Annotated in this window: 26 protein-coding genes (2 of these 26 running past the window's edge); 16 read left to right on the forward strand and 10 right to left on the reverse strand. The window is 57.3% G+C overall.

Annotation, left to right across the window (positions count from 1 at the left end; genetic code table 11):
* A protein-coding gene (locus ETAA8_RS34330) for a hypothetical protein (protein ID WP_202921543.1) crosses the window boundary here: on the forward strand, window positions 1–1095 show its 3' portion. 147 nt of this gene lie to the left of the window's left edge; only the last 1095 of its 1242 coding nucleotides appear in the window; the start codon falls outside the window, past its left edge; the stop codon is at window positions 1093–1095.
* A gap of 278 nt (window positions 1096–1373) precedes the next feature.
* Here the strand turns inward: ETAA8_RS34330 and ETAA8_RS04040 are convergent, their stop codons facing one another.
* The 4 genes from ETAA8_RS04040 to ETAA8_RS04060 form a co-directional block, all read right to left on the reverse strand.
* Window positions 1374–6611, reverse strand: coding sequence for a beta strand repeat-containing protein (locus tag ETAA8_RS04040; RefSeq protein ID WP_145085244.1), 5238 nt, complete (start codon window positions 6609–6611; stop codon window positions 1374–1376).
* Window positions 6612–7086: 475 nt separating this feature from the next.
* Complete coding sequence (locus ETAA8_RS04045; RefSeq protein ID WP_145085248.1) at window positions 7087–23574, reverse strand: GEVED domain-containing protein; 16488 nt, start codon at window positions 23572–23574, stop codon at window positions 7087–7089.
* Window positions 23575–24016: 442 nt separating this feature from the next.
* Complete coding sequence (locus ETAA8_RS34335; RefSeq protein WP_202921544.1) at window positions 24017–25843, reverse strand: ankyrin repeat domain-containing protein; 1827 nt, start codon at window positions 25841–25843, stop codon at window positions 24017–24019.
* A gap of 323 nt (window positions 25844–26166) precedes the next feature.
* Entirely contained in the window at window positions 26167–27072 is a 906-nt protein-coding gene (locus ETAA8_RS04060) for a TerC family protein (protein WP_238397675.1), read from the reverse strand.
* A 263-nt stretch (window positions 27073–27335) separates the two neighbouring features.
* Here ETAA8_RS04060 and ETAA8_RS04065 point away from each other — a divergent pair, with 263 nt between their 5' ends.
* From ETAA8_RS04065 to argJ, 6 genes are all read left to right on the forward strand, one after another.
* Window positions 27336–30431 carry a hybrid sensor histidine kinase/response regulator gene (locus ETAA8_RS04065; RefSeq protein ID WP_145085257.1) on the forward strand — a complete coding sequence of 1032 codons (3096 nt, stop codon included), beginning with the start codon at window positions 27336–27338 and terminating at the stop codon, window positions 30429–30431.
* Between the two features lie 49 nt (window positions 30432–30480).
* Complete coding sequence (locus ETAA8_RS04070) at window positions 30481–30927, forward strand: hypothetical protein (RefSeq protein ID WP_145085260.1); 447 nt, start codon at window positions 30481–30483, stop codon at window positions 30925–30927.
* A gap of 40 nt (window positions 30928–30967) precedes the next feature.
* Entirely contained in the window at window positions 30968–31429 is a 462-nt protein-coding gene (locus tag ETAA8_RS04075; RefSeq protein ID WP_145085263.1) for a DMT family transporter, read from the forward strand.
* Between the two features lie 148 nt (window positions 31430–31577).
* Window positions 31578–31853, forward strand: a complete 276-nt coding sequence (locus ETAA8_RS04080) for a DUF2089 domain-containing protein (RefSeq protein WP_145085266.1) — start codon at window positions 31578–31580, stop codon at window positions 31851–31853.
* A 137-nt stretch (window positions 31854–31990) separates the two neighbouring features.
* Window positions 31991–33001 carry an N-acetyl-gamma-glutamyl-phosphate reductase gene (argC, locus tag ETAA8_RS04085; protein WP_145085269.1) on the forward strand — a complete coding sequence of 337 codons (1011 nt, stop codon included), beginning with the start codon at window positions 31991–31993 and terminating at the stop codon, window positions 32999–33001.
* An 89-nt stretch (window positions 33002–33090) separates the two neighbouring features.
* Window positions 33091–34284 carry a bifunctional glutamate N-acetyltransferase/amino-acid acetyltransferase ArgJ gene (argJ, locus tag ETAA8_RS04090; protein ID WP_145085272.1) on the forward strand — a complete coding sequence of 398 codons (1194 nt, stop codon included), beginning with the start codon at window positions 33091–33093 and terminating at the stop codon, window positions 34282–34284.
* 26 nt (window positions 34285–34310) lie between these two features.
* Here argJ and ETAA8_RS04095 read toward each other — a convergent pair whose 3' ends face one another.
* The 3 genes from ETAA8_RS04095 to ETAA8_RS04105 all read right to left on the reverse strand — a co-directional run bounded on the left by ETAA8_RS04095 (window position 34311) and on the right by ETAA8_RS04105 (window position 38197).
* The gene (locus ETAA8_RS04095; protein ID WP_145085275.1) at window positions 34311–35489 is read right to left on the reverse strand and encodes a polysaccharide biosynthesis/export family protein; all 1179 of its coding nucleotides are present in this window, start codon (window positions 35487–35489) and stop codon (window positions 34311–34313) included.
* Between the two features lie 4 nt (window positions 35490–35493).
* On the reverse strand, window positions 35494–36981 hold the full coding sequence (locus ETAA8_RS04100; protein WP_145085278.1) for a hypothetical protein: 1488 nt from the start codon (window positions 36979–36981) through the stop codon (window positions 35494–35496).
* Window positions 36982–37228: 247 nt separating this feature from the next.
* Window positions 37229–38197 carry an MBL fold metallo-hydrolase RNA specificity domain-containing protein gene (locus ETAA8_RS04105; RefSeq protein ID WP_145085281.1) on the reverse strand — a complete coding sequence of 323 codons (969 nt, stop codon included), beginning with the start codon at window positions 38195–38197 and terminating at the stop codon, window positions 37229–37231.
* Window positions 38198–38312: 115 nt separating this feature from the next.
* Here ETAA8_RS04105 and ETAA8_RS04110 point away from each other — a divergent pair, with 115 nt between their 5' ends.
* Window positions 38313–39104: an undecaprenyl-diphosphate phosphatase gene (locus tag ETAA8_RS04110; RefSeq protein WP_145085284.1), complete on the forward strand. Its 792-nt coding sequence runs from the start codon at window positions 38313–38315 to the stop codon at window positions 39102–39104.
* Between the two features lie 96 nt (window positions 39105–39200).
* Entirely contained in the window at window positions 39201–40112 is a 912-nt protein-coding gene (locus ETAA8_RS04115; RefSeq protein WP_145085287.1) for a TIGR01777 family oxidoreductase, read from the forward strand.
* A 681-nt stretch (window positions 40113–40793) separates the two neighbouring features.
* Here the strand turns inward: ETAA8_RS04115 and ETAA8_RS04120 are convergent.
* Entirely contained in the window at window positions 40794–41054 is a 261-nt protein-coding gene (locus ETAA8_RS04120; protein WP_145085290.1) for a hypothetical protein, read from the reverse strand.
* Between the two features lie 698 nt (window positions 41055–41752).
* Window positions 41753–44713 carry a c-type cytochrome gene (locus tag ETAA8_RS04125; protein ID WP_145085293.1) on the reverse strand — a complete coding sequence of 987 codons (2961 nt, stop codon included), beginning with the start codon at window positions 44711–44713 and terminating at the stop codon, window positions 41753–41755.
* A gap of 145 nt (window positions 44714–44858) precedes the next feature.
* Between ETAA8_RS04125 and ETAA8_RS04130 the strand changes: the two genes are divergently transcribed.
* Window positions 44859–45326 carry a peroxiredoxin gene (locus ETAA8_RS04130; RefSeq protein ID WP_145085297.1) on the forward strand — a complete coding sequence of 156 codons (468 nt, stop codon included), beginning with the start codon at window positions 44859–44861 and terminating at the stop codon, window positions 45324–45326.
* Window positions 45327–45514: 188 nt separating this feature from the next.
* On the opposite strand, the gene ETAA8_RS04135 is transcribed toward ETAA8_RS04130, so the two are convergent.
* Entirely contained in the window at window positions 45515–46033 is a 519-nt protein-coding gene (locus ETAA8_RS04135) for a hypothetical protein (RefSeq protein WP_145085299.1), read from the reverse strand.
* Window positions 46034–46303: 270 nt separating this feature from the next.
* Between ETAA8_RS04135 and ETAA8_RS04140 the strand changes: the two genes are divergently transcribed.
* The 6 genes from ETAA8_RS04140 to ETAA8_RS04165 all read left to right on the forward strand — a co-directional run.
* A complete protein-coding gene (locus ETAA8_RS04140; RefSeq protein ID WP_145085302.1) occupies window positions 46304–47332 on the forward strand; it encodes a CPBP family intramembrane glutamic endopeptidase in 1029 nt (342 codons plus the stop codon).
* A gap of 30 nt (window positions 47333–47362) precedes the next feature.
* Window positions 47363–48904, forward strand: a complete 1542-nt coding sequence (locus tag ETAA8_RS04145; protein WP_145085305.1) for a WD40 repeat domain-containing protein — start codon at window positions 47363–47365, stop codon at window positions 48902–48904.
* 100 nt (window positions 48905–49004) lie between these two features.
* On the forward strand, window positions 49005–50039 hold the full coding sequence (gene queG, locus ETAA8_RS04150) for a tRNA epoxyqueuosine(34) reductase QueG (RefSeq protein ID WP_145085308.1): 1035 nt from the start codon (window positions 49005–49007) through the stop codon (window positions 50037–50039).
* A 234-nt stretch (window positions 50040–50273) separates the two neighbouring features.
* Window positions 50274–52775, forward strand: coding sequence for a DUF1549 domain-containing protein (locus tag ETAA8_RS04155; RefSeq protein WP_145085311.1), 2502 nt, complete (start codon window positions 50274–50276; stop codon window positions 52773–52775).
* Window positions 52776–53016: 241 nt separating this feature from the next.
* Window positions 53017–55929 carry a hypothetical protein gene (locus tag ETAA8_RS04160; protein ID WP_145085314.1) on the forward strand — a complete coding sequence of 971 codons (2913 nt, stop codon included), beginning with the start codon at window positions 53017–53019 and terminating at the stop codon, window positions 55927–55929.
* A gap of 58 nt (window positions 55930–55987) precedes the next feature.
* Window positions 55988–57671, forward strand: the 5' portion of a protein-coding gene (locus ETAA8_RS04165) for a WD40 repeat domain-containing protein (protein WP_145085317.1). The gene runs 1547 nt beyond the window's last position; the window shows 1684 of its 3231 coding nt (coding positions 1–1684); its start codon is at window positions 55988–55990; the stop codon falls past the right edge of the window.

Genomic DNA, 57671 nt, shown 5'->3' on the forward strand with positions numbered 1-57671 from the left:
CAAGGCTCGCTGGTGCCGCACATCACGCGGAAAACGGCGGAGTTTCGCGAGCTGAGCCGCGAGCAGCGGTTGTACAACTGCGTGCGATTGCGGCGGCGACAGCTGCAGATGATGTACGAAGATTCAATGGAGGCATGGCGCGAGTCGCGCAAGCCGCTCGTCTCGGCTAAGGTCGTGAAACGAAACGGCGTCATCGAGCGCGAAGAATCGTGGAGCCGGCAGTGCCGCGGCAATCCACGGATGCTGCGCGAGGCTCGCGAGATCAGCCGCGAACTGGCGGAACTCGACGGGCTCAAGCGCGACGGCACGGTCGATCTCAGCTGCGAGGGGCGACTGTTCGAGCCCGCCGCGCTGACGAAGGAAGAAATGATCGCCGAACTGCGCGCGGAGGTGGACCTGTCGCTGCGGGAACTGGCGAAGTGGGAGCGGGCGGGGAAAGAGGGGGAGAGTGGGAGTGAGGGAGATGGGGAGAAGGAAGAAGAGAACAAGTCAGAAGGCAGAAGTCAGAATGCAGAAGTGAAGACGGAGGAAGAATTCTGGAAATTGAAAATGGAAAGTTTTGGGATTCAGGAGGAAATCATTGTGGCGGAAGTCGTGGAAGAGTCAGTAGATAAGAGCGTAGCGAGTCAGGTCGAAACAATTGAAGATTCCGGAAATTTCCAGACGTCAATTCCCGCTCCTGTTCCTGTCTCCCCCTCTGCTTCTACTCCCAAGCTAGAGATCCCGCAGAACCTGACCGCAGAGGGAAGGAGCCGGTTAGCGCAGCAGTTGTCGCTGTCGTACAAGTTGCAGCATGCTCCGGAACTGCTCGAGCCGCACGAGCGCCCCGCGGAATTTTCAGTGCAGTCGCAGGGCGCGCCAACGCAGCCCGCACAGCCCGTGAAGAAGAGTTCGCTGCATGTCAACCAGCACGGCCGCATCTTTCGCGACGTGGGTGGCTACCTCATGCCAATCCCGGGCATGTGGGTCGAGCCGGAGAAGCCGTGGAAGCGGGAGGAGCGGGAAAGGGCGGAGGAGCGGGAAAGGGCGGAGGAAAGGGAGAAGGAAGAACGCAGAATGAAGAATGCAGAATGCAGAATGCAGAATGAAGAATGAAGACGGGCGGGGAGATTGCGAGCGAAGGAAAGGTCGTGCACAGTGCAGCCCCTCACCCCGGAGTACCGAGGCGAGGGAGTGAAGAAGGGAGGTTAATCGCGCGAGGAGACCGAGGTCGCGGAATTGCGTTAGTGGGTCAGGACAATGTTTCGGGCCAGCGGTTGGCGGCTGAAGGTAAAGTCAGCGAGCCCGAAAATTGCCCCGACCCCTTCGCTCCCCGGTGAGGGAGTGAGGGGGGAGGTCAAATTGGAAAGTGAATTTCAATCGAGCAGGCTGTGCTAGGCCCAACTGCCGGCGGCCATCGCGGCGTCGACACCGTTGGTGTATTCGCCGGCGCTGGTGGCTTCACCGGCCGACATCACCGGGACCGAGGCCAGCGAGGCACCACTGGCACCGAAGAAATCAGTGGCACGGCCGTCGAGCCGGATGATGTAGTTGTCGCTGGCATCGCGGCCGAGGATGCGGAAGCGGGCCATGGCAGCCGTGTGGTTTGGGTTGTTGCGGTTCGGGTTGTCGATATTGAAGGGATCTTGGAAGATCGTCGTGGAGAAGCTATTGCCGAATCCGTCGGTGCACTCCAAGAGGGCCCTCGACAGATCCGCAGATAAGGTGACCTTGATCGAATGTGTATTGCTCCAACCATTCAAAGCCCACGACCAGAAGGCGTCGCCCGCAAGATCGGTGGAGATGACATAGCCGTTCTGAGTCGACGAGGCCAGGATTTCGCCGATCAGGCCCTGACTATCTTCCAGTTGATTGGCGTCGATGGTTCCCTCGCCGAACGAGTTCACCGATACACCCCCGGCGATGCCGAAGAGGGGGAGAGTGAGTTGGATCACGTCGTTCGCGTTGCCTGGATTGGCGGCAGCGGCCAGGCCAGCAGTTTCCTTGCCATCGCGGAGCCCCATCGGTGCCGCTTCGGTCAGAGTGTAATTACCCGGCTCCACATCGTTGAAGAAGTAGTGTCCGTCCATCCCTGTTGTCAGGGTGATGGGCACAATCGGCAGGCCGGTGACGAGGCTGGTGCCAGCGAGCGTTATTTGGGCGCCACTGAGGGCCTTCTCGTTGGCATCGAACACGCCATCGTTGTCGTAGTCGATATACACATAACCTTCGACATCGGTCGGAATGAAATTCTTCACATCGATATTGACGGTGGCGGTCGAAGTCTTGAAATCGTTAACGCCGTTCGTCGTGCCGTTATCGATGATGGTGTAGGAAAAGCTGTCGAGCCCCGAGTAACCCGGGTTCGGCGTGTAGGTGAGAATGTTGCCGTTGCGAGTAACCGTGCCGTTAGCCGTAGTTGCCTGGAACGAATCGAGCGTGAGCGTTTGACCGGATTCGTTGGCCGCACCCTTCGAATCGTTGCTCAGCAGGTCAGTGGTGATGTTGAAGTCGCGGGGACGATCGATGATGGCCGTAAAGGGAACCCCGGTGGGGTCATTGACTGCCACAGGTGCGTCATTCACTTCCACGACGGTGATCGACACAGTAACTTCATTCGATTCCAAGCTGGGTGGAGTGAACGGCGAGTTGTCGTTGATTTTATAGGTAAACGAATCGGGGCCGTTGTAGTCTGCTTCGGGCGTGTAAACGACTCGCCGCGTGGTGGGGTTGAACGAGATCGTACCGTGCGTGGGTTGTTGCATCGGCACAAACGACCAGAGGGTATTCGCGGTATCGGGATCGCTGTCGTTATTGAAGACATCGATGCTGACGGCAATGTCCTCGTTGGTAGTTGCGGTGTCGGCAACGGCCACCGGAGGGTCGTTCTTTTCCTGCACCGTGATGGAGACTGTGGCAATGGTCGACGTCAACGGGCCCGGAGTCGTCGAGTCGTTATCGTTGAGTTGGTAGGTGATTTCATCACTACCGTTGTAGAACGCATCGGGCGTGTAACGAATCTTGCCGTTCACGACGCTCGCGGTGCCGTGGCTGGGACCACTGATGATCGAGATCGTCGTACCGGAGGTAAGCAGGTTATCTTGGCTAATAAATGTCGGCGAGGCATCGACGTCCGAATCGTTGAGCAATACCGCGATATCAACTTGTTGACCTTCGCCGGTGGTCACTGTGTCGTCATCGGCATCGGGGGCATCGTTGACGGCGGTGATGCTAAACGTCACCGTGCCATTGGCAGACTTCGCATTAGCAACTCCGTTGGTTGTGCCATCGTCGGTCACTGTGTAAGTGAAGCTGGCTGCGCCGTTGAAGTCTTGTGTTGGGGTGAAGAGGACATTGGTGCCGCTGATCGAAACGGTACCACCGGTGCCCGAAGTGACACTGGTAATGTTGAGCGTCTGTCCACTCTCGTTGGCTGCGCCCTTCGTGTCGTTACCGAGGAGGGAGGCGAACGGAATCGTCCGAGTGCCCGAATCTTCAGCGATGGATGCGATCGGATCGTTGACAGCAACCGGAGCATCGTTCACTTCGGTAATGGTGAACGTTGCCGAACCGGTGTCGGACTTGAAGTCGTTCGCACCGGCGGTTTGGCCGTTGTCTTGAATGGTGTAATCGAAACTGGCAGTCCCGTTGAAATCGGCTGCCGGAGTGAAGACGACATCTCCAGCCACGACACTCGCGGTGCCACCAACAACATTGCTAACGCTGGTAATGGTGAGCGTCTGGCCTGCTTCGTTGCTCGGACCCTTCAAGTCGTTGCCGGTCAGCGTGATGGCGGTAATGGTGCGCGGGCCGGAATCTTCGGCAATGCTCGAAAGCGCGTCGTCGATGGCGGTGGGGGCATCGTTCATCGGGCGGACGGTGACGTTCACCGTGCCAATGGAATCGGCACCAACGCCGCTCGTATCTCGCAAGGTATAGCTGATCGTGTCCGCCCCGAAAAAGTCCGGAGCGGGGACATAGATGAGTTTGTCGTCCGTGTCGTCAGGGAGTGTGCCAAGATCACGGGTAACCGTGCCGCCGTTCGGAGTAGTGCCAACGAACGAAAGGAGACGGGCCTTCGTTCCAACAGGTGTTGGGTTCACGAGGTCATTGGCGAGTACATCGACTGTGTTGAGAGCTCCACTAGCAGAGTCTTCTTCCACGGTGAGGCTATCGGACGCAGCGAATGGGCGAACCGCTGGAGCGACGTTGATGGTGACACTGGCGTTGGCAGTGAGGGCTCCGCCGCCGGTGTTCCCTTGGTCATTGATCGTGATGTTCAGCGTGTCGGATTGACCGCCAAAACCGACGACCGAAGTGTAAGTGAAACCATTGAGGGCGGCACTGACATCGGCCACGTTGCCGGTCAAGGTGACGGTGCTGGTGTTGTTGGTGCCAATCGTGACGCCGGTCGCAGCCGGGACGTTGATTCTGTTGGCAGCATTCACTGCCAGGGTCACGACGACGGGGGAACTACCCGAGTCCTGATCGGCAACCGTAATCAGGCGGCCTGCGCCGGACGAAAAGAGGAGTGCGTCTCCCTCGATATTGGCGACCGGGCTGGCAAAGCCCACGTTGATAGTCGGGGCGTCGTTGATGGGAGTAATGACCAACGGGATGTTCAGAGTGGACGATTGAGGAGCACCACCCGTGTTGCCGTTGTCATTAATCGTAACTGCAAGGGTCTTGGAGCCGAATGCGCCAGGAACCGGAGTGTAGGTAAGGCCATTGATGGCGTTGTTCAAATCGGCCAACGTCCCTTGAGCGGAGATGGTGCTGCTGTTGTTGCCAGTGACATTGGTCAAGCCAGTGACGCCGAAGAGCGTGAGCGTACCGTTGCCTGCACCAACATTCAAAGTCAAGGTGAGGAGGGCAGGTGCGGCCGCATCCACATCGTTGACCGTGATTTGATTGCCCCCGCCACTGCTGAAGGTGCGCGATTGGTCCTCGTTGAAAGTTTGCGGCGAAGTCCCCGAGAAACTGATGGTGGGAGCATCGTTGACCGCATTGATGGTGATATTGACCGTAGCGACGTCGGTGTTGAATGTCGGCGAGGCTTGATCGCGCACGGTGTACTTGAAAGTATCGATGCCGTTGAAATCGCCGCCTGGTGGCGTGTAGCGAATGGTCGAGGCAGAGATGATCTGCACGGTACCGAGGGTGCCGGTCGTATCGACGCTGATTACCGTTTTCGCGGTGTTGGGTGTCGGGGCGACGTTGACGTCGTTACTGGTGACATTGATGTTGATTGGCGTAACGCTGCCTTCGGTCGTGGTTGCCGAATCGTCGCCAGCGTTCAGCGGTTCAGTAATCTCAAGCGAATCGCCCGTGATCATGATCAGGTCTGTTGTGACGGGAATGCCGAATCCGACCACACCAGTTTCGAGACCGTCGGCAATATCTGCCAGCGACAGATTGAAATTGACGAGGCCAGCATCGAGCGCGTTCATGCGGACGCGGAGGATTTCGGTCGGCGTTGTTCCCTGGTACGGGTCAAAGAACTGGGTTCCGCCGACATCGTTGATGCCGGTTGCCATGCGGAAACCTTGTCGATTGTCTTGGAAGAAGGGAGGGGCATCGTTGAGCGGATTGCCGTCGGCATCGTAGCGAGTTCGCAACTTCAAGGCGTCGGTGTACGCAGCCGGGTTGGTGGTGGTTCCCTTAATCGATTCGGTAATGGTGATCGCGGCAGTTCCCAGGCCGGTAACGTTGCCCGTCATTTCAGGAACGTCTTGATTACTCATCTGATTGAGGAAGCGAACACGCCAACGATTATTGCCACCGGAAGGCTCGTGAGTCACTTCGGTCGCGGTTCCGCCCAGCACGGCATCGAGAGCAGTTTGGATGTTCCCGGCGGTCGTGGCGCGATTGGCTGCAAACGGGATCGCTGCAGTCGTTTTCGGTACGCCGTTTTGGACTACGGTCAATGTAAACGTGCCATTGGTCGTCGGAGTGCCAGAGATGAAGATGATCTGGCTTTCGTTGACCTGGACATCGGTTTTGTCAGTACTGTACAGCACATCGAAGAAGGACGTGGAGACGCCGAGTGCGGTACTGCCATCGAGGAGCGTGGGATCACGATTAAGACTCATGTAGTTCAAGACGCCCAGGTCTTCGGTCAAGACCCGCAGTTCATATGAGCCACCCTTGCTGATGGTGTTCAGGTCATCGTTCGTGCCAGCGGCGACAATCTGCACCGTCAGCTTGATCATCGGGTCGCCAGTACCGCCCGAGTTCAGCTGATTGATGACCTGGAGCGCGTCCATGGCCGAAATACGGGTATCGTTATTGACGTCCAGGTAGGAGTCGGGCTCGGGGCCAACGCCTTCACCGGCGGCGGCACCTGCAGGACTGACGACGGTCCGCGAACCATTGACGTTGAGATAGTTGATGATTCGCAGGGCATCCATAGCCGTCACGCGACCGTCTGCGTTCACGTCGCGGGGCTGTTGGATATTCCAAAAGGGGCTGCGAAAGAGCGTGGGGGCGACATCGCCGGCCATTAGTTCGCGAGATTCGAGCTGTTCGGCCCAGAGCGAGCGGCGTTGAGCCAACTTCTGGCGAGCCAGTTTTTGGGCAGCCGCAGTACGCGACGAAGTGGCAAAACGGTTACGACGACCGAGAGTTGTCATGGATTTACCCGTAGCGAAACGAAAATCTCTGTTCCCGATGCAGCACTTGACCGGCAGTTTGACTAGGAAAACTTCGCCTCAGAAGCTTCCGCCACCGACCAAACGTTGCTGAACCCCAGCCCTCACACAGACAGCCGAACCATAAGCCAGATAAGCAGTTGTAGCGAATGGATGGTGGGCAGATGCGAGCCTGAAAACCATGCCAGGAACTAGGGTTTGAATTCCAAGCTAGTCGGGATGTCCGTGCTTTGCAACAGATTTGCAAGGTGCCCGTCAAGTTTTCTTTCGCAGACAAGTCAACGCATTCCGAAAGCTTAGCGCGCAGTGCGCATCCGCCATTTTCGCTACGACCGCACCTACTAAAGACGCAGGCCGATTCCAGAAAGTTCCCCTGTTCTGGAATCGGCCTGCAGATTCCGAACGAGGCCCGCCCCTGCTGGGTCTCGCTCGTGTTTTTCGTCAAAAACCCACGGTATTAGCCCAGGTTTAGCTGTTCCTCGGCCAGGTCGCTGAGCAGATCGGACCACTGGGCGTCCGTCAGCGGGCCCATCGCTTCGTCGGTCTGCTCGAAGGTTTCGAACGAGCTCGGATCCTCGTGCTCGCCTTGGGCGACAGCCATGCTGTTGATTAGCAGTTCGACAGCCGCGTCCTGTACCAACTCCGAAACTGGCACCGAGGCAGTAGCAGTTGTGGTGGGCGCGGTCTCGATTACCACGCTCGACGACGCATACATTACGTCGGGAACGAGCGTGTGGAGCGAAAGATTCGCATCGAGGACTTCCCCATCTACATTTGCTTCGTTCTCGGTGGACCTCATGCTGGTGAAGCCAACGTCCTCGCCCGCGGAGGCGATGACAGGCGGCAACAGCGGAACTCGATTCAGGTGGGTAATGACACCGATCGCATCGAACGCAGTCAACCGGCCATCACCGTTGACATCGAGGAAGGGTGGCGGATTGAGCAACGGGTTCAAAGGGGCCGGTGGCGAGACGATCGGCAAGTTCTGTACGCCGTACGAGTTTAAGTAGTTGATGATGATGAGGGCATCAAAGGCGTTGATCTTGCCGTTGTCGTCCACATCGTATTGGCCAACATTCGTCGCAGTCAGGTCGCCTGGGTAGGTTACCTGGATGTCATTGGGATCGTTCTGGAACAGAGGGCCAGTCAAGGTGACCTGGTAGTCTTCGACTTCGCCGTCGATCGCAGCACCGGTTGGGCTGTTGATTACTTCCGTGCTCACACGGAAGCGGGCATAAGTGGCGCCTCGCTCGCTGGCAGGCATCGTGAAGTTAAGCAAATTCGAACCCGCGGCGAGAACCACGTTCGTCAGAATCTGTTCTCCGGCATCACTCCAGTCACTGTCTGTCGAAGGATTCAGGTTGATCCAGGCCGATACAATCAAACCAGCTCTTGGCGAAGTCACAATGACCCGGCCACCGTCCGCTATACCGGACTGCAAGCTGATGAACTGCACGCCGTCGTCGTTGTCGAGGTTCGCCGCTACACTCGGCTGGCCATCGAAGTCTGCCGTTGGGAAGCCTGTCGGGTCAGTTCCCAAATAGACGCCCGGTTCGATGCCATGGTTGGCACCACCGTCCGCATCCAGAACCGGATAACTAGCTGGAGCATCGCCGTAATCAACCGCAGTTCCGAGGAACAGCGTGTAGTAGTGGTTGATGGTGTCGCCTGGCACGTTCGGGTTCGGAATCGCGACCGTGTTATTGGGCGACAGCAGATTCCCCGCTTGATCGGCAATGCCGTCATTCATGAGGATCTGGTAGGTGCCACGTGGCCAGATGTTGCCAACCGGAGTCAACACAATCTGATTGCTCGTGGCGTCATAGCTGAAGAAGTAGTCCACGCCTTCGACCAGCACTTGGGTCGCCGTCGTCGAAATCCGCCGCGTGACGATCACCTGGCTGCTGGTGACTGTGAAGTCATCGATGTCTGAACCGTCGGGTTCACCATTGGGATCGGTTCGATCGAACAGAGCAATCGTGAAGTTCCGGACCAGCACCGTATTATCGGTGCTAACCACCGTGAGAGCCTGATCTCGGTCAATTCCCAGGGCATCGTTATCCTGCGGATTCACCAGCGCCGAACTGGGGCCCGACTTATCGACACGGTCGAGGGCACCGCGATCCTTGAACGGATTCAAACCGAAGCCTTGCGGCGTCTGCACATCCGGGTCATCGGCCCGTACTTGGCCGCGGGCATCGCGGTCGGGCGTCAGGATGGGTGAGTCACCCAAGCCAAGCGGCGACTTGATCGAAACCATGAGGGGTCGATCGAGCAGCGAGTCAATTGAACTATCGATCGCAGGCGAAAGAGCTGCCAGGTAGAAGTTCCCACCCTGAGCATTCTTAAACAGTGGATCGGCATTCGTGAGCATGATCGGGAAATCGCCCAGGCCGAGGTTGGCTGGGTTGGTAAGAACCGTGTTTCCCTGTGTGACGAGACCACCAATCACCGTATTCGGACGGGACGAAGCATCGACGTTGAGGGCCGTTGCGAAGTTGGCAATGATGTTATTCAGCAGCGTGGGCCCGGATCGCTCGTTGACCAGAATACCTGTGTCGGCGACAGCAGCCGACGGCGGATCGAACGTGCCACCCTTACCATAAAGCGTGTTGTTAATGATGCGTCCAAACGAAACCGGAGCATCGGTTCCCGGGTCGCCACTGAAGCGAATACCACCCGTGCCGTTGCCGTAGATGATGTTGTTCATCACCACGACACCCGGAACCAGGCCCACCGTGTTGGCTTGACTGAGGTTACGAGTCGCACCTTGATGGGCAGCGTTGCCGTCGGCAGCTACGCGGGCACCGGCGTCGATATCGATGCCGAAGAAGAGCGAGTTGTAAACTTCATTCCCTTGCAGCACGATCTGACCTTGATCGCGAACAAGATTGCGGTCACCCAGTTCTTGATCGAAGGTGATGACATCGATTGCACTCGGTGCACCAGCCGAATTGCTGTTGGGCGCGTTCGGCGAAGTGACTTCGAGCGTGTATTTGCCCGTGCTGCCTGGAATCGCTCCAACCGGAATGATTGCACCAGCGGTCGTGGTGTGAGTGTACTTATTGTTCCCGGCACCACTCACTGCGATGTAATATCGTCCGGCACTGGGCGCGGAGAAGGCCAGATAAGAATCCGTATCTGGACGCGTGGCAAAGCTGCTGCCGCGAACTTGAGTATTCCCCAGTCGTTCGCCAGGAGCAGCGATGGTCACGGCAGGACCACCAGCGGTCGGAATCATTCTCACCGTCGCGCCATCGTTTTCGGCGGTGTAAGTGTTGCCGTTGATCGTCACCGTTTGCAGTGTGCCGGCAGCGTTGAAGATCCGCAGGTAACTATCAAGAGTCGAGCCCTGAATGGCGGCATCGACATCCACCAGGATTTGCTGACCAACCACCCGAGTTATCGGCGCGCCGCCAATGACTGCGGGGGCCGCACTGACAGTCTGCGTACCTTGAAAGCGAAGGGTGGCAGGGAGCTGTGCATCGACAACAACATTAGCTGACAGACCTGCTGTGGCGAGGGCTGATTGGAAGGCCTGCATGACCTCAACTCGGGTCATTGCCGGGGTAATCGGAACAGCAATATTGCCCAGCGTCGTGAGTCCGTTGTTATCAAATTCAAAGATAAACGGTGTGGCGCTCACAGTAGGATCGAGAACTGTCACAGTTTCACGATCTGCCGTGGTTAAGCCATCAAAGAACTCTGCCGTCACGCTCAGATCAAGTCCGAAGTAATCGATATCGCGAGCACGGCGGTCAGCATCCTTCTGCTCGGTAGTGGTATCGTCCGAATCGCCGACGGTACCATTGGCGAAGAACCGCAAGCCATCGTAAATCGAGCCTGGGGCAGTGATCTGCAGGGCCGTATCAAGGCTCTCGTTAACCTCCTTAACGGGCACACCCGTAGCGACGAACGTCGCTGCACCGTTGAGATTCACACGATTCGTCGTGGTTGCCAGGCCTGGCTGAGTACCATCCCCCAGCCACGCGTTGACTCGCAGAATCTGCTGAACATCGGTGCTATTGATCGCATCGCGGATCGATAGCGCGACTTCGGGAGCCGACATTGTCGAATTAAACGGTATCTCCTGGTTACCCGGAGTAACGACAGTCTGGCCAAAGGGTGTGACTTCTGCCGTGTCGTTGAACTCGAATGTCAATTGGCGTGTGCCATCGCTGATGGTAAAAGTCTGACCATCGATCAGTTGAGCACCGGAACGTGCGAGCAAGGTTTGTTGCTCGGAGAACCGGTCATTCGAGTCGGGAGTAAATCCAGGCAACGCCGGCGTGACGAAGTCGTAACCCACACCACGGCGAATTTCGAGTTGATAGTCGCCGAGGATGATCTGACCTGGAGGTGGGGTCGTGGGAATTGTAATTGCCGAACTTGAGATGGCGTTGGAGAGCATTTCGCCACGCTCGGCCAGACCAATGACGAAGTCGTCCAGATAGACGCCTTCGAAGGCATTATTTTGATATCGCAAGTTGCTGCGGAAACCACCGACGGTATCGGTGACGTCGCCAGTCAGATTGGTTTCCAAACCGAAAGGTCCACGCTGTGCCACCCCGCCGACAACGTCGACGGTATGGAAGGGACCGGTCGGCGAACTAATCAAGCGAACCAGGTCTCCATATTGCTTGATGCTTCCAGAGTCGGGAGTTTCCAGCGAGATGAGAGCGTTTAGTGGTCCAGGGAAGGACAAACTAAAGTCGCGAGCCGAAACGAGCTCCACTCGATTTGGCGAGGTCGGCGAAGTGGTAGCGGCCAACCCGGGAATCGCCAAAGGTCCGCCAGCATTCAATGCCTGCGCGACCCGCCCCGCTACCTGATTGGGCAGGAACGAAGCCGAATCCGTGTAGAACACGGGAATATTTCCCACTGCCACGCCAGCAGCACCGGTGCTCGCAAACTCGGGTGATCCGAAGATGTTCGTGAAGTCGGCAATCGTTAGGGCATTGGTATCCGTATCGAGTTGAATTGCAGATCCAGACACTACAGCTGCATTCATGTTGCCGCCGAGGGCCGAATTAAGCACGGCAACCGTGGCACTTGCAACCTGCGATTGGGAGTCATTTACATTGAATGAAATAGGGATGGCACCGAGAATGACGGTCGCCAAATTGTTGTCGTACTCGAAGATGCGCGGGACACCATTCCACGTGATTTGGAATGAGTCGCCATCGGTAATCGCGACTGCCGCCAGTGGGTTGGCACCGGCAGTTGGAATCGTGAAGATCTCGCCACTATCAAACTCGTAGGTCGCCGCATCGGCGGTGCCTGAAGTCGCAGTAAGGCGAAAAGTCTGCTCATCGTTGTACTGGCTGCCATCCTGCACAATCAACTTTTGTGCATAGAACGTTTGCACCAGCATGTTCTGCAGTGTCGTCGCCACTGTGTCACGCGATTGTGTTCGTGTGAATGGCAGCTCAATCGCGTTGACAAGCAGCCCGGCAGCACTAAGACCGGCGGCACCTTGAGTCTGCGTAACAGCCGCGGCACTGGTTGGCGCAGCAGCTGGAGTCACTGCTGCCGCAGTAAAGAAGTTCAACACAGAATCGTTGCCAAGGTAACTAGTGCCGGCCCCGAGGCCGTTTGCGGCGAGAACTCCCAGCAGGGTCTGGGTGAGTTCTTGGGCAGTCATCAGATCGGTGATACCAACCCGAATGTTTCCTGCCGTTACCGAGTTGTTCTTGTCGAATTCAAAAGTGATCGGCACGCCAGCAGCCGTTGGCAGGATGGTGATGGTTTCACCATCGGGCGTCGCCCGGCCGCTGGAGAAAGTTGCGGTCACACCATTATTGAACTCGTAACGTTGGCCGCCAATCGAGATGAACTGCTCATCGGTGATGTACTGACCTGCAACTGCGCGAAGTTCTTCGCCGGTTGTGTAGGGAACGCCGACGTCCATATCGCCAGCCGTGCTGAAGTCGACACGGAGTCGCACGGACTTCTGGCCAGCATACGCATCGAGCGGAATGCGAACCTGACGGAATCCATTGGTATTGATGAAGATATTCGACTCGTCCATCGCCAGCAGTTGCCAGTCACCGCTATTCGAGTCGGCCACACCATCGCCGTTTGTATCCGCATTGTTATTATCGATCGAGCTGACGAAGACTCGTAGCGAGTCATAAATCGGGCTGGCTTCCTGGCTCGAGAAGTAGGTGAAGTACAGTGCCGGTTGATCGACGGCGGCGTAACCTTCCAGGTTAAACTCGTTACTGACCACGCTGCCGAAGGCACCACCGTTTACGTTGTAGGTCGAGCCACGACCGCCGGTACCGAAGTACAAGCTGGAATTGCCAGTGGTCGCGGGACGACTGCCGTTTTCCGCAGCTGGAGTACCGTGACCCGCATCGGTTTGACGGTGCGTGTTGGTTGGGTCCACAAAAGGAGTGAAGCCCCACAGGTTCTCGTTCAACTGACCAAAGCGAATACCGTTGGCTTGGGTAATCGGCGTAACCACTCCTGCATCGTTGCGGAATGTCAGCGGAATGTTGGTCTGCCCATCGACAAAGATCGGCTCCATGCCGCCGTAGGTGTCGGTCGTGTGATCGTATTCGAATGCATACAACCGGCTCTGCCCGCCAACCTCTGCGACCGCGAACCAGGTGTTCGCATATCGACCATTCTCGACCGTTGCTGGCCCGCGTGTCAGACCTTGAATGCTCAGGCCTGCCAAATCCGACCGCGAAGCGCCGATGTAATTGACGCTCGTGACTTGCAGAATCTTGTTGGGGTCGGTCGGCAGCAGGTTCTGATTGTTGAGGAAGTTGATGGTAAATTCGTACAACCCGCCGTTGTCGCTCACCGCCACAAAAGTAGAGGTCGCGGCTGTATTCGCCACATTCACCATGCCGGTGATGCTACCGCCGGGCCCTTGTCCGCCGACGATAAACGGCGAGTTCGCAGGCGTAATGATCTGCCCACTGGTGAGTTGAACATTGTTGCCTAATAGCGAAGCAAAGATGCCGGCCGAGTTAAGATCGGCGTTGATGGCATTGGCGACGCTCGTCGCAATCGTGGCGGCAGAATCTTCAGCTCGGAAGGGAATCGAATAGGCCCCCGGGCTGAAGTCTGGCGTGCTGGCCAGTTGCGTCCAGATTGGCATGCCGTCGAAATCGACAGCAAGGGTCGGCACTTTGCCGGCAGCCGTAACCGGCGGGAAGTTAATGCGTGCGTCGAGTGTTGCACCTTCGGCACCAGCAGTGAATGGAGAGATTGGACTTAAATTTACGGCATTGAGAATCGATGTTGCGATCTGAGCGTTGGTGTTCACCTCTTCCGTCGCCATGAGGACGTTGGGAAGACCTCCCTGTGGTACAGGCCCAAGCAAATTGACAATCGGTGTTCCTGGGAGCACGTTGTATGCAATCCGAAAGCCGTTTGCGACCACACGATCGTCGCCACCATAGACATCGGCAAAGAGACCATTCACCGTACGAATTGCGTCTCGCATCCGCACAGCGACGACATCCGAAGTGTCGCCGTAGTTAATATTTACTGGTGTACTTCCTGCGGTAACACCGTTTCCGGCAGGATCGAACTCAAAGAAGAACGTGTTGGCGGGCGTCACGGGATTTCCCAAGGTCAAGCTAAATCGCTGACCTTCAAGATCGCCTGACTGTAACGCGAGCGGCGCATCTACAGCCTGTAGGATAGGTGCTTGGCCGGTTTCGCCTTCAACGGCCACTAGCCCGCTTAGTGATGGGTTGATGGCCGTGACACTGACACTCTGGGTTGGCAAGAAGGGAATCAATGAGACTCGCGTCGAGCCAGCGGCAACCAAGGCGGTTGTCTGAAAGGTTGGACCGGAGGCAGCGTTAATGGCCGCTTGAATCCTGGCAGCAATTACGTCAGCCGTTAGGAATGGACCTGCCAGATTTCGAATATCGATCGGCAAGGCACCGGGAGAATTCTGGACGGCATTGTTGTCAAACTCAAATACTCGTTGTTGACCGGCGGCGTTGATTGTGAATGTTGATCCGTCCAAACCGGCGGCCGTCGAGTTAATGGTGGGGTTGACTGCGATCACGCTGCCGGTATCAAACTGAAAAATAACCTCGTTACCACTCTTTGGTACGTCATCTCGATCGAGAATGAAGTAGTAGCCATCGCGAACTGTCTGGTCTAGCCCAAGGTTTACCTGCTGAGTTGCTTCAAACCCGGCATTGAACTCAAAGTCACGGGTCACATTCCCATCGGTGACGGTGAAAAAGGTCCCGTCTGTGATATTGGCAAAGTAGTTCGCACCAGTTGAAATGGTGGCTTCAACTCCGGTGAACCGCTGTTGTGTGAGGATTTCACCAACTTCGAAGGCATCGGTTCCGGCACCCGTCAACCGCGGTCCGCCATTTACCAGTGCAGCACCGTTTGCGGGGTTCAACTGATAGATGATGTTTTGTTTGCTATTAATTGTTGGATTGATATTACCCGGACGATAGAACTCGCCACGGTTACCAATCGCCAACAATCGTTCCGGCGAATTGTTCGGAGTAAAGAACTCCAAGGCATTGTAGTGAACACCGAAGCCGTTTCCGGCATTGGTGACGATTGGATTACCCATTGCATCGGGCTGATAGGTGTCAATTCCATCGTCACCCAGATCGGTAGGCGCACCGGTCCCAGTGTTGATCTGAATCAAGTGCCCAGCTTCCGAGTCTTGAATGAGCGTATCTTCCAAGTCTCGCGACAAGCCAAAGAGATTATTGGCCGTGTTAAATGCGATGTCTTCGATGTCGAAACCCTGGGTACCGACCGTAGCTACGTGAGCCCCGGTAAACGGGTTGATCGTCTGCAGCGTTGTTACTTCAGTCGCGGCGCTATCGCGACTGATATACAGAGTCATGTCCCCTAAGTGCCAAGGAATCACGCTGTCGTTACCGGGAATGTTGTCGAACAAGACCTGCGTATCTGGCAGTGACGAAGTGCCTCGGTCTGGTGGCTTACCCTGGCGCCAAGGAATGTCCTCAAACCGTCCTTCATTAATGTGGTCTTCGACGATCCGGTGGACGGAGTCGATCGGCTCGATGCGCAGCAACGGGTTCGTCGTGGTGGCCGAAGTGAACTGCGTGTACGGAGTCGGAATCGTTCCCACAGCGGCGACGGCCACGTAGTAAGTTTCCGGCGCAGTACCATTCAACGAACTCAGAGGCGCGGTCGCCGGCAACGCGATGTTACCGATGTAGGCGTCATTCGTGCCGACCGAACCGCGGTTCAAATCACTGATGCCACTGCTCGAGAGTGTGCCGGAGCGGTCATCGGAAACGTTCGAGTCGAAGTTCGTCAGGATTAGCTGGAAATTCGAGTTGTAAACAAACAACTGGAGGTTCGGACGCCCCAGGCCATCGGCATAGTCCAGATCGAAAACCGTGTTCACGAGAGTATCGAAGTTCGGATACTCCTTGGGCACGGGGGACTGGCCATCGATGGCGTTGTAGTCCAGCGTGAAGCGATACCAGTCGACATCGCCCAGAGCATTCAAATTACCCGAGATCGAGATTGCCCCACGGTCGACTGCCAGCAGATTGCCGAGGTTTTGCGCTCCAGCCAAAGAACCCGTGTTGTTGGGTTCGATATCGCGGCGTTCGCCGGTGAGTGGCGAATGGGAAGGATGACCGTTGACATCGATGCCCGTACGCGCATTGGCGATCTTCGCATAGCGAATGGTCGTGCCCCCCTTCTCGTCCCGCTCACGCAAGCGAACTTGCAGTTCGTAGGAGCCGGAACTGATACCTGGCACCACCAGACTCTCGCTGACGCTCGAAGGTACGACGGTATCCAGGTCACCCTTGTTCTTGGGTACGCTTCGAATGCGGACAAAGTAGGTGCTTTCGACACCTGGTGTACCGGTGAGCCGGACTCGCATGCCCGCGTCGCGCGGATTCGTCGAATACAAATCCTGCCCTTCGAATGGCGCGGTCTTCTGTAGCGGGAATGCCCCTTCGCCCAGCAGCGAGTCGGCACCCGTTGCTTCGTCTGCAGAGTTATCCGAGCGAGCTTGGATGTTGCCAAACTCGTCAACTAGTTCAATCACCGTATCGAGCGATTGAGTGGTGCGATCAATATCGAACCAAACTTCGGTTTCGGCTTTCGCCTTAAAACTATAGATGTCGACATCGCCGGGCGTGGCAATTGCGCCCTGCACGACGAAACCGAGGCGCAGGTTTTCATCGCCACCCTTATCTGCAGAGGACAACGAGCCCAGGAACTGCGCCTTGTTCGGCCGCGAGTTCTGAGTGCCATTGCTGGTGACCGGCTCCCGTTCGGGAACTGTCTCAACATTTCGATCGTTGGCGTACTTATCGATGACAATGCCGTTCCAATCGCCTGGTCGCCCGCCGGAGATTGGCGCGTTCGCCAGGAATTCGAGGAACGTAGTCACCGTCGAAGTGGAGGCCAGCGGATCAAGATCCCACGCCAGGGCTGTTGTGATGTCGCCTAAGCCGTAGACATTGCCGAGTGTTGCGTCGGGAATCAGCGGCAAATCGACAAGGTCAATGTTGGTGCCGCTGGGGGTGATGGCAAAATTATTCAGGGTTCCCGCGAGCATTCGAGTCTGCAAGTCCGACCACTTATCGGCGGCGAAACCGACGTAGCTTGCATTCTGCAATCCGGCTCCCGTTGTATAGATACCACCTTGCGAGAAACCGATGCGTTCGTTGTTGTCGAGCGTTACCAGACGGAAGTCCGCCGCACCGGGCGATCCATCGATATACAACAAGTCGTCGTTAGCACCTTGCACGTCCTGATCGAGGTAACTCATCAGGCGAATGTCGCCCAGCGGAGCGCCAGTGGCAGTGCTGAAGTCGAAAGAGGTGACAAGTCGAGTCGAGCCATTCGCAAAACTCGAAGTAGCACGCCAACGAACAGCTGGCAGGCCGGTGCGGGTGAACTGACCTTCGCTTACGACGACGTCCGGAGAGACGAGCATCGGAGCCATCGTGAGCGTATTGGTTGTGCTCGCGGCAGTAGCCAACCGCAGGTTGATGACTTGTGTACCTGCATACACGACTGGGAAGTGGGCAAAGATAAAATCTTGCGCGATAAACTGAGCTGTTAAGCCCTGAGCGGTGGCGGTGGAGGCATTGCCATAGCCACCCGCGACACCGACTGTCCACGAGAAGTGTCCGTTGACACTGGTGGCCACATCGTTGTCGATGCGGACACCGTTGTCGACTTCAGGTCCCGTGGGGAGTGTGTTCGTAGTGGCTGGATCGTCGCCGTTCGTATTGCCCTGCGGTTTGCCCGCAGGAGTGAAACCGGAACTGATCGTGTCATCAGCATAAGAGGTGAGCACGACCGGGAAGCCTGGCTGACCCAGAACTTGCAACGTGCCACCGATCCGCTCTTCGTTTTCCAGAGGGCGGCCGTCCGCGATGATGCCAGCCAGAGTGTTTGTGGTGGTATTGCTGGCAGCCTTGATTACCAGGCTTTCGCGGGCTGAGCTTTCCAGTCGTAAACCGCCGTACGTATGGAAGTCAGGAATCAAGATCGAATCGAAAAGGACGTGAGCAATATCGGTATCGTCCCACACACTTTCAGTCGTCAGCACGCCCCCGCGCACTCGCATTCCGTTGGTGTCATTCAGGTCGATTCGATTCAAGCGGATGAGCGGGCCGTTGTTATCGACATCGGTCACACCTGTTTGCGTATCGATCAAGCGCGAAACTGGGAAGCTGTTTCGCGCGAGTTCCGTGTCCGCAGGTCGTTCGGCCAACAAGCCGGTTTGCCGCCCGAAGTCGGTGAGTTGCTGCGAATTGAGGGCATTCACATTGATGCTGATGAAGGCACCGCTGTTGGAAAGCGCCGTGTTGTTGATGATTACCGGCTGAGCGCCGCGCACGAAGATGGTCGCGTTGTCGTTGGTTCCACGACCGGCGCGATCGCCCGTCGTTTGCGAGCCACTAGCACCGCTTGCATTGAACTCGAATCGACTGTTGGCAACGCGAACCTTAGCTTGCTGAATTTCCAGTACATTGACGCCGGCAAAGGTACCTTCGATCCGGCCCTCACCACCGCCGTAAGCGAACACAACTTCGTTGAAGCTGCCCTTCGAATCGGGCGCGAAGTAAATGCCGCCCCAGTCCCCCTCTTGGCCCACAGCGCCGACGGATTTTGAGGTCGCGAAAGTGCCACCCGCTCCGTAGCGAGTGTCGTAGAGCGATGTCAAAACAATGTCCCGCCCTTTCACACCTTCTGCAATCAGGCCGGTGCCGATGTTCACGTCGATGCGTGCACCATCGAACTTAAGCACCATGGACGGATCGATCACCAGCGAGCCGTGCGGCCGTGCGCGGGCATTGGCTGGCTGAGCGAGTGCCACGTCTTGCAGGAAAACAGGAAGTCCATCACCGCGCGGCCACAATAGCGGATTGGTCACGTAGCGAGCATTAGCGCTGGTCCGGAAGTTCTCGTCGACAATCGTCGTCAACTGCCCGGGGCCGCCCGGAATGATCGCCAGTTGTTCGAACTTGCCGTAGTTATCTGAGCGATAAACGATCAGGCTCGAATAGACTTTGGTATCGACGAGCGGCAGGTTCGTGAGGGTGATTTGACGATTATTGCCCGAGATTACAAACCCACCCGTTTCGCCAGCCGGAACGGCCAAGGCGGAGGTTGCACTTTCGCCGCCGGTTCCTACGAACGAGAAGCGATAATTGACGATAGTGCCGTTAGTAAACCCGCGTGTACCCGCAGGGGCGGGGACTGCGGAAACAGCAGTGTTAATGTTGACGGTGGCGGGAATCAGTTGAGCTGGATTGACCGCGATGCCCGTATCCGTGAACGACGTCTTGCCCGCATCCGTCATCCCAATGAGATCGAACTGGCCAGGAACAAGGGGAACACCGGGAACAGTAATCGAGCGATAAATTCGCAAGCCCATGTACGAACCGTAGGCCAACGGCAAGTTGTTCAATGTGACTGAACCTGCCGGCCCCAAGGTCGTGACTTGAGGCAGTTCGACCATCGGTGATTCGCGGCCTTCGGTATCGACGTAGGCCAGGGCATAGACCACTTGCTGGCCACCCGTGTACGTGCCGCCAGAGGCAGAAGTGGTGGTCGTAACGGCCGGGGTAGTACCAATAGCATTGATGCGTGGCGATACAGAATCACCAACCGAGGCCACCTTGAGCCGCAGTGCCGAAACTGGCAACGCGAGATTGCGGTCCACGTACGTTGCAGCGGCCGAAGCTGGAATCTGTTCGACCAAGATAAAGTCGCCCACTCCACCGATCCGACGATACAAGCGGCGACCAACAAAGCCCGAAGCCAACAACGCGGCGGTGACGTTTGGCAGATTTGTCAAACGTATGTGAGAATTCGCAGACGTAATGGAACCTGACGCACGAATCGTGCTGGACGCGACGCCTTCGTTGCCATTCACATCGACGTAAACAATTTTGTACTCGATATTGGTGTCCGTCGTGGCGAAACCGCCTGTACCCGCTACGGGCGCGGCAACAGTCAGCGTCGTCGCTGGCGCAGTCAGCGCGGTGTGGACAAAGGCCCCACCAGGCGCGCTGTGCATCGCCAGGTTTTCCTGGAACACGTGGACGATGTCGGTATCGTCGAAACGGCCTGCGACTGCCATCTCTTCGATTGAAGAAGCATTCAGCGCACCACTCTGCGTGGTCGAACGAATAACAATTCCGTTGATGGTATTCGTATCGAGGAAGTTGCCGTGAATCTCTGGGCCGACACGCTTGTAGTCAACGTTAAAGCTGCTGTTAAACGTACTGCCGTATTGGGGACTCGTGAAGTTGCTCTCTTCAAAGCTATCGGGATTGGCTGACATGGCGGCGTCAGCACCAAGTGTGATGCGGCTGTTGATAATCGTCGGCCGGGCATCCGTCATGTGAATCGGATTCACGGTGCGGGGTTGTGAATTCACCACTACCTGGCCGCCACCATAGCGAATATCGGCATGAGAGATGTAATTCAGGAAGATACCGCGGCGCTCAAAGTCGGAACGACCATCGGCGCGATCAATGTCACTGCGGAAAGCAATACCGCCCCAATCCCCTTCGTCTGCCAATTCGCCCGAAGGATTGGCACGTTGAAAAGTGGAATCACCGATCTGTGGCTCAGTCGCGTTCGTGGGATTGTACGACGTGAAGTAGACGCTCTGGAATGGCGTGCCGAGCACTTGGAGCGCACCACCGCTGCGGTCGGCTGAAGCGCCTTGGTTTTCGCTGCCCACGCTGATCTGAGCGCGGCGTAATTGAACCACGACACCGGCATCGAACACCAGGGTGCGATCCTTGGGAACATCGAGTGTGGCACCATCGGCCAGTGGGTTGCCTAATTTATCGAAGCCAATTTGATACGCCAGATTGTCGGTCAAATTGGTATCGATGGCATCGAGAGAGTCGGCGGCGTTCTCAAGGTTGTTCCCCACCACGCGAATGATGTCGAACGGACGAGAAGCTGCGAGTGCTGACTTGATCGAGATAAACGGCTTGGCGAGCGAGCCATCGGGAATGTACGCGGCACTATCTGGCACACCATCGCGGGGCGAAATATCGGCGGCAGCCATCCGATCGACAAAGATCGTACGTGCGGTGCGCGTCGTGTTTTGCAGATCGGCTAGCGAGCTTACGGGGGCAGCGGCGCGGAACCAGAAATTATTCACGCCACCTGGTTTGCCATCCGAATCGCCATCCAGGGGCGTGCCCGAGACATCGGTCAGCGTGTCGGTAGCAATCTTGCGGAAGTCCAGCTTTAGCTGATAGGCACCCTGCGTTGTACCGCCGATGCCGGAATCGACGACGTTGGGATCAAACTCCGTATTGCCGCTGGCACTCACGCCCACATAGTAGGTCGTATTGGCTTCCAGCGTCAGTTCCAGGAACGAATCCTTGCTGAAGTAGTCGTCGTTCTTGGCATACAACTCGGGAACGCCGGTGTCCGGATTGACCCGATAAACGGCGATGGCGGTATCCAGACCGCTAGAGTTAGCCAGCCGTTCTGCGAATGTTTCGGCGGTCAGCACGCCGGCGACATCAACTTCAAACTTGTACATGTCGATGTCTTTGGCTTCGGGCCGATAGACATGCTGCATGTGAGCGATGTTGTTATCACCGGGGAAAATTGGCTCAGCAGCTGGCACTGAGGCTGCCAATGAGGGATCTTCACCTTGCACCGTAGTGCCGGGAAGATCGTAACTGTGGCCCAGCCCCAGCAACGTGCTGATCTCGTGCATGGCCGTGATGAACCAGGCATTGCCGTAAAGATCGCGACCGTTGGAAGACCAGTCGTCGCCCGAGTCCATAATTGCGGCAGCAGTTTCGCCGAAGCCGTCATTGTTCAGGTCAACCGCGCCGGCCAAACCTGTCAGGCCACCTGGGCCCGTTTGTACCAGTGTCAGAATCGCCCGCATATCGCCAGTCGCGATGATGAAGCCTTGATTCTCGGTCTCGACGAAGTTCACACCGGAAGTTTGGCCGATGATTTCCAGAACTTCGCGAGCCCGTTGCTTTTGCCGGTCCGTGATGACGTTGAACGTCGGCTGAGTTGGAATTGTCGAATTGGTCGTATCGGGAACGTAACCCAACTCGCTGCGGAAGTTGTAGTAATACGTCGTCACCCCATTCACGCTATCCGCATCCGCTGCCGGCTGCAGGAGCGGATTCTGCGCGATCATATTTCCCAGGTGATTCTCCGGGCCATCGCTGCGCTGAATGACGGTTTGAACTCGACCATTGATGACAACCGCTGCCCCAGTACCGGGATGGTTCCCCTGGCCCGTGATGTCGCGGTGTCCCGGATCATCGTTGCCACCTGGCCACATCAGGTTGTAGAACTGCGGATCGATCGACTGACCGATGATCACACTTGTTCCACTCGTCATTACGATTGGATTGCCGGTATTGGCCGCAGCAGTGCTGTTGATAAAGTCTTCGAGCGATTGCAGCGGTACCCCCGCGGGCAAGCCATTGATCAGCACGTCGCGCAGACCAGCCGCGCTATCAAAACTGGACCCTGGGTCTTTGGTAAGCCAATCCGTATTTGATGTGCCGCCAGTCGTCCCGTAAACGTTCGGGCGACGAACTTCTGTCGTTCCCAGTCGCAGCCGGAACGAAACCGCTGGATCGGCGACCCCAGGCGCAGTGCCGGCGAATTGCTCCAGGCGGAAATTAGGGTCGGGGGCAGCGGGATTCAAGTCGAACTTGAGGACCACCTTATTCAGCGTGGCGTCGTATACAGCAGAGTAGGGCTGGATCTCGCCGGCAGCGGGAGCATCATCCGATGGGTCGACCGTGCCGCGCGTGACAAGCAGTTTGTAATAGCGCACGTCTTCTGCAAGAGCTTCGTCCAGATCGTCGTTGTTGAAGTAAACGTGGACTTCGTTGCCAATCTGCGCGAGTGCGCCAGCTGCGTTGCGGACCACAGGCTGCGGCACAACGGCGAGCACCTGGGGCGCAAGATTCAAAGTAAAATTGAGATTGAAGGTGTTTCCGGCGTTGAATTGAATGCCGGAGGTGTCTTTCAACGTGGTGCCGACAAACTGCAACTGATACAGGTCGTCTTTCAGCGGAGTAGCAAAGCGCATCACGACTTGCGTTGCATCGTCACCCAGGTCCAGATAGGCCGGCGCGATCGGCAGATCGAGCGGATCGAAGGTGCCGTCGCCATTGGCTGGAACCAGGCGAATGCCAGCAGCCAGCGTCGTTCGGTCCATTCCGGGCACACCCGGGAAGGTGAACGTCAACTCGCGCGGTGATTCATTCCGCACCGTGGGCGTTGGACCACTGCTGAACGTCACCCCACCATCGGCGGCAACTAAAACTGGATCGACCGCAAAGACGCGCCGGTCCTCAAGCGATTCCAGATGGAACTTGCGAGCTGCGCGCCGCAGCATCTCCTTGTATTGCGAACTCTTCTGCCAAGAGTTCTTCAGGGATGCTTTGGTTTGCTTCAGCGAACGCCGGGTCGACATGTACTAACCCTCGAAAATATCGCGATTTACGACAATCTCTGTTTCAACTTGCCGAATCGCCAAAAAGACAAGACTTATGGTGCGAATCAGCGGGACGAACCAGCCAGAACGGAGTCCGAACCTAGACGAGCGGTCGAAACCGCAGAGACCAGCTTCGGATTATAATTAGGGCCATCAACGATGCAAAAAAATGCGCAGCCAACACGGAAACGCGTGCGCGCTACTGGCCTTTGAGGGGCGCCGTAATCGAAAAGTTCCCTTCCACCGAACCAAATTCCGCAGCTTACGATGGATCGGCGGGCTGAAACGGTCGTTCCGCTTACGACGGTTCTTTAGGGCGCAATAGCATAACCGCCCTAAGCGCCAAGGAAAAACAGAAAAATGCGACATTTTGTCGCGGCTGTTTTCTAAGGGGAACCCTCAGTGGAAGGAGAAGCCATTCCTAGTTGATCTCAATCTGATTTCGGGCGATTTTCCACTTACCGCCGACGTTCAGAAGTTGAAACCTCGACTTCGCAGGTGAGTCATTGTCTCCCCAGGTGCCATAAACAGTCACTGTCGCGCGGTCTTCCGTGGAATAGCCTTCAAACCGTTCAATGGCCTTCAAAACACTCAATTCCCAGGTCGCCCATTCCTGAGCCGCGACATCTCCGCTTCCCGGGCTTGTCATCAAATTGTAGAGGTCACCAGCGTTCCGATCGCGCAAGGCCTGGATGTACGCCCGGATCGCAACCAATTGCGGGCCACCATCTTCCGGCAAAGGCTGGCCGTTTTTGGCACTGATCACATGGTCTTTTGCACCGGCGGCCCGCAAGGCCTCCGCGATCGCGGGGTGAGTTTGGTCTGCGGCCAGCAACGGAGTTTCGTGAATATTGTCCGGAACGTTCAAATCCGCTTTGGCCTCGATCAGCAGTTTGACAATCTCTTCGTGCCCGGAGCCCGCTGCTTGGCGAAGGGCAGTTCGCCCGTACTGATCTGCCGCGTTCAACGGAACCTTGTTCTCAATCAGCCACTGGGCGGTAGCGGCATCTTTGGCGACCATGAGCAGCGTCTTCTTCTCCGTATCGCGGACATCAATATTCAGTCTTCCCTTCTTCTGCATCGCTTGCAGCTTGGAGATTTCCCCCGCCTGTGCTGCCTGAAACGCCTCACTGTCGAATTTACGACGTTGGCTTTCGGAGTTCAGGTACAGATACATCGCACCATACGTAGCAGCATGAGCAATGACCAGGAACAGCAGCCCGCCAATCAAATGACTCCAGAGCGAAGCGCGCGATTTACGCTCGAGCGTGTCGACATCGCCGCGAATCAGGCGAATTGCTTTCATACCGCTGCCGACAGGCAGAACCCCGCGACGCATCTCGTCGTAGCGGCCAATCACCACCACCTGCTCACCAACCCCAACGCGGTTCTCCTTTAGCGTCGGCAGCGGAATCGATGGCAGCGGATTGGAATCATCAGGTGACGAGTCATCGTCATCCAACTCGTCGTCGTCAAGCTCCGCATTTTCGAGTTCATCCTCTTCGTCCGCCAGGTCTTCGTCGCTGATTCCCGCGTCGGGATCTTCAACAGCCCGTTCACCGTTGATCTCTTGCCAAACTGCTTCCAAATCATCGGGAAAAAGCTTCTTGGGATCGACTTTCTTCAGTTGCAGATTCTTCTCTACGCTGCCGTCGTCGTCGGTCCAGGCGTCTTCAATGGCGGCGAAGGCGTTCAACAGTCTGAGCCCACTAATATCTTGAAACTCCGTTTTGCTGACGAAGTCCCGCGCTCGGCGTGCGGCTGTGAAACTCCGCAGCGTGTACGAAGTTCCTTCCTCGAGAACGGGAAAGCCCAGCAGTCGCACGTTGCCGGTGCCGGTTTGAATCTCCGACGGTACCATCAGAAACCCAGCTAGATCCGAACCAGTTTTTTCTTCGCTGGAATCGGTCGGCGGCGGGGAGGTCGACAGATCGTATTCGCACAAGCAGCACGGCGCATTGCTGAACGGTGCCAGCAACGGCTGGCCAACAGGTTGGATCGGCCCAGCCGCCGCAAATAGTTGCCGATCGCGCGGCGGAAACTGATGCCGCGCATTGCTCGCCAGCGACCAATCCTTCCACGCAGTTCGCGCATTCATCAACGCACCGATACAGCAGAACACCACAAAACCCAGACCGGCTGCTGCGTAATAGCTCTCCGGCCGGTCGAACACCGTATCGAGCCAAAAGAAGTAGCCAACTGCAATCGCGGCGTACATCAACAAGGCAAACAAGCAACCACGAACCATGAATCACCTGGCAGGATGAACAGCGTTTCGCTCAGATCGGATTCGAGACGAGATTGTGTAAAGCGTGAAAGGGGACCATTTGCTACCAAGGTATCGAGCGGTCGCGTGCATTGCCCGCTGGCCTGAGCAAAACGACAAGGCCTGGGCATGGGGTGAAAGGTCCTTGCCGTCCACGATCTGGGAACTTCTTTGGGTCGTTAACCGGCCTGAATTTTCGGTGGAGAATCAGGTTATCGTTTGCGTCAAATGCACCCGTTCGTCTCTGTACGGACACATCATCGGGTGCTCTTCGCCCACAGCGGTCACTGGCAAACCTCACCACTTTAATTTTTCGGCTGCTGTTCCTTGCCTGCCTTGGCCGCGGCTTCTGCCGCCCGCACGCGCGCGGCTTTCGAACTGGCTCGCAGGTTAAGTGCTTCGACACCAAGCGAGAACGCCATCGCGAAGTAGATATAGCCCTTATCGATGTGTGTTCCCACTCCTTCGGCCAGCAGCATGACGCCAATCAACAGCAAGAAGCTCAAGGCGAGCATTTTGACCGTGGGATGGCGCTCGACAAAGCGAGCCACGTGTCCGGCGAACACCATCATGACAATGACGGCGATCATCACAGCGGTGATCATCACCCAGATGCTTTTGACCATACCAACCGCGGTAATGACCGAGTCAAGCGAAAAGATGACATCCAGGAGGATGATCTGCCCGATCACTGAGCCAAAAGATGCCCTTTTGGCTTCGTTGTGTTCGTCGTGAACTCCCTCGACCTTGTGATGGATCTCGAGCACGCTGCTGCGAATCAAGAACAGTCCGCCTGCGAGGAGGATCAAGTCCTTCCAAGTGACGTTGTTAATCTCTTCGTGATGTTCGCCCGGCAGCCACTCGATGGGTATGTGCAGATCGGTCCAATGAAATGCCGGCTGCGTCAACTGCATGATCCAGGTGATGGTCAGGAGCAAGCCGATCCGCATGATCATCGCCAGCGCAAGGCCGATGTTGCGTGCCTGTCGTTGCTGCGACTCGGGAAGCCGGGCCGTGACGACGGAGATGAAGACGATATTATCGATGCCCAGAACGATTTCCATCGCGACGAGGGCGAGCAAGGCAATTGCATCGGTAACCATGGCAAATGACAATCGTAAGGATGAATCGGCGATGCTATTCGAAGTGGCATCCGCAGCGACAATATGGCACGTGGTTACCACCAACACCAGGGCAGCGATGCCTCGCAAGCCACTGAGATGCGCGACGCTCGTCGATGTTCAGCGTTCGTACAAAATGGATTGATGTGCGTTTGCGTTTGGCATTCACGCGCACATTCGACTGGCGTTGTTACGTCATTTGTGCCAACTTTCACGCGACAATTTCAGCGTTTCTTGCTATCCCCCGCCTGCGGGAGTAAATTCACGGGCGCGGTGACACTTGAAAAAGTGGTCAGACGCGTCTGGCTGGTTATGCAAACGCGTCGAAGTCCTTTCACAATAGGTGATGCGTTATGCCGGCGATCATGCAGTTGCTGGCCGACCTGGCGACAGGGGTGGCTCTCCTCACCATACCGGTCCTGGCGATCTATCTGATTTTCAGCAATCGCCTGAAGATGAACGGCCTCTACTGGCTACTCGTCGTGCTCCTCTTCACGGCCGGCTTGTTGCACCTGGTGCAAGCGGCTCCTTGGCTAGGACAAACCAGCCTGCCGTCGATTATCAGCTTGACGATGACGGCTCTCTCGTGGGCCACGCTCATCACGCTGCTAATTGTCGTGCCGAAGATCTTAAAACGCCGCAGCCCGGAAGAACTCCAGCATCAGATTCAGCAGCGAGAACAAGCTGAACAACGCTTGCGAGAGACAATCGCCCTTTATCAATCACTGAACGAAAGTCTGCCGCTGAATGTAATCCGCAAGGATATTGAAGGGGCATTCATCGACTGCAATCAGCGCTTTTGCGATACGTTGCAAATGACTCGCGAGCAGATTCTGCACAAAACCGACTTCGATTTCTATCCCGAATCGCAAGCGCAGAAGTATCGGCACGACGACGTGCAAGTAATCAGCACCGGCCAACCGCTGGAACTAGTAGAAGAGTATGTGGGACCGACTGGCGAACGACTCTACATGCAGGTCCTTAAAGCGCCCGTCCGCGATTCGACCGGCCGAATTGTGGGCATCCAGGGGATGTTTTGGGACGTCACGCAGCGAATGCGCGCCGAAGAAAAGCTGCGGACAAGTGACGCCAAGTTTCGCAAGCTAGTGCAATCGAGCATCATGGGCGTAATGGTTGCCGATTTTGCCGGGCATGTAATTGAATCCAACGATGCCTACTTGGCCATCGTTGGTTATTCGCGAGACGAACTGCTAAGTGGCCGGGTGCGCTGGGATCAACTTACCCCGCCCGAGTTTCGCGCCGATGACGAGCGCGCTATTGCAACGCTGCTTCAACACGACGATTGCCCGCCGTGGGAAAAAGAGTTTATCCATCGCGATGGCCATCGCGTGCCAGTGCTCATTGGCGTGACGATGCTTGATCGTGAGCAACAAGAGTGTATTTGCTTCGTACTCGATATCACCCGGCAAAAGCAAACCGAGAAAGACCTGAAATCGGCGAAAGAACTGGCCGATCTCGCCAGTCGGGCGAAGAGCCAATTCCTGGCCAACATGAGTCACGAAGTGCGCACTCCCATGAACGCGGTCATTGGCCTGACAGAACTGGTCCTTAATACTCCGCTTGAAGCTCAGCAGCGCGAGTATTTGCAACTTGTCCTGCAATCGGGTGAGGGATTACTGTCCGTAATCAACGATGTGCTCGATTTTTCCAAGGTCGAATCCGGGCACGTGCAACTTGATCTGCAGCCAATGAATGTGCGCGAGTGTTTGGGCGACGCGCTCAAGTCGCTGGCGGTCAGGGCGCACGGCAAGCAACTCGAACTGCTGCTGGATGTAGCCACTGATGTTCCCGAGTGGTACGCGGCCGATCGAGGTCGCCTCCGGCAAATCATCATCAACCTCGTCAGCAATTCGATCAAGTTCACCTATGCCGGTGAGATTGTGGTGAGCGTGCGGCGTGGTGCCACGACGACGCAGGAGGGTGGCGAAACAGTTCCACTTACCTTCTGCGTATCCGATACGGGGATCGGCATTGCTCCTGAAAAACAACGACTAATTTTCGAGCCGTTCGAGCAGGCCGATGCGTCGACCACGCGTCAATTCGGCGGCACGGGGTTGGGCCTGACGATCGTGCAACGTCTCGTCGAATTGATGGGAGGACACATCACAATCGAAAGCGAACTCGGCCAAGGAAGCAAGTTCAGCTTCACACTGCAACTCGAACCTTGCGAACCACCTGCGCAAGAGGAGCCTGCTCGCGAAGGAAGTCTCGACGGTGCGCGGGTCGTGGTGATTGAAAACCATCCAACGAGCCGGCGAATCATCGAAGCCACTCTACGCAGTTGGCGCATGGAGCCGGTCATGTACGACAGCGCTTCGGCAGGGCGAGCGTTGCTTGAAGGCAGCAACGGACATGCCCCCTGCGACGTCTTGCTGACCGATATCAGGATTGGCGATGGCAATGCCTGGTCGTTGCTGGAGCAACTGCGAGCGCATCCGGCAACCGCTGAATTGCCTGTAGTCGTACTTCTATCGCACGATTCGAGCGATCTCGCGCCGCAGTGCCAGAAGCTGGGAGTGCAGCAACGCCTCTTCAAGCCGTTCAAGCAATCGGAACTCTTCGATGCAATTGCAGCTGCGATGCATCTCGATTTGCGAGGTGGGACTGCTGCCGCAACCTCCGCAGATTCGAAGTCCAGCGTGTCCGTTCGATCGTTACGCATCCTGCTCGCCGAAGACAGCCTGGTGAATCAACGACTTGCGGTTGGTGTATTAGAACGACTCGGTCACGAAGCGACGATTGCTAACAACGGGCACGAAGTGCTCGACCTGCTCCAACGGGAGAAGTTTGACCTGGCACTAATGGACATTCAAATGCCAGAATTGGACGGCCTGGAAACAACCCAGCGAATTCGCGCGCAAGAGTTGAAAACCGGCGGGCACTTGCCGATTGTCGCCGTCACCGCGCATGCCTTGAAGGGGGACCGCGAGCGCTGTTTGGAGGTAGGTATGGACGGATATGTTTCGAAGCCAATTCGCCAGAAGCAACTGATCGATGAAATGGAGCGGGTACTCGGGATGGCGGTTGTGCCCTTCGACAGCACTGTTGTCGCAGTGCAGTCCGCCGCAGGAAACTTTGTCGATTGGCGGGTCGCACTCGAATTTTGTAACGGCGATCCCGAGTTACTGCGCGAAATTGCAGAGGCGTTCCTTGAAGAGTGGCCGAAGCGGACGACGGAAATGCGCCGCGCTCTCGATGACAGCAATTTCGATCTGCTGCATCGCGCAGCACATACCATCAAAGGTTCGTTACGGTATTTTGGAGCCGACGAACCTTTTGCGACGGCGCTCGAGTTGGAGAATCTCGGCGGCAAACAATCGCTGGCCGGCGCTGAAGAAAAATGGACCCGCCTGCAACAGCAGGTGCAACAAGTCGTGCCACTGCTCGTGGCATTTGTTCAGGGCAAGGTCCAATTGCCGACCGCGTAATGTATGCTCTGGGCGGGCGATAATTCAAGTCTATACAAGAGCAATGTCGATGCATCGGAATCTGAGCCTTTTCGGTCAATTCGTGGGAGTTGTCCTCCTGATTGCCGGTCTGACATCGTGCAACGAAACTGGGCCACGGACCGTGCCAGTCAATGGCAAGATCACCTTCGGCGGCGGACCCTGGCCCAAAGCCGGAACTCTGTTCTTTACACCGCTAGCGCCGGCGGCTGGAATGCCCAACCAAACGGGGACTGCCGAGTTTGGACTCGACGGCAAATTCGTTGTCACTTCGTATGAGGCAGGCGATGGGCTCGTTCCGGGGAAGTACTCGGTGAATATCGAATGTTGGGATACCCCAGTAACCGAGGATTCTTCGGCAGGCAAAAGCTATTTGCCGAGTAACTACGGAGAACTGATCAAGAGCCAACTTCCCATCGATATCCCCCTCGACGCCCGCGGCCCAGTCCAAGTAATCTTGGACGTCCCCAAGTCCTGACTCGTTCTGCCGTAGTCTCCCCCGCGAGAAACTTGTACGCATGGAAAAGTGGCCGCTAGTGCTAAATGCTATTGTCATCGGCATGGCAATCGCAATGCAGCCGATCGTCAATAATCAGTTGAAGAACTATGTTCAACATCCGTTGCAAGCGGCGCTACTGTCGTTTTCAACCGGAACCGTTCTACTCGCATTGCTTTGCGCCGGCATGTACTTTTTCGGTAACGTACCGCTGCCGGAGATTGCCTCGCTGCAAAAGGGGCCGTGGTGGATCTGGCTGGGAGGCACGCTGGGTGTCTTTTTCATAACCGCCTCGATCTGTCTCGTGACGCCCCTCGGCCCGACGACGATGCTGATGTGCTTTATCGTGGGCCAACTCACGGCTTCGGTCATCATCGAACACTTTGGCCTGCTGAATATCCCCGTGCATCCACTCTCCGGCCAGCGTGTGTTTGCTGTGTTGCTGATGATCGTGGCCATTATGTTGATAACACGGCGAAGCTAAAGCATCAGGCAGTTTCAGGGCGTTTTGGAGTGGTGGCCTTTGACTCCGCCACCCCATGTCTCCCGGTCCTCCTCCTGCGCTGCTAAATTGTGGTCTGCGCTTCCGTAAGTCCTGGAGCGCACTCATCTCTACACAGGAGGCCCGAATCGTGAAGAAGGAAGAAATCCTCGCCAAGCTGCAATCCGGCGAACTCTCGGTCGAACAAGCGTCGCAATTGCTGACCGACACAGCCCCCAAACGCGGGCAGTTGTACTGCAAGGTGAGCGAAAAGGGGGCCATCTCGGTGTACGGCCTGCAACGGATGCCGGTCACGCTTTACGTCGAACAATGGACGCGACTGTTGGACTTTGCGGACGACCTGAAATCCTTCATGAAGGAAAACGACTCCAAGCTGAAGCGCAAAGAAGGCGCTGCCGCCGAGTAGGTCGGTCCTACGGTTAGGGTCTTAACTGCGCGACTTCGAGCGACCTGTCGAGCGCGCGAACCCTCCCGGCTGCTCGGTCGTCCTTTTACCCAATGGTTCTTCTGATTCTGCTTTCGCTTGCGTAAGGTTCGGCAAACATGATTCGAGTGGGGATTTTAGGCGCGACGGGCTACACGGCGCTGGAATTGATCAAGATTTTGCTCCGACATCCCGACGCACAAATTACGGCTGTTACCAGCCGGCAGGAGGGCCGCCCCCCAATTGCTGCCGTGCATCCTTGCCTTACCGGCCGGCTCGATCTTCCTCTCGAGGATTTTGCCCCAGCTGCGGTCGCCGAACGTTGCGATTGCATCTTCAGTTGCTTGCCCCACGCGGCCTCGGCCGAATCGGCGAAGGCACTTCTCGCTCTCGGCAAGCGGGTCATTGATTTCAGCGCCGACTACCGCCTTAACGATCCGGTCTCGTATCGCAAGTGGTACGAGCATGACCATCCCGATGCCGAGCGATTGGGAAAGACCGTTTATGGCCTGCCGGAACTATTTCGCGAGCAGATTCCCCAGGCTGCGCTCGTTGCTAATCCGGGCTGCTATCCCACCTCGGCCATTTTGCCTCTCGCTCCGTTCTTGAAGGAGGGCTGGGTCGAAAGTCAAGATATCATCGTCGACAGTAAGAGTGGCGTGAGTGGTGCTGGCCGCACGCCCAAATTGGGGACGCTCTATCCCGAATGCAACGAAAGCATTTCGGCCTACAGCGTGGGGAAGCATCGGCACTCGCCAGAGATTGAACAGATTCTGGGACGAGTTGTCCCCGCACAGCCCCAGATTATCTTCACACCGCATTTGGTTCCCATGGACCGAGGCATTCTCACCGTCAGTTATAGCAAGCCGACAAAGTCCTTCACCGAAGAACAGGCGTTGGAACTGCTGCGCGACACGTATCGCAACGAGCCGTTCGTTCAGGTTGTCAAGAATCTGCCTGCAACGAAGGACGTCGCCCACACCAACTTCTGCCACATTACCCCGCGCGTGACCGGTGGGCGATTACTGCTGATCAGCGTGATCGACAACCTAATCAAAGGTGCTTCCGGCGCTGCCGCGCAGAATTTCAACCTGATGTACGGCTTTAAAGAGACCACAGCGCTGGTGTAGCTTGGCGTCGCCAGTGCATTTGGGCGTGAAGCGAAGTTGCCGTCGTTTGCGAGCGAAGTCAAGTCAAAGACCAACAACCGAGTATCAAGATGTCGATCGAAGTTCCAGCTGGCTTTGTGATGAATGGCGTACACGGCGGCATCAAGAAAGTTGCCACGAAGGAAGACTTTACGCTCATTCACTGTCCGAAGGGTGCCACCGCTGCGGGAGTCTACACGCAGAACCTGGTGTTTGCCGCTCCGGTCGGTTTTGATCGGTCTCGAACGCCATCGGCCAATATCCGCGTCGTCGCAGTGAACAGCGGCAATGCCAACGCGTGTACCGGTGAGCGGGGAATGAACGATTGCCGGGAAATGGCACGTTTGGCGGCCACAGCTGTCGGCGAAAACGAACAAACCGCGCTGGTAATGTCGACCGGGGTGATCGGTGTTTTCTTGCCGATGGATAAAATCGCTAACGGTGCCAAGCTGGCCGCTGAGAAACTCGGTAACGACGAAGCTTCGTTTCTGGCCGCAGCCCGCGGCATCATGACGACCGATCAATTCCATAAGGTCGTTGCCCGGCAAGTGAACGTTGCGGGTCGGACCATTCGTCTCGCGGGCATGTGCAAAGGGGCCGGTATGATCGGCCCGCATATGGCCACCATGCTCGCCATCATGCTTACCGACGCTCCACTCACGCCTGCCGCCGCGCAGCAAGTCCTCAAGGCTGCAACCGACGAAAGCTTTAACTGCATCAGCGTCGAAGGGCACATGAGCACGAACGATACGCTGCTCCTGCTCGCCAGCGGTGCCGCGGGTGGCGAGCCGTTGACTGGCAGCGACCTGGCTGCATTCCAAGCCGCCCTTACGGATGCCTGCATTGAACTGGCTCAGCAAATTCCTGACGACGGCGAAGGTGCTTCACACTTGATCGGCATCGAAATCACCGGCTGCCAGACTCGCGACGCTGCTCAGCAGATTGCCAAGACGGTCGCCAACAGCGCCCTCGTGAAGACCGCCGTTGCCGGTGCTGATCCCAACTGGGGGCGAATTGTCTCAGCTGCCGGTTACGCGGGTGTGCCCTTCAATCCTGATGGCGTAGGGCTGATCGTCAACGGTCACGAACTCTATCGCGCCGGAGCTCCGGTCCCTTTCGACGCCAAGACCGTTTCGGCTGCCATTAAGTCCGAGCGTAAGACGCACATCAAGCTCACCTTCACCGAAGGCTCGGCTGTTGGCCGCTTCTGGACCAGCGATCTCAACGTGAACTACGTACGCTTCAACGCTGACTATACAACTTAACGCTGGCCCGTCTGCGTCGCTGCAAGCTACGGAGAGGTGATGACGGTGCTGCCCGTGCCACCGCCAAATTGATAGGTGAAGGTCGTCGGCAGAACGGCATACACGCCCTTAGTAAAGACCATTTCGGCGATGTCGTCGAAGCGTTGCAGAGACGATTTGGGAACAACCACGATGTCGGAATCGCGCAGCCAGATTTCGTCGGCGGGCATCGGTCGTTCGCCATAGAGTGCACCGCGGATATCAAGTTTGGTGGCCAACAATCGCCAGTCGTCAGCGCGTCGGAAGACGACTACGTTGCGCAGGTTCGCACCCACATTCCAGCCGCCAGCCAAAGCAATGGCCTGCATGGCAGTGGTTGGCCCTTCCATCGCAAAACGGCCACCGTTGCGAACTTCACCCACAACAAACACCGACCGCGGGGCCCGTTCGAACAGATTCGGGGTGACCTCCAGTCCTTCGACAATCGTGTCGTAGCGGGCGTTCACTTCGCGCTTCACTTCTTCCAAGGTCAGCCCTTGCGCCGGAACCTGGTCGATGCCGGGGAGTGAGACGGTCCCTTCGGGGTTCACTCGCACATTGCGCCCCTGGCCGCCGGAGAAGAAACGATTATCGACCGACGCTTTTAAGTCTTCCAACCGTGTGTTGGTCTTGACGGGTGTGACGGTGATGTCCGGAATCTTGTAGTACTTCTTGTAGCGCTCTTCGAGCAGCTTTTGGACGTCCATGATCGTCAACTTCGACGCCTTCAATTGGCCGACCAGCGGCAGGATGATCGTGCCGTCGGTTTGAATCGTCACTTCGCGGTTCAGCGTTGTGTCGATCAACGATTCAATCCTCAGCACATCGCCTGTTTGCAGACGATAGGGCTGTCCGGTATCGGAGCGGGTAACGCGATAGATGAATTCCACCTGGTCATCTACCCGCAGACGATATTGGTGCAAGTGTGCCGTGCGCGCGGGGCCGATGTATTCGCCCTGCTGAAAGGCCTGCCAAGGAATGGGGCCCCAGCTGTTCCAGCGTTGTTCGCCGCAGCCATCGCCCTTGGCACAGTCGATGCCATTGATCTGCCGCTCGCAGGCATTGCCACAAGCGCCGGTGTTGCAGGTGTTGCATGCCGCGGCATAGGTCGTCGTTTGGGCGTGCGACTGCCGCACCAGCCCGCAGGCGGCGATGAGGAATCCCAAGATGTAAATCGTGCGCTGCATGGCGTTATCTCCGGGTGCCGTTGCCACGCGGCTGATTGGCGAGTGGACCAGCAGGCGAGTTCGGCGCGATGGGCGTTTCCCAGCTATCCGTTTGTTTGCCACTGGCAGCGAAAGCTTTGGGATCGACCCACGTGACCGGTGGTCGGGGCGAAGCGGGTGCGGCAGGTGCAGGGCGACCGGTGAGGGCAATCAACTCTTGCTCGGCTAATTGAGCTAGCGGAGCTTCGTTGAGCCGGCGATGAACGATGACCAGGTTCTGCCAACCTTCGGCATGGCTCTTCGTGTTCACACTTTGCTGCAACAGCCGCTTGGCATCTTGCAGTTGACCATAGCGGGCCAGCATGACTCCAAGTTCATTCGCGGCGAGATAATGCTGAGGAGTAACCGTGAGCGCCGCGCGAAAGCAGACCATTGCCTGGGGACCCTGCAAGCGATCGGCTTGAGCTGATTGGCGCGCGAGCCCTGTATGAACCTTGCCCAGCCAAAAGAGCGAATCGGCAGCCGCGGGAAGTTCGCCCGCTGCGGCAGTCAGTCGGTCGCCCGCAAAACCATAGTACCGCTGCATCGCGATGACCGGCGAAATCTCAGGTACGTTCGTATCGTGCAAGACAGGCGTGCGATGACCAGCAGCCACTTGATCGACTTGAATGGTCGACGTCGCATTGGCTCCCAGTTGCACAAAGTCTTCCGCCTCGGCTAGTGCCGTGAGTCCTTGATTGAGCGCCAAGGTATAGCCGCTGGTTCCTTCGGCTGCATCGAGCGACTGGGCTGCCAGCCGCAGCGACTGCAACAGGTCTTCGCGGGCGGCAAACAGGGCACCGCGATTGGCCAAATCGATGGCTTGCTTGTTCATCGCAGCCATTCGTTCTTGCACGGCGCGAAAGCCACTGCGGTCGCGCATCGGTCCAATCGTTTGCACCGGCTGCTGGGTCGACACCGGCATTTGCAGCGGACGAAAGGCGGGCAACGGTTGCTCAGGCTGTAGTGGTGCCACCGCAGGCTGCGTGAAGTTGGCGACTGGATTTGCAGCCGGGGCGCTGGGTGCCGTTAGTGCCTGTGGCATTTCCTGCGAGTATGGTCCCGCCTGGCGCGGCAGCGGATTGTTCACCGGACCAGCTGGTTGCTTCACAACCAGGCGACTACGCACGTCATCGTTGGTGGGGACTGCTGCGCGACTCAGACTCGAAGACTCAGTGGGGGGCACAATTCGCTGGGGAGGTAGCTCGTTGCCGGTCGACTGCTGATGCCGCTCAGAGTAGCGAAACGCGGCGTCGGGCGAGGAGTCCATCCAATCGCCAGCCACGGGGCGAATGTTACTGGGGACGGTGAGGAGCTGCGGTTCGCGAATGGGGGGCAAAGCAGCGGCAACGGGTCGGACGGGGGCGAGTTGGGCGTGTGGCTTGGAGTTGTTCGAACTGCCGCAACCAAACAACGTCAGCCCGGCAGGCGTGCAGCATGCAAGCAGGAACGCAGTGCGGCTGAAGCGAGACATGGGCACATCCGTGCAAGTAAGCATCCATCGCGGCTGGCCATAAAAGTGCTTCGATCGACGAAGCGGGCGCGCAGCCATCACGCAAACAGAATCGTCCGCAACTGGCTGAGACTTGCAATCAATCCGGCCGTTGCTGGCAGACTGTCCAAGCCTGGGGTCGCAGTTTCAGCACAGGCCAAACAATGGGAACCCAGCGCTGCTGCTAGATTCAGCATCGTCGGCAAAGTTTACCTGACCGTTCGCCCGCTTATACCAGGGATCGAAACGGGTCGCCGACCAGCGTGTGCAACGGGCGAGCATCGAGGCCGCGCCGCTTCAGGTCGTCCACAAAAGCCAGCGGTCCGTGAGTGCAATAGATAATCCGCGGCTGCACGCGGTCGATGCAGGCCAGCAGTTCGTTGTAGTCAGCGTGGTCGGAAAGGGGGATCGCAAAATCGGCTCCGTGAGCCTGTCGCGCACGGGGTGCATGGGCCCAACCCGTCACGACAATTGTCGAGACCTTGCCGAGATTCCGCAGCTTGGCGGCCTTCTGCGTATAGGGTGGTACCAGGACCACATGCCCCGGCAAATACTCATCTTCATAGCGCGAGAAGTTACCCAGCGAGCAGCCACATTTTTCATAGATCTCACTCATCTCGTGTGTGAGTGGATGCTGCTGCACGGGAATGCCATGCTGCGTGAGAATGCGAGTCACCTCCTGCGACTTGCCCATTACATAGGCATGAATCACCGGAGTGCGGCCAGCGTTGAGCACCAGATTCACCGTGCGCACCAGTTGCTCGATCACTTCCTCGCGCGGCGGCAATTGATAGCGTGGATCGCCATAGGTCGACTCCATCACCAGCACATCGGCTGGCGGCGGATTGGCCGGCGCGGCAGTTGCCGACTCAGCCAACTTGAAATCTCCCGTGTAAAGCATGCTCCCTCGTTCCGTCGCCACATGCAGCATGGCCGAGCCCAAGCAGTGTCCCGCCGCATAGGTCGTGAGTCGATGATCGCGCCACTCAAGCGGTTCGCCAATCGGCATTAAGCGCGTGCGATGATCGCCCAATCGCGCCCGGTACAGGGCCGCAGTCTCCGGCGTGCAGAAGGCCAGTTCATGCCGGGCCATGTGGTCGTTGTGCGCATGCGAAACGAACCCGCGGGGCTGCCGGCGGCATATGTCGACCGCCAGATCGAGGGCGGTGATCTTCAGTCCGTTGGTGTAATGAAACATCACCTTCGAATATACCGGCTGGCGCGATTTTGCGGGGCAGGAGGCTGCTCCTGCCTGCCACTCGCGACGTATCGTTGAACTCTCGCGCAACAATCACTTAATTGCCTGCTCACCGATGTCATTCTCGCTCCTCATGTTGCTGGCCGTCGTTCAAGGCGTGGCCGAGTTTCTCCCAATCAGTTCGAGCGGGCACCTGGTTGTGCTCGGGCGATGGCTGGGTGGTAGCAACGGCGAATTTCCCGACCTGAACGACGTCAACATTGTTCTGCACCTCGGCACCCTCGGATCGATCATCGTTTTCTACCATCGCCAGATATTGCAATTGTTAACCTCCGACCGCCGCGTCATTGGGTTAATGTTCCTGGGCACACTCCCCGCAGTTTTCGTCGGCCTCCCCTTGAAGTTGCTCTTCGATGATGTCCTCAATAGCCCGCTGGTCGCTGGTTGCCTGTTTCCGCTGACCGGCTTTGCCCTGCTGTGGTCGAGTCGCCTCCAACCGGCCGAAGGCGACTATCGAGCCATGACCTGGCAAGACGCTCTCTTCATTGGCTGCTGTCAGGCGGTGGCGATTTTGCCGGGCCTCTCCCGCAGCGGAACCACCATCGCCGCGGGTCTATCCCGCAACTTGAATCGCTCCTCAGCGGCCACCTTCTCCTTTTTGCTCGCCATTCCCGCCATCCTTGGTGCTGGTGTGCTCGAAGGCTTGAGCATGTGGAAAGATGGCAAACTTCCCGAGACTCCCCTCGGCTATCTATTGATCGGAGCACTGGTCTCGTTCTTCGTCGGACTCTTCTCCGTCTGGCTTCTGAATCGCTGGCTGCAACGCGGCCGCATCCATCTCTTCGCCTGGTACTGCATCGCCCTGGGAATTGTCGTGGTGAGTTGGCAATTGGCGATCAAGTCTTGAGTTCCAGAGTTCTGAGTTTTGAGACCACGCCGTTTGCGGTTAAGCTACTGATCTCGTCTCCGAACTTCAAAACTCAGAACTTAAGAACTGGTTACCATGCGCGCTCTCATCACTGGTGCGACGGGTTTTGTGGGTCGTCGGTTGCTGACAAAGCTGGATCAGCCGGCCGTGGTTTTGTCTCGCAATGCGGCCAAAGCCGAACGAACTTTGGCCAAGTTCGAGGTCACCGCCTTTGACTGGGACGCCGAAAACCAACCCGCCCCAGCCGAAGCCTTTGAAGGGGTGGATGTCATCTTTCACCTGGCTGGCGAGCCCGTTTCCGAAGGGCGGTGGACGAAGGCCAAAAAAGAACGCCTGCGCGAAAGTCGCGTGGCGGGGACTCGCAACCTGGTCCAGACCATTACCCAATTGGCAAACAAGCCCCGTGTCCTTATTAGTGCCTCAGCGGTCGGCTATTACGGCGACCGGGGAGACGAAATTCTGACCGAAGACGCTTCGCCACGCGAAGATTTTCTGGGCGAAATTTGTATTAGCTGGGAACGTGAATCCCACGCGGCCCGCTTGGCGGGCATTCGCGTCGTCAATCCGCGCATCGGCATCGTCCTGGGCGAACATGGCGGTGCGATCGGCAAGATGTTGACCCCCTTCTGGCTTGGGCTCGGCAGTCCCCTCGGCAGCGGCAAGCAATACATGCCCTGGATTCACATCGACGACCTCGTCCACCAGATGCTGTTCGCCGCCGAGCGCGAGTCGATCAGCGGTCCCCTCAATGGCACCGCTCCGAACCCGGTAACGAACCTGGAATTCACCAAAACGTTGGGCAAGGTCTTGAACCGCCCGACATTTCTCCCCGCGCCCCCCACGTTCGTCCTCAAGGCAGCCATTGGCGAGTTTGCCAACGTCCTGCTGCAATCGCAACGAGCGGTGCCCCAGAGATCGCTCGACGCCGGCTTTCATTTCCATTATCCGGATCTCGAACCGGCCCTGCGGCAAATCCTGGCGAAGTAACGACCCTCCGCCGCTGGGGAAATTTCCGTTAAACGACGCGCCTCACGAAATTTCCATCATCTCGCAAGGCCTTGGCGGGTCGACATTTGAGCCACGAGCGCTCGTTCTAAGTCGTTACCGCAGGCAGGAAACGTCGTAATTCAATTTCCATATTCCTCAGCAGCTGGAAACTACACGCGGAGTCGTCGGAAACAGGAAATTTCCGTTATTCGCATTTGCCGCGAAAAGGTCCTCGATCGCCTAAACGGTTTGCTGACAACAGGTTGGGCAAGTGCCACTCGTCCTAAGTCCTTACCAATCACTGGAAAGGTCAATTTTCAATTTCCATTATTGACGTAAACAGTTGGCAAGCTAATCGCTATTAAATCTGTGCGACAAGCCACGCAAGTGACACTGTCTTCTCACCAAATTGCCAAGGAGCGCGCCAACAAGTTCGATGCGCAATCGTTGACTAGTTTGGTCACGACGCGAAAAAATAAATTGGGCCAGCGGTCCGTAATCAGGAGACCCGAAGCGTCAGCGAGGTGAGCGAACGGGAGGTGCAGAACTCAATTGCGTCGTATTTCGTTCGATCGACGCTCGTAGTGAATCCCCGGCTGCCAGAACGAATGGCCCACCGTCGACCACAATTCAAAGCGGCGAAGAGCACTTTCCTCGCTGACGCTTCGGTCCACCTAAAAATCAATCGTCCGACTGATCGCGCCCCTGGCGGTAGACACGTTCGAACAGCCAGCCCCAGAGGAGGTATTGCAGGCCGATGACCACGAAGACGACAAAGCCCAGCAGGATCACCGGGCCAAACAAGCCGAGCGTCAGGAATGTCAGCAGCGTCATGCACAGCAGCAGGGCAATGCCCACCAGCACCAGGCTCCAATACGAGGTGCGCGGTTTGTCGCCGAAGTCGGGGGACGGCGGCAGGGGTGGAACCGGTTTGGGTGACATAGCAATAGCTCGTGCGCGCGGAACAGAACTCGCTCCTATTATAGCGACCAGTCACTCGCCGGGCTGAAGCTGCGGGTTTAGGGTCGTGGTTTACTTTGAATTCTTGGCTTACCGGAGCTTGCTCCACCATGCCCGACCAAAGGCTTCCAGGTAAACCTCAATAGTATGCCCTGGACATCTTCGCTCAAGCTCGCGGGCTAGCGCGAATTGGCTGCCAATCGGTGCTGATTTCAACTCGGGAATATGATCCCACTTTCCGGCTACAACCTCATCGGCAAGGCGTTCCGCTTTACTGGCCAAATCTAGTCGCGCTAACCGCTTCTTTTTGGTCATCGTGACCTAGCTCTTCTTTGCTGGCAGGTACTTGGTCAGCCGTTCGCCAAGTTTCTACTCTTCGGCCCAATTCTGGCGGAGCGTTTGAGCGTGGGGGTAGAATTTCTGGAATGAAATTCACGCTGCGAGATTTGTTCTGGCTAATCCTGGTAACTGCTATTGCATGTTGCTGGTTGATTGACCGACGAGACGGACGGGCTCACGAGCAGGCGACACGACACAAGTTTGAGGTAGCTCAACAGAGGGTTGCCGATCTAGAGCGGATTGTGAACGGACTTGGCGGAAGCAGGATACTGCCAAAGACCCGGGTGGCCGACTGACCGTCTCTAGCTGCCGGTAACGCGCCGTTTTCTATCTCCCACCCGCTACTTCTTCAAAAACGCCTTGTCGTCCGCTTTGCCAGCAGCGCGCATGTACGCAACCATGTCGAGGATTTCTTCTTTGGTCAGCGTGTTGATCAGCCCTTGCGGCATTTCCGAAACGCTCGACTTCTGCCGCTCTTCGATGTCGCTCTTCTTTACGACGGTCATTTCGCGGGCAAACGGATCGGTTCGAATCGTGATCTGCTGGTCGTCTTCGCCCACAATGCGGCCAGCGATCACTTCGCCCCCGGTCGTCGCCACGATGGAGCTTTGATACTGATCGGAAATGACCTTGCTGGGGACCACAACCGCTTCGAGGATGTACTGCGCATTGAAGCGATTCCCCACGCCGGTGATATCGGGCCCCGTGTCCCCCCCTTCGCCATTGAAGCGATGGCACTTGTAGCACTGAGCAGCTTGATAGGCGGCCTTCCCCTTTTCGAAGTTGCGGCCCGTATCGACTTGGGCAAGCATTTCTTGCACGTCTTCCATCTGCCAGTTGTGAATGAACTGGCGCGTGGTCTCGAGCTTCACCGCTTCGACTTTGGTTTTGTCTTCGATGACGTCCTTCAGTGCCAGGCGATCGGCATCGGGCAATTTCCTGGCCGCATCGTCGCGAATGCGAATCAAAAACTTCTTAAAGCTGGCACCGCCCCGATAGGTTTGCTCGGCCAGATTGAGCCAACCGAAGTAGGCCCGCCGCTGTTCGTTGTTCAGCAAATGAGCAACGTTGCGCAGCGCGAGGACATAGTAGAGCTGATCTTCCTGCGTCTGGCTGGCGGCGAGCAGCTTCATCGATGGCTCACCGACGCCGGGGAATTCGAGATAAACGAGCAAGGCGCAGAGCTCGCGATTGACGAACTCGTTTTGATGGGGATAGAGCCCCTTCAGTCGGTCGGCGACCTTCGCCGCCACCGCAGCATCCGGCTTCCCTTGGCGAATGAACGTCAAGCCATACGCGCGAGTCGCGGCGAGGAGTTGCTCTTCCGACATTCGCTCCAGCGGCAAGCTGTTGAGCTTGTCGATCATCTTCGGCTGCAGCGCCGCGTCGCCAGTGCGAGCGAGCGCCACCAGCAGTTGAATTGCCGCCGTCAGCCTCGTTTCGGCAAATGCCTGCTCTTGCCACTGGCTCAGCGGCTGATGTTCCACGGCCACGCGGGCCGCATAGCGAATGGCGCGATCGCTGGAGTTGAGCTGTGGCCAGGCCGTTTCGAGCGCCTTCTCACCTTGCTTACCGTGAAAACTCTCCAGCTTACGGCGCAGCTCGCGAGCGGCCAGCGCTTTGTCGTTCTGCTCAGCTGCGACAGGCGCGGTCGATTCACTACCCGTGTACTTCACACGATAAATGCCCGACTGGGTACCGCGGCCACCAATCGAAAAATAAATGCAGCCATCGGGATGGACGCAAATGTCCGTCACGGGCAGCGGCCTCCCTTGCACAAAGGGCTCGAAGGTGCCGGTGTAGGTGCCACCGGTCGGCGTCATGTGTACTGCGTAAATCTTGCCGTACGTCCAATCGTTAATGAACAGTGCTCGCTGATACTTGGCCGGGAACTTGGCACCCGTGCCGAACTCCACGCCTGTCGGCGAACCCATGCCAATGTTGACGACCGCGCCCAAGCTATCGGTCGAGTACTCGGGCCATTTGCCGGTGCCATTGCGCCAACCATATTCCCCTGCGCTCACGCAGTGATTCACGCGCGTGGGGCGATACCAGGGAGTTCCCGTGTCCCATTCCATATCGCTGTCGAAGGTGAAGACTTCGCCGTCGGTGTTAAAGGCGATGTCGTACGAATTGCGCAGCCCGGCGCAGAGAACTTCCCAGCCCGTGCCGTCGATGTTCACGCGCGAGACCCAGCCGCCGGGAGCCATGACCGTGGGGTCGTGGCCGCCACCATCGGGATTGCGCGGCAGGAGCAAGTCTTCTGCCCAATTGCGATGGGGCGAGTTCTGCTCGCTCTCTGCGGGAATCTTGGTGAAGTTGCCAGCGACAACATACAGCTTGCCATCGGGACCAAGTCGTACGGCATGCGGACCATGCTCGCCGCCACCTTGGAATTTCTTCATCAGCTCGACGGTGTCCCACTCGTCGTTGTTGTCCTTATCGGTGATTCGATAGAGCCCCGCTCCTTGCGCGGCATTTCCATTCACCACGACATATAACTTGTCTTGCACACAGAGCAGGCCTTGCGCCTGGCCAATCGGCACACTCAATTTTTCGACCTTGGTCTCGTCGCTGGTTTGGCCTGGTGTCACGCGATAGAGCGAGCCACCTTGATCGGACGTAATCAGCCGTCCCTTGGTGTCGACCGTCATCGATACCCAACTTCCTTGTTCCCCCTTGGGAACCGAGTAGACAAGCTCGACCTCGAAACTGGGCAGCGTTTGAATTGCGGTCGGTGCCGTGGCCTGTTGCGTGGCAGGGCGAGCACCTGCCCAGGCAATGGCAGCCCAGGGAGCAATGCCCAACTTGCCGAGGCTCTGGGCCGGCTTCCAGGCTTTATCGTCGAAGGTGAGTTGCTGCCAGCCATCGGAAGGTTCGCTGGCGCTGAACCAGCTGCGGTCGGTTGGCACCCGCTGCGTGCTGCCGTCCTTGTACTTCACTACCAATTCGCCCAGCATGCCTGCGGGACCACCTTCGTTGCGGCAACGGAGCGCGACGATATTCTTGCCCTTGGTCAAATGCTTGAGGACGTTCTCGCTAACGGGCTGTTCCCACGTGTTGTGTTCGACGCAATGCTTCGCATTGACGAACAGCGTGAAGACGTTGTCGCACGAGCCGGTGAACACGGCCGCAGCGGGAACCTCTTTCAAATCGAACGTCTTGCGAAAGAAGGCCATTTCCCCTTCGCCGGGCTTCTTCGTCGCCCAGATCCACTCGGGAACCGCGTCGGCTGCGTGAGCAGTGGTGGTGAAGAGCAGTGCGAGCAGACAAATTGCGGTGAGGGGGACCGAACATCGCATGGGCGTGAACTCCGCCGAGAGTTTTTAGGTGGGATAGCCCTGTAGTATAGATAGCTGCCGGGCCATTGCCAGCAGCATCGCGGGGCAGGGACAATGGCCTGGCGAGAACTCATTCACCAGCAGTTGACGGACGAAAGTAACCAGCATGGCAGCCATTCAAGTCGGCGATCGCGCGCCCGAGTTCTCGGGTGTCGCTCAGTCAGGGGAGCTCGTTTCGCTGGCCGACTATCTGGGGAAGCAGATCATTGTTCTCTACTTTTATCCACGCGATAACACCCCGGTTTGCACCGCGCAGGCCTGCGCCTTTCGCGATGCCTATCAAGACTTTCAACAAGCAGGTGCGGTGGTGATCGGTGTGAGCAGTGACTCGCTCGAGCGGCATCAGGATTTTGCCCAGGGCCAGCGCTTACCCTTTCTACTCCTCAGCGATGAAGATGGTTCGCTGCGTAAGGCCTATGGCGTGCCGAAAACGCTGGGCTTATTGCCCGGGCGAGTGACGTATGTCATCGATAAACAGGGAATCGTTCGCCAGGTCTTCAACTCCCAGTTCTTCGGCGGCAAACATGTGACCAGCGCGCTGGCAATGGTGAAGCAGCTGGTGGCTGAGGGATAGCGACTGGCATTTCCTCAAGTAGCCCGACGCGTTAGCGAGGGAGAATTCTCTCCCAGGTTCTAATGCCGTGGACGTGGATTCACTCGAACGTCTTCCGACACCGGCGCACAAGAACTTCACGTTTCAACAAGCAAGAACGAGAGGCAGAGTGTTCCCTCGCTAACGCGTCGGGCCATGTAGACGAAGGACTACCAGATCGAATACGTATCGACGGCGGATTCCAGCTTGCCGGTCCAAACACCGTGAGTAACCGACTCGCGGTCGGGATTCGTCTGATAAACGCCCCGCAACTTGAGCTTGGTCGGTTTCGCGCCGGGCTTGGCCTGCGGCGGATTTTCCCAGATATCGCGTGCGGAGAAGTTAACGTTCAGCACGTAGGTATCGCCCGGCTTAAGTTCCAGCCAATCGGGAACATTCTTGGCCCAATCGCGAGCTTTCTTTTTGATCGGCGTGGCTGTTCCATCCGCGGCAATTTCTTCGAACGAGAGATTGTCGTAGCCCCAAGCGTAACGGTCGGTCCAGAGCCTGATGGGCTGGTCCGAAACATTCTTCACCAGCACATGAAAGTGGTCGCCGTCGGTATTGAGCGAACGGTGATGGTGATGCACTGGAACGGCGATCTTGAGTTCCAACCTCGGCGGAGGATCTTCCCCCCGCAGCGAAACGGCACCAAAGGCGACAAGTGTGAACAGCAGTAGGAATCGCATGAATCAGTGCTCTGCGAATGGGGTGATGGAAAAATCGAGCAACATCCTAGACGACGAACTCTCCACTTCGGTTTTCTCCAGAAAATCTTGTTCGGCTTGCCCGCTTTCAGAGCTTATTCACAACGAGCAGCGTCGAGGCTGCGCGGCAGAGCTGCCGCTGGCGACCGGCCCGCTTCCGCCTATGATGCATTACGCATGCCTGACACCAGTCGCGATTTTCCCCCGCACGCTGCTGCCGCGATTTACTGACTTGCGATTCGAAGGCGGACCATGAGTTTTGTTTCGATCTATTACGCACTGATGCTGACCGTGTTCGGCGGCGGCATCGCGATCTGGGTTTGGCTGGTGCCGCGACTGCTGCGCCGCGAGACCATCATCCCTTATCAGCCGCGACGACTCGTCCCGTGGAGCCTGGTCGATCTGCTGCTGGTCTTCGTCTTGCTGGTGGTCTGCAGCGTGATTGGCGACGCACTTTTTCCGTCGCAAAAGCCGCCGAAGTCAGCCGTCAGTATGATCGCCACAAGCGAAAACGGTGAACAAGCAGCCTCCCAAACAACCGAAGTCGTTGCTCCACTGGAGCAGCTCTCGCTGCCGGAGGGGCGTCGACGCGTCGCGCTCGACTGTGGCATCAAAGTCGTCGTCGCACTCCTCGCCTTCGCCGCAATCACCTTTCGCCTGCGAGCAACGATCACCGATTGGGGGCTAACGCTGCAGCATTGGCGCGAGGACATCAAATTAGGCGCGGGCACGTTCCTGGCGATCTTTCTCCCCATGATTGGCTTGCAGGTATTGCTCGTGAATGGCTTGGATTGGAAATACGAACATCCGCTGATCGAACTGGCTAAGACGAAAGATGTTCCGTTCTTTGCACTCGCGGTACTCTCGGCTGTCGTGATCGCACCGCTCTTTGAAGAGTTCATCTTTCGCGGCCTGATGCAGGGCTGGCTCGAGAAAGTGTTCTCCGGCACTGCTTCGGCGGAAGCCATTTTGATGGGCGGTACCACAGAGACCGTAACCGCGGTCGCGGCAGATGACGCGAGCACCATATCACCTAAACCCTTGCCACACACCAGCCAGACAAACTGGCCTTCCATCATCACGAGCACCATCATTTTCTCGGCACTTCATTATTCGCATGGGCCAGCCTGGATTCCGCTGCTCATTTTTGGTGCCGCGCTGGGCTTCGTGTATCAACGAACACATCGCCTCTGGCCTGGCGTCATCGCCCACTTCATGTTGAACGGTCTCACGATGTTCGGACTGCTCGTTCAAACGTTTTTCGCTCCCGCAACGTCCTAGTCGCGTTCCCATTGTTGCAGCAGGCTTTCGATGTCGGCCGCTGATTCCAACTCGTCGTCCGCTGCTCAAGCTGCAACTCAGCCCTCGGCAGTTCGTCCGTTTCGCTTTTCGCTCCTGACGCTGCTAAGCGCGATGACGCTGGCCGCGGTAACTTCCGCGGTTCTCTTTTCCAGGCATTGGCACGCCGACGAACGACTGCTGATGGCCTTCTGGTGCGCGGGCCTGCTCATCGGCACCAGCTTCGGCCGCGCGCGAGGAACGCACGGCATCTACAGCGGTGCTCTGGGAGCAGTGGTTGGTTGCCTGATCGCGGCGTTCATGTTCGACGAATCGCTCTATCCGCTGTCTGGCACCAGCACGTACGAGTCGGGCCTGCTGGCTCCGTACTTAATGTTCGTCGTGGTCTGCGGCTGGCCCTTGGCCATTTTCGCCGCGGCCGTGTATCACGCCGCGGTACAGGGAGTACTGGAACGGTGGTTCCAGCGGTATGTGTCAATTCGCAGTTTGATCGTTGGCGGTGGCCTGCTGGTTGTCATCGTCGTGGCTTGGCAACTGCTGGCGGCGCGTTCGTGGCTACCAAGAGCAGAAACATCTTTCTCCGCGGGCAAGCCGGGTTTTTCCACGTTTGCGACCCTCAGTCTCGCAGATAACGGAAATGTGTTTGTTGCTTACTCCCCCTTCGCTCAAGTTTTTGGCAACCCGGCTGCACCGCGACTCTATCGCCTGCAAGGCGGCCGCTTGCTGGATGAAGAACTGCGAATTCCGTTTCAAGTCCGTCAACTTGCACTCAGCCCGAATGGACAACAAGTGGCCCTGTATGGTGACCACGAGCCGGCGATCTTCCTGTTTGATCTGTCCCAGCAGCAGGTTACGCGCGAAGCGAAACTGAACATCCCGTCGTCGGCCACGCTATCGCATTTGCGATTCAGTGCTGACGGTAACCACCTTTTTGCCACAACCACTTCGCCGCGCATTCAACGATTTCATGTGATCGATGTCGCAGATCAGCCGGCAGCATCGGCCCAGTTGTTCCCGTTTGCCGGGCAACTATTCTGCAGTTCCAGCGGCCAACTCTTGGTGAAGGTGATCTCGTCCAACGATGAGACCGACGAAGCTTCCGCCGAGATCATTCATGGCACCGAGCAAGCCGTCCTGCACCGCCTGACCGACGTTCGTCTGAACATGGCGCCAATCTTCAGTCCCGATGAGCGGCGCGTTGCCCTCGGCAATCGTGTTTGGGATCGATCCACAGGAGAAACGCTCATCCTGCCCGGCGAGGTAGTCGGCTTCACGGCGCGAGGCGATGCGGTTGTCATGCGCAAAAATCTCCGGCAAAAGTGGCCAGGTTTTTTGCCCCCCTGGCTCATGCGGATGCCCTTTGTACGTCATCTATACTCGCCCGATGAGTTCGGCCAGTTAGTGCTTATCGATCAGGCAACCGGCAAAACAGTTGCGGCAACGGAATGGCTGTCGAGCCTGAAACACGCCAACGTTTCTGGCGACGGACACGTCGTTGCCAGTTGCTCGGCGGGTGGCACCATCCGCTTGTGGACAGTGCCAAAAGTCCGCTAATTGCCGTGAGAGAACCTGAACAGCTGGCGGTGGGTGGTATTCTATCCAGTCCGTGTTTTATTCTGTCGCCGCGGCCGCCAACTATTCGCCTACCAGTTTCATGTCCGCCGACCTTACCGCCCAGTTGAAAGCCCAAGCCCAGCAGTTGGGCTTTGCGCTAGCGGGTGTTTGTCCAGCTGTCGAAGCGACCGGTTACGGCAAATTGCAAGAGTGGCTGGCCAGTGGTTATGCCGGGCAAATGCACTACCTGCAAAATCGGGCGGAAGCGTATCGTCATCCGCGCAGCGTGTTGGACTCGGTTCGTTCGGTGCTAATGCTCGCGCTCCCTTATCGCACCAGCGAACCGCAGCCTTGTGCACCTGGGCAAGGGCGAATTTCGCGCTATGCTTGGGGGCCCGGCGATTATCACGACCTGATTCACGACAAGCTGCACCAGCTGGCCGATTGGCTGCGCGAGCACGCTCCAGGTGCCGAATGCCGCGGCGTCGTTGATTCCGCACCCCTTCTCGAACGAGAATTCGCCGTACTCGCTGGGCTCGGTTGGATCGGCAAGAACACGCTGCTCCTCAACAAACCGGCAGGGAGCTACTTTCTTCTCGCGGCGCTCCTGACAAGTGCGGAGCTAGAAGTCGACCAACCCTTCGACACCGACCATTGCGGCACCTGCCGCGCCTGCCTCGATGCGTGTCCGACACAGGCGTTCCCGCAACCCTACGTTCTCGATGCGACGCGCTGCATCAGCTATCTCACCATCGAACTGCGCGATGCCATTCCAGCCGACTTGCGCAGCGGCATCGGCGACTGGCTCTTCGGCTGCGATGTCTGTCAGGACGTTTGCCCTTGGAATCACCGCGCCCCGATCTCCGGCGAAGTGACCTTTCAACCTCAACAGGGCGAAAACCCCGTCGATCTGATCGCTTTGTTCGATCTCGACGACGCTGCCTTCCGCGCTCGCTTTCGCCATTCGCCGCTCTGGCGTTCCAAACGCCGCGGAATCCTCCGCAATGCCGCCATCGTGCTGGGCAACCAACGCGCCCAACACGCCATTCCAGCCCTGACCCGCGGCCTGCAAGACAGCGAACCCCTCATCAGCAGCGCCTGCGCCTGGGCGCTCGCGCAGATGCCACGGGACTAGCTCGACCGCACAGTGGGGTTAGTCCGGCTATAAGGTCGCTGTATTACAGATATAGAAGCCCCGGTGGCGCAATCATTATGTGCGGACAACCGCCGGCTGACTTGGCTCGAAATCCATCAACAATCGTTGACGTTTGCTTGCAATTGGCTGGGGCGAGCGGCATAATCGGTTGAATAGGTTCCGTCACTCGCGTGGCAATGGAGAAATGACTCCCGCCAAATTGGAAGGAATACCATGCCTAGAGCACTCCCCCCCGTGGCCCTCCTCCTGGCCGCCTTGCTCGCCCCCGTCCACTTGTTTGCTGCCGATGCACCTGCCAAGCCCAAAGCACCTGGTCTGGGCGACCCCGGTCAATTGACCTCGATTCAGGTCGAAACTGGTCGGCTGAAGGACGGTGTCGTCCAGCTTTCTGGCCGCGATGCCAGTCAGCAGATTGTTGTGACCGGCGTCTATTCGACGGGTCAAACCCGCGATCTTTCTAGCAAGGCTACCTTCGATGCCACACCAGCTGGCGTCGTGAAAGTCGACGAAACCGGGTTCGTAGTTCCCGTGGCCGAGGGTGAAGCCACGATCAAAGTCGTCGCCGCGCCGGGCATCGAAAGTTCGTTGAAGTTGAAAGTGACCAATCTGGTTCACGACCTGCCGATCAATTTCGCCAATCAGATCACTCCCGTCTTCACCAAGTACAGCTGTAATGGCGGTGGTTGCCACGGCAAAAGCGGCGGCCAAAACGGCTTCCGGTTGTCGCTACTTGGTTTCGAACCGAAGGAAGACTTCGAATTCCTCGTGAAGGAAGGTCGCGGCCGTCGCCTCTTTCCTGCAGCCCCGGATCAAAGCTTGCTGCTGCTTAAAGCAACCGCTCGGCTGCCGCACGGTGGTGGTCAGCGGATCGATTTCGATTCCCCTGCTTATCGCGTGCTCAAGCGGTGGGTGGAACAAGGGATGCCCTACGGCAAAGAAACTGATCCCTACGTAACGCACATCGAAGTTCAACCGACCGAACGGTTGATGGAACGCGAAACGACGCAGCAAATTGTCGTGGTCGCTCATTACAGCGATGGCTCAAGCGAAGACGTTACTCGAACTACCCAGTTCGACTCGAACGATACCGAAATGGCCGAAGTAAGCGTCACCGGACTGGTCACCACCGGTCAATTGACCGGCAGCGTGGCCGTAATGGCCCGTTATCAAGGTCACGTTGGGGTGTATCGAGCTACGGTTCCACTCGGTGTTGCGGTTGATAATCTGCCCAAGGCCAGCAACTTTGTTGATGAAGCCGTGCAGAAGAAGTTGAAGGCGCTCGGCCTGCCCTCATCGCAAATCTGTGATGACGCCACTTACCTGCGCCGCGTGACGGTCGACCTCACTGGTCGCTTGCCAACACTCGAAGAAGTCGAGCAATTCCTGGGTGACCAGGATCCGAACAAGCGCGTGAACCTTGTCAATCGTTTGCTCGACAGCACCGATTATGCCGACTACTTCGCGAACAAATGGAGCGCCATTCTGCGCAACAAGCGCCGGATGGACATTGAAAAGCCGGCCACTTTCGCCTTCTACGATTGGATTCGTACGAGCCTGAATGAGAACAAGCCGTATGACCAATTCGTGCGCGAAGTCGTCACCGCCTCGGGCGAAGCGGGCGTTAATCCGCCCGTGGGTTGGTACCGCGAAGTGAAGGACCAATCTGCCCAAGTCGAAGATACCGCTCAGCTGTTCCTCGGGCTGCGAATCCAATGTGCCCGTTGCCACCATCACCCGTTCGAAAAGTGGAGCCAGCAAGACTACTACGGCTTTGCTGCATTCTTCGCCCAAGTGGGTCGCAAGAAGGGTGAAATTCAAAATGCCGAGCGGATTTATCACCGCCGTGGTGTGGCTCAAGCGAGCAATCCGAAGACCGGCCAGAACGTCAAACCAACAGGGCTGGGCGACAAGACGCTGGAGCTGACTGCCGACCAGGACCCTCGCCATTACCTGGCGGACTGGATGGCCAAGAAGGATAACCCCTTCTTCAGCAAGAGCCTCGTGAATCGTTATTGGAAGCACTTCTTCGGCCGCGGTCTAGTCGATCCGGAAGACGACATGCGAGTCACAAATCCCGCGAGCAATCCTGATCTGCTCGATGCTTTGGCCAAGAACTTTGTTGATTCGGGCTTCGACCTGAAGCAACTCTGCCGCACGATTGTGTCGTCGACAACCTATCAGCTGAGTGCCGAACCGAACGAGTGGAATCAAGACGACAAACAGAATTTCTCTCGTTACTATCCCAAACGTTTGAACGCTGAAGTGTTGCTCGACGCCATTGATCAAGTCACTGGTACTTCGTCTGCCTTTAATGGCGTGCCCGCAGGGACTCGTGCCGTGCAGCTGCCCGACAATGGTTTCACTTCGTACTTCCTGACGGTCTTCGGCCGTCCGGAATCGAGCAGCGCATGCGAATGCGAACGCTCGAGCGAAGCCAATCTCGCGCAAAGCTTGCACTTGCTCAATTCGGGCGAGATTCAAGGCAAGCTGACCTCGGGTGGTGGCAAAGCTGCCGTGCTCGCGAACGATAAATCACGTCCGCACGATGTCAAGGTTCGTGAGCTCTATCTGTTGTCGTTCGGCCGCGCTCCGCTGCCCGATGAACTGACAGTCGCTTTGGCTCACATTCAAAAGAACGAAGCAGATCCCAAGCGAGCCTACGAAGACATCGTTTGGGCGCTCGTGAACACCAAAGAGTTCTTGTTCAATCACTAAGACTGCTTGAACCAAGCATTCGTCGAGGGGTGAAATCTTCGCCCCTCGAGACCGGATCCTTTGAGAGCTGGTACCGAAAACTTGCCAATCCTGCCTGCCAAATGTTGATTCTCCAACTGGAATCAAGCAGACTAGTTTCTAGTACTTCCCACCTGATTTGATCTGTTCCTTCAGGTGCTGCACTTTGCCGCGCGGCACCTGAGACATTTCCTCTCCTATTTTGACCCAGGGAGCGGTTCCCGTGAAGCACGACGTTTCGATTCCGTTCGGCCTTGCGCGCTCGACAACTTTCTCGCTGCAGGCTGGCCTGTTGATGTTGCTGATTGGCTTACCCGCCATTGCCGCAGCACAACTTCCCACGGCGCAGCTGACCAGTCTTTTTCCACTGGGCGGCAAGCAAGGGACGACCGTCGAAGTGACGGTCGCCGGCGCCGATCTCGATGAGGCCGAGAAACTTGTCTTCAATCATCCGGGGATCACAGCGCAGCCCAAAATGGCTCCGCTGTCGGAATTGGAAAAAACGGCCCGACCCATGGCGAACTTGTTTGTCGTGCAAATTGCCGGCGATGTTCCGCCGGGCATCTACGAAGCTCGTGCAGTCAGCCGGTATGGCATTTCGAACCCGCGGTCGTTCTGCGTGAGCAATATGCAGGAAGAGACCGACGCTGCTGGCAACAACAGTCCTGAGAAAGCGGTGAATTTGGCCGCCGGCACGGTCGTCAGTGGCAAAGTCGAAGCGGGACAGTTCGACTACTTCCGCCTGCCGATGAAGAAGGGGGAGCGAGTCATTCTCGAATGCCTGGCTCAGCGAATTGATTCGCGACTTGATCCCACGCTAGCCGTCTATGGGGCCAATGGTCGGGAGTTCATTCGCGTGCGCGATTCGGTCGGTGAGGATTGCGTGCTCGATTTCACCGCTCCTGCCGATGGCGACTATCAAGTCCGGCTGTTCGACGCCATCTATGGCGGCGGTGCCGAGCACTTCTATCGCTTGAGTGCCAGCGCTGCAGCTTATATCGATTTTGTCTTCCCGCCCTCAGCTGTTCCCGGCAGTAATGGTTCGTTCACGCTGTACGGTCGCAACCTGCCCGGTGGTAAGCCGGCAGAAGGGCTCAGCTTGAATGGTGCACCGCTGCAAAAGTTGGATGTAAAAATTGCAGTTCCCGGCGATGAGGCGGCTCTGTCGCAATTGCCGCTCGCGGGTGCCGCTCGTCCGCGTCAGGCCTGGCAGACAGGTTTTGAGTTTCGTCAAGCGACGCCCCAAGGGCCGAGCAACCCGACCGTGATCTATTTTGCCAAGGCTCCGGTTGTCGCCGAAGCTGAACCGAACAACGAGCCTGCCAAAGCGCAGCAAGTTACTGTCCCCTGCGAATACGTTGGCCAGTTCTATCCCCAGCGCGATGTCGACTGGGTGCAGTTCGAGGCAAAGAAGGGACAGCAGCTGATGATCGAAGTCATGTCCCATCAATTGGGCCTTGGTTCCGATCCCTACTTCGCGGTGATGCGAGTGACGAAGAATGACAAAGGCGAAGAAGAGATGCGTGATATCGCCCAGGTTGACGACCCAGCGGATCGGGCACAGAAGATTGGCAGCGACTACGATACTTCGACTGACGATCCTTCCTATCGCTTCACCGCACCGGAAGATGGCCAGTACCGCGTGCTGGTTCGCGATCAGTTCGGCGATGGCCGCAAAGACCCGACCTATGTCTATCGCCTGGCGATTCGTCCGCTGGAGCCCGATTTTAAACTCCTCTCGATCGGTGCCCAGCCAGTCGCATCGACTGGCAACAATAACAACCAAGGTTCGCCGCTGAGCGGTTTGATCTTGCGTCGCGGTGGCAGCACGCTGGTGAACGTCACGGTCAATCGTCAGGACGATTTCAAGGGCGACATTGAAATCACTGCCGAGGGATTGCCAGAAGGTATCACCTGCCGCGCTGCAGCCATCGGTGGCGAAGTCAGCTCGGCCGCTCTGGTCTTCACGGCCAACGAGGATGCCAAACCTTGGGCCGGCATGGTGAAAATTGTTGGCAAATCCAAGGTGGGAGACAAAGACGTCACCCGCGAATCGCGTTACGGCAGCATGGTTTGGGGCTCGGCGAATCGCCAGCAAGGGTTGCCCGAATTCCGTCTGCTACGGTCGTTCCAACTGAGCGTTGCGGACAAGGAAACCGAAGCAGCTTCGATTCAAGTGGGCGAAGACAAGATTTGGGAAACCTCGCTTGGTGGCAATCTTGAGATTCCGGTCTCAGTGATTCGCCGTGGCGATTTCAAAGAGGCAATTAAACTGACTGCGGTCGGCTTGCCTAACGATCTCAAGCCGAAGGAAATCAACCTGGCTGCTGATGCCAAGGAAGGTAAGTTCGAACTGCAGATCAATCAGCAGAACGCTAAGCCAGGCATCTATACCTTCTACATGAAGGGAGATACCAAGCAGAAGTATGTCCGCAATCCCGAAGCAGTCACGCGGGCCACCGAAGAGCAGAAGGGTATTGGTGAGACGATCAAGGCGCTCGCCGATCAGGTCAAGCAACTCACCACTGCCAAAGACGCCGCGGTAAAGGCGGTCGCTGATGCCGCCAAGGGTGTGAAGGATGCCGAGAAGGGTGACGACGCTGCCAAGAAGGCGGCTGCTGACAAGGCCAAAGCAGCCGACGAAGCCAAGGTCAAAGCCGAAGCAGAATTGAAGGCTGCCCAGGATAAAGCCAAGCAGGCTGACGACTTGAAGAAGCAAATTGACAAACGGCTTGACGATGCCAAGAAAGCCGCGGTACCCAAGGATCTGAACATGGCCCTCGTCAGCTCGCCCATCAAGATCAAGATTGCGTCAGCTCCTTACACGTTGTCATCGGCTGGCCCAACCACCGTCAAGCAAGCTGAAAAATCTCAGCTCGTCGTGAAACTCGATCGGCTCTACGGCTTCGCGGATTCGGTCGATCTCTCCTTCGATGCGCCTGCCGGTGTGAACGGCCTGGCGGCCGGCAAGATCACGCTCAAGAAGGATGAAGGAGAAGCCAAATTTGAACTCTCCGCCGATAAGAAGGTGGCTCCTGGCGAGCACACCGCCATGATCCGCGCTAAGGGGAAGTTCAACAACATGAATGTCGAAACCTCCTTCCCGGTCGTCATCAAGGTCGAAGAGGCCAAGTAAGCAAACTCGTCGCCGGTAACCTCAATACTCCCGCCCATCCAACCTCTCGGTTAATCCTATGAACGTCGCACGCACCACATGGATCGCCTTCGCACTTCTAGCCCTCGGCTGGATGCCCGCTAACTGCTGGGCTCAAGCGAAGCCGAAAGAGGCTCTCAAGCCCATTGAGATCGCCGCCGTCAAACACGAGGGGCCGGTCGATTTCGAGAAAGAGATTCTGCCGATCTTCCGCCGCAACTGTCTGGCTTGCCACAGTGCGACCGAAGCTCAGAGCGATCTTACGTTGGAAACACCAGCCACCATTCTCAAGGGTGGCAGCGAGGGCCCCTCGGTGGTCGCCGGCAAGAGTGCCGAAAGTTTGCTCCTCAAGTTGGCTGCCCGGCAAAAAGAACCGGTCATGCCGCCACCAGATAACGACGTGAAGGCCAAGCCACTCACGTCGCAAGAGTTGGGCCTGATCAAGCTCTGGATCGACGAAGGTGCCAAGGGCGAAGTGAAGTCGGCTTCGGCCAACATTACTTGGCAGCCTTTGCCTCCCGGTGTAAATCCCATCTATGCGGTGGCACTCACATCCGATGGCCAGTACGCGGCCGTGGCTCGCGCGAACCAGATCTTCCTCTATCACATTCCCAGCAAGCGCGAACTGGGCCGACTGACCGATCCCGAACTGATGAAGAAGGGGATCTACACCAGCGCTGGTGTTGCCGATCTCGACCTGATTCAATCCCTGAAGTTCAGCCCCGATAACAAGCTCCTCGCCAGCGGCGGCTTCCGCACCGTCAAGCTGTGGCGCAAACCCGAAGCAGCCAAGGCGCTCGATCTGGCTGGTCTCGAAACGGCCGCTCGTTCGCTGGCGACTTCGGTCGATGGCAAGTGGGCCGCGATCGGCGAAGAGAACGGCAAGGTTCGCATCTTCGAAATAGCCACGGGCAAAGTTGCCAAGACGCTCGAAGGTCACAGTGCCGCTGCGACCGGTGTAGCTTTCACTGCCGATAGCACGAACCTGGTCACGGGCTCGCAAGATAAAACCTTCCGCGTCTGGAACATTGCCGACCAGAAGGAACTCGCCAAGATCGAAACTCCCGCTCCGGTAAATGCCGTCGCGCTCGTGGCCGAAGGCAAGCAAATTGCTGCCGGCGGTGCCGACAACATCATTCGCCTTTATGCCCTGCCCGATGCTCAACCGGCCGAAGCTCCCAAGCCGCTCTTCGAACTCACCGGCCACACTCAGCCTGTGACTTCGCTCGCCACGATCGGCACCGGAGCCACGCTCCTGTCGGGCAGCAAAGATGGCAATCTCAAGATTTGGGATGTCGCCACCGGCAAAGCCACCGCCAAGCCGATGGCCCACGGCACGCCGATTGAATCGATCGCTGTGCGTGCTGATGGCAAGCGTTTCGTCTCCGTCAGTTCGAACAACACTGCCCGCATCTGGAATGCCGACGATCAGAAACAAGTCGCCGAAATGAAGGGTGACCTTCGCGCCACGTTGAAGGCCGCTGAAGTGACCCGCGCTGTCGCCCTGGCTAAGAAGCATGTCGATCTGGCTAAGGGAGACTTGACCGAAGCCACCAAGCGCAAGACGGCCGAAGAAGAGAATCAAAAGAAGTCGAAGGAAGCCGTGAAGACTTCCGAAGAGGACTTCAAGAAAAAGGAAGAAGCGGCCAAGGCTCCGACCAAGGACAAAGAAGACGCCGATAAGGCGCTCGCCGAAGCAACCGAGAAGAAGACCAAAGCCGATG

It is taken from the genome of Anatilimnocola aggregata (genome assembly GCF_007747655.1).
GTDB lineage: Bacteria > Planctomycetota > Planctomycetia > Pirellulales > Pirellulaceae > Anatilimnocola > Anatilimnocola aggregata.

Excerpts from the sequence above, each read along its gene's own strand:
- ETAA8_RS04145 (WP_145085305.1), top strand. The coding sequence starts at position 47,363 with ATGTCGGCCGCTGATTCCAACTCGTCGTCCGCTGCTCAAGCTGCAACT.
- ETAA8_RS04045 (WP_145085248.1), bottom strand. The coding sequence starts at position 23,574 with ATGTCGACCCGGCGTTCGCTGAAGCAAACCAAAGCATCCCTGAAGAAC.
- ETAA8_RS04100 (WP_145085278.1), bottom strand. The coding sequence starts at position 36,981 with ATGTCTCGCTTCAGCCGCACTGCGTTCCTGCTTGCATGCTGCACGCCT.
- ETAA8_RS04155 (WP_145085311.1), top strand. The coding sequence starts at position 50,274 with ATGCCTAGAGCACTCCCCCCCGTGGCCCTCCTCCTGGCCGCCTTGCTC.
- ETAA8_RS04125 (WP_145085293.1), bottom strand. The coding sequence starts at position 44,713 with ATGCGATGTTCGGTCCCCCTCACCGCAATTTGTCTGCTCGCACTGCTC.
- ETAA8_RS04105 (WP_145085281.1), bottom strand. The coding sequence starts at position 38,197 with ATGTTTCATTACACCAACGGACTGAAGATCACCGCCCTCGATCTGGCG.
- ETAA8_RS04140 (WP_145085302.1), top strand. The coding sequence starts at position 46,304 with ATGAGTTTTGTTTCGATCTATTACGCACTGATGCTGACCGTGTTCGGC.
- ETAA8_RS04075 (WP_145085263.1), top strand. The coding sequence starts at position 30,968 with ATGGAAAAGTGGCCGCTAGTGCTAAATGCTATTGTCATCGGCATGGCA.
- ETAA8_RS34335 (WP_202921544.1), bottom strand. The coding sequence starts at position 25,843 with ATGGTTCGTGGTTGCTTGTTTGCCTTGTTGATGTACGCCGCGATTGCA.
- ETAA8_RS04065 (WP_145085257.1), top strand. The coding sequence starts at position 27,336 with ATGCCGGCGATCATGCAGTTGCTGGCCGACCTGGCGACAGGGGTGGCT.
- argJ (WP_145085272.1), top strand. The coding sequence starts at position 33,091 with ATGTCGATCGAAGTTCCAGCTGGCTTTGTGATGAATGGCGTACACGGC.
- argC (WP_145085269.1), top strand. The coding sequence starts at position 31,991 with ATGATTCGAGTGGGGATTTTAGGCGCGACGGGCTACACGGCGCTGGAA.
- ETAA8_RS04070 (WP_145085260.1), top strand. The coding sequence starts at position 30,481 with ATGCATCGGAATCTGAGCCTTTTCGGTCAATTCGTGGGAGTTGTCCTC.
- ETAA8_RS04130 (WP_145085297.1), top strand. The coding sequence starts at position 44,859 with ATGGCAGCCATTCAAGTCGGCGATCGCGCGCCCGAGTTCTCGGGTGTC.
- ETAA8_RS04115 (WP_145085287.1), top strand. The coding sequence starts at position 39,201 with ATGCGCGCTCTCATCACTGGTGCGACGGGTTTTGTGGGTCGTCGGTTG.
- ETAA8_RS04120 (WP_145085290.1), bottom strand. The coding sequence starts at position 41,054 with ATGTCACCCAAACCGGTTCCACCCCTGCCGCCGTCCCCCGACTTCGGC.
- ETAA8_RS04095 (WP_145085275.1), bottom strand. The coding sequence starts at position 35,489 with ATGCAGCGCACGATTTACATCTTGGGATTCCTCATCGCCGCCTGCGGG.
- ETAA8_RS04040 (WP_145085244.1), bottom strand. The coding sequence starts at position 6,611 with ATGACAACTCTCGGTCGTCGTAACCGTTTTGCCACTTCGTCGCGTACT.
- ETAA8_RS04110 (WP_145085284.1), top strand. The coding sequence starts at position 38,313 with ATGTCATTCTCGCTCCTCATGTTGCTGGCCGTCGTTCAAGGCGTGGCC.
- ETAA8_RS04135 (WP_145085299.1), bottom strand. The coding sequence starts at position 46,033 with ATGCGATTCCTACTGCTGTTCACACTTGTCGCCTTTGGTGCCGTTTCG.
- queG (WP_145085308.1), top strand. The coding sequence starts at position 49,005 with ATGTCCGCCGACCTTACCGCCCAGTTGAAAGCCCAAGCCCAGCAGTTG.